Genomic DNA, 57,671 nt, shown 5'->3' on the forward strand with positions numbered 1-57,671 from the left:
AAGGCACCAACGGCAGCGCCAACAAAGGCACCAACGGCAGCGCCAACAAAGCACCAAACGGTAGCACCAACAAAGGCACCAACGGTAGCACCGACGAAGGCTCCGACAGTAGCACCAACCACAGCTCCGACACAGTCACCGGTTATTTCAGATACGACGGAGATTGTATCTAACTTAGAGTCTACGTATGCAACGAACGATCCACAGTGGTTGTTAAATGCATCTGACGATGATATTGTTACCGTAGTTTATACTTGTACAGATCCTTCCCATGGTAACTGGGGCATTTTAGGATGGGGTGCATCTGTAGACAATGTATGGCAGAGTGGTGATAATTATTCTGCGGCAAGTAATGCAACGGATAAAGTAACGAAGACATATACAGTCAAAGAATTAAAGGCAACCATGAACATTAAGAGCACATCAAAGGTTACCTATTTGTGCTTGTCTGCTTGGAACGGTGGCAAGATCGTAAGTCTTACACTTTCTAAAGTAGGTGGGGAGACTCCACAGCCAACCGTAACGCCAACAGTAGCACCGACAGCTACACCGACAGTAGCACCAACAGTGGCACCGACAGCTACACCGACAGTAGCACCAACAGTGGCACCGACAGCAGCACCAACCACAGAGCCTTCCGGCGACAGCAAAGTAACAGGCTCGGTAAAACTTACCAGTAATTGGGGCAGTGGCGGAATTGCAGAGATCACTCTTACCAACAATACAGGTGTCAGCTATACCGATGGATGGACGGTAGAGTTTACCTTAGACCGCGAGATTACTTCTATGTGGAGCGGTACTTGTGAGAGCCTTGGCAATAATCGTTACCGCGTAAGCAATCCTGGATGGGATGGCAATTGGGCAAATGGTAAAACAATCACATTAAATTGTGGTGTTGGTGGAGGTAGCAACGTACCAGCGATCACAGATATCGTGATAAAATAATGAGCACTGTGTGCAATTATTAAGATATAATTGTTACAGATAAAGGAAGCCCTTACATTAGAGGCTCCGAGAACTCTTGCAACTGTTTTCAATATTAAGGAAAGCAGAAAAAGATGTATCGGAGCCTCTTTTTAATTGATAGGAAAATGCTCGTAACGTATGGGGAAGCCAAAGCAAAGCGCTGGCTTTGCTTTTTTGGTTGATAGGAAATTGCTGTTATGTAGCGTGACATCGCCAAGAATTGCTTTAGCAATTCTTGCAAAGCAAAGCGCTGGCTTTGCTTTTTTATTGAAGATTATTTAGGTTGGCTTGATATTCGCGTGGTGATATACCCTCGTTTTTCTTGAAAACTTTACTAAAATAAAAACCATTACAAAAACCCAATTGATCAGCAATCTGCGTTACAGTAAACTGTTTGCTGGATAGTAAGATTTTGGCCTGCTCAATGCGGTATTTTTCAAGAAAAGCAAAAATAGTCTCACCAGTTACTTCCTTAAATTTACGGTTCATGTAATCAAAATTATGATGAAATTGTTTTTCTAAAAGGACACTTGTGATTTTTGTTTGTAATTACTTTTCAGATAAGAAAGTAATGGGAGCGCGGAAAATGTGCCGATGTTATTTGGTGGAAATAACGCATTAATATGTGCACGACATATTTTTAACAGCAGCATTGCAAAATTGCAATTTATCATGCTTTGATGATAAGGGCTACCCGGTACTGCATTGTTTGTGGCAGATATAATTTCATTAAGGACTTCATAATAAGAAGCTCCTGAAAGTGTTGCATTCTTTGGAATAAGTATTTGTTCGCATGGTTTGTACTGTAATGGGGAAGCATTAAGTTCACTATGCATTGAAAGAAATTGGTGATAAACTTCTTCTTCGGACAGCAACAGTTCTTTTTGTGGGTTCCATTGAAAATGAATATAGTAATAACTTACCGGAGAATTACTTTGGACACCAAAGTGGCATTTATCAGGACATAATAGCAGGGTCTGTCCGGCACTTAAGTGGTAAATAGTATCTTCTTCCTGCAAAAGCATACTGCCATTTGTGATGAAATATAGAATCCAGTCAGAGGGGGTGCGGCGAAAATGCTTGTTAGGAGCAGGAACAGAAACTGATCCGGACAATGTGACGTGTGGAAGAGATTGTAAATTGGTTATAAAATATGTTTGTTTCATAAACTACTCCTTAAAAGTCGCTATTATATATGCTTGCGTCGCTATAAATCATGGAATACCAGTTGCGAAAATGGTAACATAGGAAGAGCAATAAGTCAATTACGATTGAAGGAGGGAATGAAAATGCTGAAAAATAATAAAAGAAGTTTACAAGTGACAGCAATTGCTATAACCGTCACATTATTGCTTGTCGGAGCCTCTGGGCACGTGGCTGCAAAAGCGAAAAAAATAACGATCAATCATAAAAAAATGACACTTGCGATTGGTCAAAAACGAGCACTAAAAGTAAAAAACACAAAAAAGAAAGTGAAATGGATCAGTAAAAATAAAAAAGTTGCTATTGTTAATAAAAAAGGGATTGTTACAGCGAAGAAAAAGGGATCAGCAAAGATTATTGCACGTATCGGAAAGAAAAAATATACTTGCAGAGTAACGGTTAAGCCTAACAAAAAGAGAGCAAAAATAAAGAGTACTAAGAAACCGACTTATACAATGCGTCCAATTGCATCAAAAGTACCGGTAGTGTCTCAAAAGCCGACGATTGTACCAACAGCAACGGTTAATCCAACGCCAACACCGATACCATTACCGACAGTGAAGCCGACACCTGTTCCGGATGAGGGGTGGCAGACCGGGAAGGTCAGCGGATCAGAAGAAGATTATAATAAATATTTTGCATTAAATATGAAACACTATACAAAGAAACAGGAAGGAACGGTGTTTGGAACGATTGAAAGCATTACGTATCCATCCAAAGTTGTTGGAGCAGAACGCGAAGCATATGTGTATTTGCCACCACAGTATGATAGCAGCAAAAAATATCCGGTATTATACATGATTCACGGAATTGGCTGTGAGAGAGGACAGTGGGTTGGCATGTCCTTAAAAAATATATTAAGCAATATGATTTGCAGAGGTGAGGTTGCACCATTTGTAGCTGTTATACCAAGTGTTGTTCCAAAAGATGGAGTGTCGTCAAATACGCTGGGACCAGAGAATATTGGCGCATTCACCATGTTTGAACAGGAATTTTTACAGGATCTAGAGCCATATATTCTTGAAAATTTTGCCGTGTCATCCGACAGAAAAGATACCGGAGTATGTGGTCTGTCTATGGGAGGCATGGAGGCATTACATTTAGGATTTGCCATTAAAGATCATTTTAATTATATTGGATCTTTTTCAGCGGCACCGACATTGGATCAAAGTTTATTAAATACGAATGGCTGGAAAAATGTACCGGAAACCGTACTCCTTTGTAGCGGGACAGCAGACACAACAATAGGAGATAATCCTTATAACTATCATAAAACATTGGAAGAGAACAAGGTGGATCATATTTGGTATATGTATCCGAACGGTACACATGAAGAAAAAGTATGGCAAAACGGATTGGTAAACTTTTTGCTTAGAAGTTATCGGTAACAAGAGAAAGTTTTCGTATGTAATTGCGGAGACTTCGTAGATTATGCTTTCAAAATAACCTTTTAGATTAAGAAACCGACATATGTAGTAGGATAATGAAAATGTATAATGCATTTCTGAATAATTCCTACATATATGTCGGTTCTTGCATGTTATGGGGAAAGGGAGTGCTTGTAGAAAACAACATTCATTGAAACAAAATAGGACAATATGTTATGATATGTTTTAGCAATGATTGAGAGATCAATGCGGATGGCGGTCTGGCATCAAGATCCGGTGGTGTACTTTATGTATGGCCAATTGGTAAGATCGTGCTGATAGCGGTTGTGATCTATGTATTTTGTATGCTTGCAGGACATGTCAAAAAGAAAATGATAAAAAATTAGCACTCACTCTTGACGAGTGCTAATAAGTGATATAACAATCATCAGAGGGACCAAAATAGTCAGATAGTGTACTACATAGTTCAGCATTAGCATGCTATGTAGGCATATGGATTTGTTTGAGACAGAAAGGATTGGTGATTGTATGAATATCAGTAAATTTACACAAAAATCACAGGAAGTAGTACAAGGCTGTGAGAAAATCGCCATGGATCATGGTCACCAGGAAATCGGTCAGGAGCATATGCTATCCGCTATGATGACAGTAGATGATAGCTTGATCCGCAAACTGATCGAGAAAATGGGAATTGCACCGGAAGCATTTCAGGCGCAGATAGAAGGACTTTTACAAAAACGTCCAAAGGTTGTCGGCGGCGATCTTCGGATTGACAAATATTTAAATGAAGCATTGATTTATGCGGAAGATGAAGCAAAACGGATGGGAGATGAATATGTTTCCGTAGAGCATCTGTTTTTGAGTGTGTTAGCGCATCCGAGCAAAGAGATCAAGCAGTTGTTTAAGCAGTGTCAGATCGATCGAGAGCGATTTTTGCAGGTGCTTTCTGAGGTGCGTGGTAATCAGAGGGTTACCAGTGACAATCCGGAAGCAACATATGATACGTTGGAAAAATATGGTACAGATCTGGTAGAACGTGCTAAAGATGGCAAGCTGGACCCGGTGATCGGACGAGATGCGGAAATTCGTAATGTTGTGCGTATTCTTTCACGTAAGACGAAAAATAATCCGGTCTTGATCGGTGAACCCGGTGTTGGTAAGACTGCCGCTGTTGAGGGCTTGGCACAGCGTATTGTTCGCGGAGATGTGCCGGAAGGACTCAAAGACAAGAAGATCTTTGCGTTGGATATGGGTGCCTTGGTAGCGGGTGCGAAATACCGTGGCGAATTTGAGGAGCGTTTGAAAGCGGTTCTTGAAGAAGTGAAGAAGAGTGAAGGACAGATCATTCTGTTTATTGATGAGCTGCATACGATTGTCGGTGCCGGCAAGACCGATGGCGCTATGGACGCCGGCAATATGCTCAAACCAATGCTTGCCAGAGGTGAATTACATTGTATTGGTGCTACGACATTGGATGAGTATCGTATGTATATTGAAAAGGATCCGGCATTGGAACGTCGTTTCCAGCCGGTTATGGTCAATGAACCAACAGTGGAAGATACTATTTCAATACTGCGTGGCCTGAAAGAACGCTATGAAGTATTCCATGGTGTCAAGATTACGGATTCTTCGCTGGTGGCAGCCGCAACGTTGTCCAACCGATATATTTCGGATCGTTTCCTGCCAGATAAGGCGATCGACTTGATCGATGAGGCCTGTGCCATGATCAAGACAGAGTTAAATAGTATGCCGGCAGAACTCGATGAAGAGCGCAGACGTATTATGCAGATGGAAATTGAGGAGGCAGCACTTAAGAAAGAGACAGATCATTTGTCCGTGGAACGTTTGGAAGAACTGCAAAAAGAAATGGCAGAACTTCGTGATGATTTCAATGCCAAGAAAGCAAAGTGGGATAGCGAAAAGGCATCTGTCGATACGGTAAATAAGTTGAAAGAGCAGAGAGATGCGCTTCGTACAGAGATTGAAACGGCAAAGCGCAACTATGATCTGAACCGTGCTGCAGAGATCCAGTATGGACAATTGCCGGAGTTAGAGCGACAGCTTGAGGCAGCAGAAGAAAAGGCAAAAGCAGAAGATCGTACTTTGGTGCAGGAATGTGTTACCGAGGAAGAGATTGCCAAAATTATTTCTCGCTGGACAGGAATTCCGATCGCCAAACTTACGGAAGGCGAACGTGAAAAAACACTGCATTTGGAGGATGAATTGCATAAACGTGTCATTGGACAGGAAGAGGGCGTCCGTTTGGTCGCAGAAGCGATCTTACGTTCTAAGGCAGGCATCAAAGATCCTACGAAACCAATTGGTTCTTTCTTGTTCTTAGGACCGACAGGTGTTGGTAAAACGGAACTTGCTAAGAGCTTGGCGGCATATTTGTTTGACGACGAGACGAATATGGTTCGTATCGACATGAGTGAATATATGGAGAAACATTCCGTGGCTCGTCTGATCGGAGCGCCTCCGGGATATGTTGGATATGAAGAAGGTGGACAGCTCACCGAAGCAGTACGCCGTAAACCGTATTCTGTTGTACTGTTTGATGAGATTGAAAAAGCACATCCGGATGTGTTTAATGTATTATTGCAAGTGTTGGACGATGGCCGAATTACCGATTCACAGGGTCGTACCGTTGATTTCAAAAATACAATATTAATATTAACTTCTAACATTGGTTCCTCATATTTGTTGGAAGGCATTGATGAAAATGGAGAGATCAGCGAAGAAGCACGTAAAGCGGTACTGGATCAACTGCACGCTTCTTCCGTCCGGAATTTTTGAATCGTTTGGATGAAACGATCCTCTTTAAGCCGCTTCGTCCGCAGGATATTACCGGTATTATTGATATCTTGCTTGCAGAGCTGAATGAACGTTTAGCAGAAAAAGAATTGCATGTATCTTTGACAGATGCTGCCAAAGCGTTTGTTACAGAGCAGGCATATGATCCATCCTTTGGTGCACGTCCGTTGAAACGGTACTTGCAGAAGAATGTAGAGACACTGTTAGCCAAAAAGATTCTTCGTGGCGATGTGCATATGGGCGAGGAGATCGTGCTGGATGTTAAAGATGACGCATTGTATATACAGTAACTAAAACTTCCCATACCGGAAGTTATTGCCCGAACCACATATTGCTTATTATGTTGATGGCCTAATTATATTTTGCAGTCACTATGTAGTGAGTCCTGCCATCAAGAAACTATAGCAATTGCCTTGCCGCAATTAGTTTTCACGGTGATTTCTATATTTTGTTGTCTCTGATGTATGATTTACATGCCTTTCGGAAACTCGAAGTCCCGGAAGCAAGGTAATCATCATTTTTGAAAGGGACTTTGCGCTCGTCGTTACTTATGTCTCGTATTTCAGAGACATTAAGTAACGTGACGTAGCGCATCGTAGCGAAAGCGTCCCGTCCAAAAAATTGATGATACCTTGCTAAACCGGGACATCTCAGACATTCCTCTAGGCATGTATTCATCAGAGACTTAACAAAATAAGAAATCACGTAAAAACTCTGCGTTCTGCTGCAATTGTCTTAGTTTGTTGATGGCAGGATTATTTACTTTACCGGCTGCAAAATAGACATTATTTTACTGACATAATAAGCAATATGTGGTTGTGTGAGATAATGAGGTATGGGAAGTTTGAAACAGTAAATAGTATGTATGATCTGTGCTCACGATGAAGCACGAAAGTACGCATAAATATGTGGCTTTTGAAAGAAGCATAAGGTATAAAAGGACTGTTCTATTCGCAATGTTATTTCGTGGATAGACAGTCCTTTTTTCTTATAGGAAATCGCAGTTGTGCAGCGTGATTTTTTGTGGCTTTTATTGATAAAATTCTGTGTATATGGTATATTGATTTCAAGTAATTTAAGGGACGGATTTATACAGTTAAGAACAAGGTTGTTTTTACGGATAAGAGTAAAAATAACAGCGTAAGATATTTATACGAAGGAGGGGGTTAGTATGAAAAAAGCAGGGGCAAAATTAACGAGGAAGGCAGCAGTATGTTTGTTAGCCGTACCAATGATCGTAGGACTTTCCGGCTGCTCACAAAAATCTACTGACACGACATCAACGAAACAGGCAAAGGAAGCACAGGCAACGCCGACCAGTACACCGTTCCAGTATTATGCTTCCGTCGATGACGAGCCACGGACGATTTCGGGCAAATGTGGGGACAATGCAGAATGGTCGTACAATACAGGTACGAAAGTATTGACAATTAGTGGTTCCGGTGCTGTGGATCGCGCTGTGGATTCAGATACTACCAAGCAAAAGATTGAGGGACTTGCAGAGCCATATGAAGTCAAGGAAAGAATAACCTGTTCGGTAAAAGAGATTAAGATTGAAGAAGGAATTACTGCATTAGCGGTGAGCAATTTATTTGGAAATGTTTCCAAGGACGAAGATGCTGAGGAAATTAAGCTTTCTTTACCGGATTCTCTAGAAAGAATTAATGCAAATACATTTGCGCCAACGAAAGATGCAGCTTATATCCGCACGATTCATCTGCCACGCAATGTACGATATATTGAAGGTGGTGCATTTTGGGGACTTGGTGCCACGGATACGTCAGATACGTTCAAAGAAAATTTAACGATAACGGTAGACAGTAAGAATCCATATTATATGACAGAAAATAATGTACTTTTTACCAAGGATAAAAAAACACTTGTCTATTATCCGGTTGAAAAGACAGAACAGTCATATCGTATACCGAAGTCTGTAACCAAAGTGGAAGCACTCGCATTTTCGCGCAATCCATCCTTAAAGAAAGTTGTATTGCCAACAGGAATTACAGATATCGGTGCCGGGGCGTTTTACGGTGACAGTAAGCTTAGCGATATTAATTTAGCGCAGGCTGTGAACGTGAAAAAATTAAGTGACTTTGACGGAGTCAAAGCAAAGCTATCTTATTATGATGTTGGTGCGCCGGCTGATGCAGGAGAAGTCTCTGATGAAGGGGACGAAGATGTCATAAATGATGAAAAAGATCTCGTGAGCGAGCCGGATGGATCCGCAAAGTATTTGAAAGAAATTGCTATGTTAGGTACGTTTGCCGGTACGAATCTAAAAGAGATTCAATTGCCGGATTCCTTAAAATATGCCGGTTACAGCACTTTTTATAAATGTCTATGCTTAAAAAAGATTACGCTTGGAACCGGATTTGCGGGACAGATCAATCCTGTCAACTACTGTGATGAAAATGGATTTTTGCTGCCGGATAACAAGTCAACGGATTGCTTTGATATTCGAATTCCTGCGGGAAATAAAAATTATAAAGTCCGTGACAATGTGATTTACAGCGGAGATGGCAAGACGGTGTATGGTGTGAGCAAAGATTATAAAAAATCTACACTGACATTGGATAAAAATGTGAAAGTCATTACACGCAATGCTTTTAGAAATACCAAATTAAAGAAAGTAACGGCACTTGGTAATCTTACAACCATTGGAAACGGCGTGTTTATGAATAACTGGCATTGTAAGAACTTTGAAGTCAAAGGAAACATTGACACGATCGATGCACAAGCTTTCTATAAGTGTCATAAATTAGAAAAATTTGTTTGTGGTGGAACCATCAAAAAGATTGGCACACAGGCATTTCGTGGTGCGATCAAAAAGGATGGCATTGTCTTAGACGGTTCGTTCGATGACGTTGAAGTTGGCAAGGAGGCATTCTAGTCATAAATCCATCGAAGGCCCATTGCCAGATCATAAACAGTGCGCCGGTCATCAATAGAGAGAGATCCATAGGGGCAGCTATCAAAACTTGGATAGCTGCCCACTTTTGGTATCAGAGATCTTTTGCCAGAGCCAACATCTAATGCAATGCCGATGTTGCTCATGCCCCGAGAATCTGCTATAATAGGAAAGTTGCATTGATACAGAGAAAGATTTTGCAGGGGAACTGTGCTGCAAAATAAAGCAGATTAGAAATGGAGATATAAATGACGTTTGAAGAAATGTGTTTGGATACAAGAATAATGCGTGCAATTGCGGAAATGGGTTTTGAGCAGCCCAGTCCGATTCAGGCGCAGTCGATACCGATTGCGGTAGAGGGAAAGGATATGATCGGACAAGCGCGTACCGGAACGGGTAAGACAGCATCGTTTGGAATACCGATGTTGCAGCGGATCAATCCGAAAGACAAAAGTCTGCAGGCAATCGTCTTGTGCCCAACGCGAGAACTTGCAATTCAGTCCGCCAATGAAATTCGCAAATTAGCAAAGTTTTTGCATGGGATCAAAGTGCTTCCGATATACGGAGGACAGGAGATCAGCAAACAGATCCGTTCCTTAAAAGGTGGTGTACAGATCGTGATTGGTACACCGGGACGAGTGATGGATCATTTGCGCCGTCATACGCTAAAACCACAAACGGTAGATATTGTGGTTTTGGATGAAGCGGATGAAATGTTAAATATGGGATTTCGAGAGGATATAGAAACTATTTTGGGACAACTGCCAGAGGAGCGTCAAACAATGCTTTTTTCGGCAACAATGCCAAAGCCAATCTTGGAAATTGCGAAGCGTTACCTGCATGAGCCGGAGATTGTGAAAGTGATTCAGAAAGAGCTTACTGTCCCAAAAATCGAACAGTATTATTATGAAGTTAATCCGCGTAAAAAGAATGAGGTGCTGTCCCGATTGTTGGATATGTATGATCCGAGTTTGTCGTTGGTATTTTGCAATACGAAGCGAAAAGTGGATGAGTTAGTTGCAGACTTAAAGGGTAGAGGATATTTTGCAGAGGGACTGCATGGTGATATGAAACAGAGCCAGAGAGACCGCGTGATGAATGGCTTTCGCAATGGACGTACCGATATTTTGGTTGCCACAGACGTGGCGGCGCGTGGTATTGACGTTGATGATGTGGAAGCGGTTTTTAATTATGATGTTCCACAGGACGATGAGTACTATGTGCATCGTATCGGAAGAACGGGACGTGCCGGACGTGAAGGAAGAGCATTTACGCTGGTCGTTGGCAAGGAAATATACAAGCTAAAAGATATTCAGAGATATTGCAAGACAAAGATCCGCAGACAGCCGATCCCTTCGGTGAATGATGTGGCTGCCATTAAGTGGAGAAACTATTGGAGCAGGCAGGAGAGTTGATCGCTACAGATGGTTTAGGCAGAATGATGGATCTGTTAGAGGAATATTTGGATGGCAGTGATTATTCGGCAACGGAAATGGCAGCAGCTTTGCTGGCAATGCAGTTAGGAGAGACAAGCACACAGACGCTTCCAAAAGAAGAGTTTGGAGATACCGGTGCAGAGCCGGGTATGGTGCGTATGTTTATGAATATCGGCAAAAAAGATCGTGTACGCATTGGTGATATTTTGGGTGCGGTTGCCGGGGAGAGCGGAATGGAAGGTGCTCTCGTAGGAACAATCGATATGTACGATAATTTTTCGTTTGTAGAGGTTCCGCAGGAATATGCGGCGGCTGTATTAGAAGCAATGAATCACAGTAAGATCAAGGGACGCAGGGTGAATATGGAGCCGGCTAAAAATGTGAGGAACTGATCGAATCACCAATGGAATTGTGAGAAATCTGTGTCATTGCCTATCTCTTCTTACAGCATTATTGGATGAAGCGGGAAAGTATTGATTTAAACCGGACAAGTTGTTAAAATAAAAAGCAAAATGAGGCGATGGCGAGGGGGTGCATTCGATGAACGTGATACAGGGGAAAACGATAGCCGTTCGTGAGGTTGAAACCTATGGAGCGAATGCGAAACCATTGTCCCCGAGAGAGATTGAGACTTGTGGAGTGAATGCGAAGCCACTGTCACCGAGAGAGATTGAGACTTGTGGAGCAAATGCGAAGCCACTGTCACCGAGAGAGATTGAGACTTGTGGAGCGAATGCGAAGCCGCTGTCGCCAAAGAAGATAGACTTTTGCGAGATGAATGTGAAGTCGCCTGCTAATGTGAGGGCGGTGGTATCGAATGCCAGAGAGCCGAGATTACAGCAGATTGTGCCAATAGAGCCTGAGGAAAAAGCTGTAAATCAAGCTGCAGCAGAGATGGCTGTCACGCTTTCGGAAGTGTCTGTGGCGAATCCGAGACAGGGGAAGTTGGATATGACATTGCAGGAGATGTTTGCAGAAAGGAGAGGTATATGACGGCGAATAATATTACGGATGGGAAAGTGCAGGCTTTGCCGATCAAACCGCTGAAGACGCATGCGGGTGAAGCTGGCCGCAGGAGTTCTATTACCAGTTTTGACGATATGCTGAAAGCACAGGGACGCACGAAGTCTACGAAGACGAGTGCGGTGAAACATCTGGACTATTCTGCGGACACGTCAAAGTTAGACCGCACGGGAAGTTCCAGAACAACCTCATCTGCGTCTGGGACATCGACTGGTCAGAGTCAGAAAACGAATCGTACGGTGTCAACCGGAAGTACAAGCACTAAGAAAACGACATCAGCATCGTCTATGAAGACAACGCCTTATGACAGCTATTTTAAGAAAGCAGCCAAAAAATACAGAGTATCCGAAAGTTTGCTTAAGGCAATTGCCAAAGCAGAATCTAATTTCAACGAGAGGGATGTGTCTAGTTCGGGGGCAATGGGCGTTATGCAGTTGATGCCGGATACGGCGCGTGGACTTGGCGTAGAGGATCCCTTTGATCCGGAGCAAAATATTATGGGTGGAGCGAAGTGCATCGCCAGCAAGTTAAAGGAATATAACGGAGATGTAAAGTTAGCGCTGGCGGCGTATAATGCCGGAAGTGGAACGGTACGGCGTGTGGGTGGTATACCATCACAGTGTCGTTCTTACATAAAGAAAGTATTGAGTTATCAGAAAGCTTTTGAAACGGCGAAGAAGGTCTGAGCGAGCTGCTTAAGCAAGGGGGAGCTCATAGAGGGCATGACGTTAAACGGACTGAATTTATAGGGTAAAGAAATTAGCCCTTTTGGTCGAATATATTTATAGGATGTGAGTGTCAAAGTTCATGTTTGGCACTCTTTTTTTACTTTATAGGATTCAGGTGCCAAAAAGGTTTGAATTTCTTTAATAAGGATTTCATGATCTTTCGGCACTGATAAAGAGAGGTAGCTAATGAATATAAATGATATCATGTTACAGGGAGATGCGGGATCCGGAACGACGGAAGCATCCTCTAAGTACTATAACGTCGGGAAAAATAATGCGGCAATTGCTGATGCGGGTTATTTGGGGATTCGTGGTAAAGCCGTTCAGACTGATTTTATGATGCCACAGCTACAGGGACTTCGTGAGTCCGGTTCGGAGAATTATACGGGTAGACAGGCAACGGAGATCGCAGCGGATCGTGTGCAAAATGATAATGCTGCCAGTCGCAATCTTAAGGTTGTGACCGGAGAGGATTGTGCCGCACTTGAGGATGAGGATAGTGCTTTGGAAGAATACCAAAAATCCAGTTTGGAGCGCGCCGTTAAGCGTATCCGTGAGGAGCGTGAGTGGAAAGCAGACCGGATGGAAGAAAATAAAGAACTTCGCGAGCAGTTGGCGAACGATTTGGAAAAAATGCAGCAGCAGGGATTTTTGGCGCAAAAGAGCGAGGCACAGATCCGTGACGCACTGCAGGAAGCAAATCTGCCTGCAACCAAAGAATTTGTGGATAAGGTAGCGGGAACGCTGCAGATGAGTATGTCGATCAATGAAATGACAGATGAGGCGAAAGTTTACGTCATACAAAATGGAACCCAGCCGACGATAGAAGCGGTATATCAAGAATGCATTCCGGTAGTACGGCAGTTGACAACGCATCGATCACTGAGAAAGATATGGCGGCGTATGCACCACAGATCGAACATATCTTGCAGCAGATCGGACGAGTGGGAGCTTCGGATCAAGCGATGGCAAAGTGGCTGTTTGCGAATGAACTGCCGATCACGGCTGAGAATATGCAGACATTAGAGATGTTAGATCAGATGCAGCAGAGTACTTGTTTGGAGATAACGCTGCAGCAGATCGTTCAGACGATGGCAATGGGATTGCCGGCAGAGCAGACAGTTCCGGGGGACAAAGGAATTTGGCTTGCCGGGGATTTGATACAGCAGGTAAAAGAGATCACGGCGCAGGATGTGGAACGGGTAACAACAGAAAAGGCAGATCCGGTGCTGCAGGATTATCTTGACGCACATCAGACAGAGCAAGGTGCTTTTGACCATGAAGTGGGACAGACCGCAGGAACATCATCTAGCCGTGAAGTAGGACGGAGCGCAGGAGTGCTATCTGACCGCAAAATGGGACAGGGAGCGATGAATGTATCTGACCGAAAAGTTGGACAAGAAGCAGCGAACACATCTGACCGAAAAGTTGGACAGGAAACAACCGTAATGGCTGGCGAACTGTCGGGACAGGAGACGGCAGAAGTCATGCCTTTGCCGCAGGTTACAGCTTGGCGACAACTTGAGGAAATACGATTAAAAATGACAATCCCGGCAGTGATGTCTATGCGTGCGCAGGGGATATCTGTGGAGACAGAGAGCTTGGCTGAACTTGTGGATCGTTTGCGGGAAATAGAGATGAGTTATTATCGGACGGATCAGACGGGCGAGGCGGCAGTTACAGAAGACGCACAGATTCATGCGATGCAGGATGCCGTAACGGCAGTGCGTGAGATTGCCGAAGCCCGGCAGAACTTTTGGGCAGTAGTCTGCGCCAGCATGAATTAATGACGGTGCGTGAACTGCATGGAGCTGCGATCAGTGCGACCAAGAGCGCATGGCAGTATCAACAGGATTATGAGGCGGTTGGTACACAGGTGCGCACGGATCTGGGAGATAGTATTAAGAAAGCGTTTGCGGGTATTCCGACTATGCTGCAGGAGATGGGGCTGGAGAGCACACCGGAGAATGAAAGAGCAGTACGCATTCTTGGTTATAACCGCATGGAAATCACAGAGGAGAGTATTGCGCAGATCAAAGATTGGGATGCAGAAGTGAATACTTTGATCGACCGGATGAAACCTGCCACGGTACTTGGAATGATTCGAGATGGTATTAATCCATTAGAACATACCGTAACGGAATTGAATGAAATGCTTGCCAATCGTGGAATGACTGCGGCGCAGGAAGAGGAAAGTTACAGTAAGTTTTTGTGGCGATTAGATAAGACGAACGGCATTACTGCGGAAGAAAGACAAAGTTATATTGGAATTTATCGTCTGTTGCATCAAGTGCAGAAAGAAGATCATGCGGCGGTTGGTGCGGTGGTTCAATCCGGTCAGCAGATGGATCTGTCTAATTTGCTGACGGCGGTTCGTTCCAGAAATGCACAGGGGATGGATCATACTGTGGATGACACTGAAAATATTATTCAGGCGGCAGCCGGTAATCAGACGATCACGGATCAGATCATGACAGCTTATTATGAGGAGCGTGCCGGGGAACTCAGGGATATGGCGAAACGGTCACAGAAAGCAGATGGATTTTTGGAGGAGGCAGGGCTGCCGGACACAGTTGGCAATATGCAGGCGGCGTTGAGATTACTGGATGGAGAGACCGCTTTAGATACAGTACTGGAACTTGCTAGAGAATCGCAGTCGGAGCAGGATGCGGTTGGACAGTTGGCATCGGAGACAGCCGATGCAGCGGTTTTGGAGACTGCCATGGATCATGTAGTTCCGCAGGGAGTGGCTGCAAGTGAGGCGTCATCCGAGAAAGAGACGTTTGCAGAGCGTAGACGTGATTTGACGGAACTAACGGATGGATTAAAGGATGTTATGGAAGCCATTGCAGATGGTGAGGAAGATGAGGCAGCACTTGCAGAATATTGTGCCGGAATAGATCATTTTTTGGAAAATATTCTTGAGAAAACAAAGCAGCGTGCCGATATTACATATAGTGAATTTCAAGAGATCAGAGCAACGCGTGGTTTGATGCGGTTACAGCAGGGACTTAGAAATAATCGCAGTTATGCAGTACCGATTCAAACGGCAGACGGCGTTACGCAGATGAATCTTACATTCCGTGAGGATGAAGAACAGGCGGGCAAGGTACAGGTAACCATTTGGCAGCCGTATCGCATTTCTATGGAGATGCAGATTTCCGGGGGCAGTCTTAAGGGACTGGTACTCTGTGATGACAGAGCCGGATACGAGAAATTGAAGCAGCAGGCAGGAGCCTTGCAGGAAACTTTGGAGCAGAATGTGTGTCCGGTGAAAACGATCTCTTATGGAATGGATTTTCGTGCGCAGAATGATTATTCTGCTGCATCGGAGAACGATAATGCAGTTGATACAAAAGCTCTGTATCAGACAGCAAAAGTGCTGGTACAGTATATTTCAGAGGTAGTAGCAACAGAGAATGGAGGATTACAATGAGAATTAACCACAATATTTCAGCGCAGCTTACAAATGTCAGTTTGAAAAAGGTTGACAATAAAGTTTCGGCCAGTTTGGAAAGATTAAGTACAGGCTATAAGATTAACAAAGCAGCAGATGATTCTGCAGGTATGGCGATTTCGAATAAGATGCGAACCCAGATCCGTGCGTTGGATCAGGCGTCCCGCAATTCTGCTGATGGAGATTCGATCATTCAGACGGCAGAGGGTGCGATGTCAGAGATTGAGAATATTTTGCAGAGAATCCGTGAATTGGGTGTACAGGCAGCCAATGGTACGCTTGCTTTGGAAGACCGTAAGGCCGTGCAGGATGAGGTTGATGAGCTGATGGACGAGGTTGATCGTATTGCAGACACAACCCAGTTTAATGGTAAGGGACTGCTTGATGGTTCCGCATCACGTACCGTAATGACGAATACGTTATCCATTCATGCAATTTCGGCGTCTATGGATGTACCAAGAAATGATTATGAGATTACGATCGATGCTATGCCGGAAGCTGCAAAAGCACAGCTTGACTATACGATCCCATCTACGATCAGTATTAATGGGTATAGTTTAGAGATTACGGATGAGTACGATGATACCAGTGTTAGAAAGAAGATTATAGATATGTGTGACGCCATGAATATTGATGTTTCCGGTCCGGATGGATCACTGACACTGACGACACGTGCAACCGGTGCAAACCAGAAGATCTCAGTACGCTCTGCCGGTGCCAATGATGAGACGGTTATTTACGGCAAAGATGCAAAGATCACCTTGGGAACACAGTTTACCCCGGCCGATGGTTTTAGCTATAAAGCAAATGGTGCCGGTATTGTGATCATTGGAAATGATGGATTTGAAATGCAGATCGATGTTACGGATGCCAAAGCGGGTGATAGTGGTATTGTTCGCGTAGAAGATGCCGGCTATATGGTGCTTCAGATTGGTGCCAACGAGCATCAGACGTTGGAGATGGACTTTAAGGAAGTATCTTGCCAAAGCCTGTTCTTACGCAATAAAGAAGGTGTTAATCAGATTAACGCATGTACACAGGAAGGTGCTACGGAGCTTCTCAAAGTGTTGGATGATGCTATTGATAAGATTTCTGCAGCAAGATCCACGCTTGGCGCATATCAGAACCGTTTGGATGCAACAAGAGAGAGTTTGGATGTAAGTGAAGAGAATCTTACGGATGCAATGTCCAGAATTATGGACACAGATATGGCTTCTGAAATGACAGAATATACATCCAACAATGTATTATCACAGGCAGCAACATCAATGCTGTCACAAGCCAATAACCGTCCACAGCAGATTATGAGTTTGCTGCAGAGCTAATTATAGGTATCGCAGAATTGCTAAAGCTGATTGGAGTGTGACGATCAAGTATGGGCATGGAGGTTAAGCATGACGAAGGAACAGATTAAGGAGTATACCGCACGGGTTGCACAGGCAAACCGGACAGAATTAGTCGTTATTATATATGAACTTTTGCTGGATGAAATACAAGAGGGTAACAAACAATATCAGGCGGGAAATACGGATGCGGGGGAAAAACAGATCCGCAAAGCGCAGGGATATTTACAAGAACTTCTCGGAAGTCTGGACTTTCGCTATGAAATTGCGTTGCAATTACGACAGTTGTATCGTTATGTCAACGAACAGTTGATTGCAACTTTGGTTCAACGCAGACCGATTCATTTAGATGCGGCGTGTGAAGTGATCCGTGGATTGATGGAGAGCTTTGAACAAGTGGCCAAAGAGGATCATTCAGGACCGGTTATGGAGCATTCACAGCAGCTTTATGCCGGATTAACCTATGGAAAAGGTACACTTAATGAAGTATCCCTCGGAGAGGGCAGTACCTATGGAGGAAAAATATGAAAAAGAAACGTGGAGCAGGGATTTTACTGCCAATCAGCAGCCTGCCGTCACCATATGGAATTGGAACATTGGGAGCAGAGGCGTATGCCTTCGTTGATCAGTTGGCAGAGGCAAAGCAGAGCTATTGGCAAGTGCTTCCGGTAGGACCGACAAGCTTTGGTGATAGTCCCTACCAGTCATTTTCAGCATTTGCGGGAAACCCTTATTTTATTGATCTTGACACGTTGAAAGAGGATGGGCTTCTTCTTTCGGAAGAGATTGAGGAGCAGTATTGGGGAGACGATGTGTCAGAGGTAGATTATGCAGCGTTATACGAGGCTCGTTTTGAGGTATTACATAAGGCATATGCGCGAAGTGATCATAAAATGCAGGAAGATTATCAGGCATTTTTGGCGAAGAGCAGCTATTGGCTGGAAGACTATAGTTTTTATATGGCACTTAAATTTCACTTTCATGGACAAGAGTGGTCGTTGTGGGAGGATGGTCTGAAATTCCGTCACAAAGAAACCCTCCGCAAATTTGAAGATCTGCTGGCAGAAGAAATTGATTTTTGGAAGTTTTGTCAGTATCAGTTTTTCATGCAATGGAGTCAGTTGAAGCGGTATGCTAACAGCAAAGGCATCCGTATTATTGGAGATATTCCGTTATACGTTGCCATGGACAGTGCAGATGTATGGACACATTCAGATCTGTTTGAGCTGGATGAGCGTAAGAAACCGATTCACGTTGCAGGGGTACCGCCGGATTGTTTTTCGGAGGATGGACAGCGCTGGGGTAACCCATTATATCGTTGGAAACGAATGAAAAGAGATCATTATGCATGGTGGTATCAGCGAATGAAAGCCAATGCAGCCTTGTATGATGTGATTCGTATTGATCATTTTATTGGTATTGTTAATTACTGGTCAATACCTGCTTCTTGTCCTACTGCTGTAGAAGGTGAGTGGCGCAAGGGACCGGGCAGACATTTGACGAAAGTGATTCGTAAGGCAACGAAAGGTTCGGATATTATTGCAGAAGATCTTGGAATTGTCAGTGATAAGGTGCGTGCTTTGATCAATGAAACCGGTTGGCCGGGAATGAAGATTTTAGAGTTTGCGTTTGATGGAGATGCTTCTAATGAGTATCTGCCACATCAATATAAGAACACGAATTGTCTCGTATATGGTGGTACGCATGATAATCAGACATTGCTTGGTTATTATGGAAACAAATCGGACAAAGAATTAAAATTTATGATGAATTATCTGCATATTAAGCGGGTTTCACAGATTCCAAAGGCGATGTTGCGTGCAGCGTACGCAAGCATTGCGGATACTGTTATATTCCAGATGCAGGATATTTTGGAATTGGACGATACGGCAAGAATGAATGAACCGTCCACAGTAGGAACCAATTGGCGCTGGCGTATGCAGCCGGGAGCCTTTGATGGAAAAAAGATCAAGATGCTTCGCAAAATGTGCAAATTGTATGCTCGATAACCGACATTTATTGCATTGTAAACAGGGGTCAAGCTGCGTCTGGGGACTTTGATTATAATGGTGGAACAGTAGCAAACACATTATACTTTAGCAATTCTTGCAAAGCAAAGCGCTGGCGTTGCTTTTTTGTAGGGAGTACTCCATGAAATATATTTGGTGCAACATAAAGAACTGTTTTAAACATAAAAAACTCATATTTATTTTGACGGTTTTTTCTGTCATTTGTTCTTGTATTATGATCCATTTTTCGTATGGATTATATCAGAACTATCAGTTAAAGAAAGAATATGATCTGTCAGATGAGAGAGAAATTGCATTGAGTTTGCAAGGGGATTTTGATGAAGAATCCGATAAGGAATTAAATGATGATGAAAGTTATTTCAAACCGGTTGATTCTGTAGACAATTATATAACAATGAATTTGTTAAAGAAATATGTGGCTGAATTTAATAATTCTTTTACAGATAAATTGAAATATATTGAAGCAACAGCGATCGTAGATCAATTACCGTTTCGTATGAACTTTTCGGTGAAGGATGGGACGATCATTAATAGTGATGAATATGAAAAAGAAATAGAGAATAACGCCAAGCTGGAAAGTGGGAGGTATTTTACAGACAAAGAATATCGGAACGGGGAGAAAGTTGCTATTTGTTGGGATTATCTTCATTGGAATACGATGTCATCTCCTGTCAGTAGTCGGATGGCAGTCGATAAAAATACGCTGCATATTCAGGGGAAGGATTATAAAATTATTGCCTATGGCATTATTGATGTTGATAGACCTACTATACCGGTCACCTCTTTAGAGGATACAACCCTTTTTCACCAGAGATTAGTATTCCATTTTAAGAAACCAATTCGACAGGAACAGTACAATCTTGTAGTAGAAAAAACAAATAAAATTTTGGGAGACAGGGCAGTAGTTGAGCCGGCAAATCTTCCGGATGATGATGCAGTGTATCTTTATAATACGATTATTATGGTGACGATTTTTATTACCATTGTCTCGGCAATAAATTTTGCGATTTTGTATCGTTATATTCTTTCCAGCAGAAAACAGTCACTTATGGTTTACCGGATTTGCGGAATGAGTTTTGCGAGAGTAGTATTATTGTATTTGGGAGAATGTGTGGTTTTGACGGTACCAGCTTATGTTATCGGTGCTTTGTTGTTTGAGCATGTAATTTTGAAAAAAGTATCAAAATATTATGACTATATGAGTAATAGCTATAGCAGTTATGTTTATATGGTTTTATTTGCTATTTATTTTATACTGTCTTTGTTAATATTACTTTTTATGATCATATATGCATTAAAAACAGACAAAGAGTTAGATGTGAAAGGAGGGACCCGATGAAATTGAAATATGCAATGTTTGAACAGAAAAAAAATAAACTTATGACGGTGCTGATTTTTTTCCAAATAGTAATTGTGTTCATCATGCTCGTCAGCATTATCTCTGCAATTACTTCGAGGTATGAAAAATATAAGCCGTTGGAATGCTTCTTTCAGGGCGATGGTTTGAATATGCATATAAATGATCTGCTAGGCAGAAACGGGCAGCGGTATCTTCCGTTTACAGAATCTTCTGATGTAGAAAAAAGCTTAAAAAAAGCACATATGGTAAGCTCCTATGATGTACAGATGACATTTGACATTGACAATAAAAAGGAAGAATTGGGAACATGGTCTCCGGTTATTGGTTATGATGATGAGTTGATCGCAGCATATACTCCTGAGATAGAATCAGGACGCTGGCTTAGAACAGAGGATGCAGATACGGATATGATCGAGATTGTGTTGGTGCAAAAGGATGACACTCATAAAGTGGGAGAGGTCATAACTTTGACAACTTCTGATGTGGTAAAAGATTCGAGAGAATACAAGTTATCACAACCGGTTCAGGCTAAGATAGTGGGGATTCTTGCAGATGGAGCCAGTCCGATCATGCGTACGATGCATTATGGAGAATATTCTGATTTCAGAGATTATTATTATCCGTTTAACAGGGATGAAGAGGAAAGGGCAATTGTCTTTGTATCCAAGAGAGACATTGAACATAATAATAAGATCCATGCGAAAACGGAACAAGAAAATTTAATAGAGGGTGAAACCTGTATATGGCCATATATCATTTCAGGCCCATGTTTTATACAATATGAGAAAGGAATTACACAGAAGGAAAAAGATTATAATTCAAAATATCTTGCAGTGAATGGAAGATATGAATTTCGTCATACATCCGCAGAAATGCGGGAAAACAGTATGGAATATATTATGAATCAGATGAATATGTTAATTCCTATTTTGATTGCGATGATCATTCTTACATTGATGTCTATCATTAGCAGTACCGTTATTATGATACGACAAAACATGCACAATTATTCCATTTATTATATGATGGGTTTCACTTGGAAAAGATGCGTGTTGATTCATGTGGAAAGCGTGATTATGATGCAAATGGGGATATTTTTATTTACCATGTTATGTATTGCTATTTGCGAGAAAATTGGTGCGTTAGATCGAATGGTCTTTTCTTTAGGAAAATGGCAGTTGTTGGGTTGTTTCGCTATGATGGTGCTTTTTATTGTATTTAGTATTTTGCTGTCTTTTCTGTTAATTGGGAAGAAATCGGCAAAGGACATTTTAAGGGAGGTAGAATAAAATGGTTCAACTTGATAATATTGTAAAGACCTATAACAAAGGAAAGAGTAACGCTTTTGAGGCACTCCACGGAATATCGCTGACGATAGAGGATGGAGAAATGGTTGCCATTATTGGAACCTCAGGAGCTGGAAAATCCACCTTATTACATATACTTGCTTGTATTGATGGATATGATTCGGGAGAGTATCGTATTGATGACATGACAATTGGCAAAATTTCTGAAAGAAAGATGGCGGCAATTCGTAATGAGAAGATTGGCATGGTAATGCAGGACTTTGCGTTAATAGAAGAATTTACGGCATTGGATAATGTCATGATTCCGTTGGATTTTGCAGCAAGAGGTAAGAAAAAACGGAAAAAAGACAGGAAAGAAATCGCGCGCAAAATGCTTGAAATGGTGCAGATGCAAGATTTTGTCGATAAGCCTGTGAGTAATCTTTCCGGGGGTCAGAAGCAGCGCGTTGCAATTGCTAGAGCGATTGCAAATGAACCTGCGTTGATCTTGGCAGATGAGCCAACAGGAGCGCTGGATACGGAGACAACAAAAGAAATTATGAAAGTATTTATTGATCTGAACAAACAGGGAAAAACAATTGTTATTGTTACCCATGATTTGGCTGTAGCGGAGCAATGCGGCAGAGTGATAAAGATCGAAGATGGGAAGATGATAGAGTGAGAGCTGCTTTGCATCATGCCTCCGTCATGGTTGTTAATGGTGTGAGATGTCGTTATACAAGGAATAGTGAAAATATACAATACCGTGCTGATTCAGTTGTGTAAATTATACAAAAAATGGTTAATCTTTTTTATGTTATTGCGAGTAAAACAGGGAAATGATAAAATAAATTAATTCAGAAAAATTATGTTGTTGCTATTGTTGTATTGATTGTAAATTTTATAAGTAACTTTAAGAGAGGGAGAAGATACGTTATGAAAAAATATGTAAATCCAATTGTTATGGTATTGATCGGTGTTCTTATTTGCGTGTTGGCAGAGGGAGTGGATCAGCGGACGGTTGTCAAAAAGAAGAATGTAAAGATTGATCAATCGAAGCTTACTTATGATGAAGCGGAACAGTACAGAAGGAGTTTGCCTGATCGTGAACCGGATAACAATAATCTTGTTGCATTAAAGACAAACTTGTTGCCATACGGATTACCGGGAAGACAAAAAGGATGGTATGGAGACTTGCTGGCAGAAAAACTGGGGGTTGAAGTGCATTATGTTCAGCCATCATATTTTGAGGAGCGAGATAGCGATATGGATATATATTTATTTTTTATGGGAGATGTGACTTATTATGATGCGGTTAAGGCGGGAGAATTGTTGGATCTGGAACCGACCTTAAAGAAAAATCCTAAGATATATAAGCGCTACAAAAATGCTTTTCAATATATCAAGAAATATACTTATAAAAAAACAGGGAAAAAAGGAATTTACGGTTTCCCGGTCAACCTAAAATCATTTGATGATAAAGGAAGAAAACTTGATTGCGTATCCGTTTTGTCGGAATCCAACAACAAGAACAAGGCGATGGATCTTTTGCTGTATTCTGCCTCAGATGAAGGGATTATGAATTGGACGTATGGACCGGAAGGAGAAATGTGGGAACGCAAAAACGGCAAGTATGTCGTATTAAAAGATTGGTCAGCAGAGGAGGGGACTGACGAAGATGAGGAATATGTGGAATATTCTGATTATTCTTCAGATTATATCTGCCCGAGGACGTTGATATATTTAATCCCCAATACTTCTCTGGGAGCAGAATTAACCGGAGTGAAGATTTCTAGGATGTGAGAATGTTTTATGCAACATAAGATTTATCGATTCGATATGGAAATTAATATGTCTTAGACTGAACAGACTATAATGTAACACCCCCGCAGACGTTTTGTTCTGCCGGGGGTGTTTGTTGTTATCCTTAAATACGGTTATGCAATATGATGCTATCGTAAGGCATTGGATTACCTCATGTTTTGTCGGATTATTCGAATCCTTTTTTGATCTGTTCTGCGATCGCACCCATATCTTCTTCCGGTTCACCGGGTTTCCAAGTAATATTTACCTGATCATCTTTATAACGAGGAATCAAATGTACATGCAGATGAAATACTGTTTGACCAGCGGCCTCACCATTATTCTGCAAAACATTTAGGCCATCGCAGTTTAAGCTTTTCTTCATGGCAGCAGCACATTTCTTGGCAACTCCCATAATCTTGCTGCAATAATCATCTGGCAGTTCATAGAGATTTGCAGCGTGCGTTTTAGGAAGGATGATGGAATGACCGCGGGAAGCAGGCCCAAGATCCATGATTACATTGAAATCCTCATCTTCGTAAATCGATGTTGTCGGAATCTCTCCATTTGCCAATTTGCAAAAAATACAATCCTTGTCAATATGTTTCTCCATAATATTCCTCCATTCTGCCGCCCTTACAGCGGCACTAATACTATTTGAATTTCAAACTTTGCACGGAGTGGCTACTTGACCACATATTGCTCATTATGTCAGCAATAAATAAAATATTTTGCAGCCGATAAACTAAATTGTTCTGTCATCCGAGAACTAAGATAATTGCCGTAGAACGCAACGTTTTTACGTGATTTCTTATTTTGTTAAGTCTCTGATGAATACATGCCTAAAGGAGTGTCTGAGATGTCCCGGTTTAGCAAGGTATCATCAATTTTTGGACGGGACGCTTTCGCTACGATGCGCTACGTCACGTTACTTAATGTCTCTGAAATACGAGACATAAGTAACGACGAGCGCAAAGTCCCTTTCAAAAATGATGATTACCTTGCTTCCGGGACTTCGAGTTTCCGAAAGGCATGTAAATCATACATCAGAGACAACAAAATTTAGAAATCACTGTAAAAACAAAATGCGGAAAGGCAATTACTATAGTTCTCGGATGGCAGAAACCACTCTTTGGTGGCTGCAAAATGCTATATAGTCATTGACATAATGAGCAATATGTGTTTTCGAGTTGGTTGATCCGTGCAAAGTTTGTGTTTGTCTATTCGAAGCGGAAAAGTTCATCGAAGCTGCGCAGGATCTTGAAATCACCTTTGGCAATCACATTGCCGGTACGAAAAGCACTTTGTAATGTGGTTTCGCTGTGTATGATCTGTGTCAGCAACTCCGCTTTGAGCTTCATAGTCACGTGTGGTTCGAAATTTTTCGGCTGCTTGTAGGTACAATGCAAAATATCACCGTCAGCCGTGATATAAAGACAGCGGTCTTCATCTGTGATCTCAAGGGTAAACCGTACGGAAATGTCCGGAATACCGTGGAAATGTGATGAAAGCGCACGGATATAGGGGTCGGAGCTTGACATAGGATCTTCATCATCCCCTAGTAATGTGCGGAAAATTTCAGACAATTCCTGAATGTCTTCTTTTTGCTTCTGCACGTATTGGTCATTAGAAACATATTCCGACAACTGTTCACTTTCCTGTGGTGTCAAATCAATGCTTAACGGACGCGATAATGTGTCCGGTGACAGGGAATTACTGGAAGGCAATGTCTCCAGCTTGCCGGTAAAGGTGCGGTAAAATAGCTCTACTCTTTTCTCTACAAATGTAGTATACCCATCATTAGCTTTGAAATCTTCCGGATCTGTTATATATGCCTCAATGCCATCGCAAGGTTTGCCACCAAGCAGTTCCCAAGCTTTTGTAAGCTGTAGGGAGGCCTCTTTCTCCCCATAGGTGTCGATAGAACGACGGGCATCATGCATAGGGATTGAATGGTTTCTTTGTCACCGTACAACCAGCAGGCATCCAAAAACTGCTGTAACAACCCTCCATAGCTAAACCATTCTACAGAGGCAGCTAGAATAACGGCATCCGCTTCTTTGAGCGTTTTCGGTAAAACGGAGATGCCTTTTTTATCTTCGTATAGATTGTAGCGTCGAACGACAACGTTGAGCTCGTTCAATACTTCTGTTATTTTGTCCATAACATAGATGGTAGGATCTTCGATCAATCCTCTGCCACCATAATAAATATTAACTTTCGTCATGAGTCTATATTCCTTTCTCTTTGGACAGAGTCAATAAAGTGTACATAGCAAATCCGCTGATCAAACCACCGATATGTGCTGCGAAATCGACATTTGGTATTGCAAAACTTCCATAAACAATCCAAAAGATCATAAAAATGATCTGACGCAGATCCGGGGATTCTTGACGGTCATGATGAAAAATCAATGCAAGGATTAAAGCACCCATAAGACCGTAGATCGCACCGGAAGCACCCACCGAGGTACTTGCGGAATGTATAACAACATTATAAACGATTGAGGTGCAGCCTGCAAGAAGACCGCTGACCAGATAAAGGATCAGATAACGGATATGACCCAAACGTCGTTCCAAGTAAGCGCCGATAAAGATCAAAGTGATCATATTGTTAAAAATATGTTCTCCGGATATATGTAGGAACATCGAAGTAAATAATCGATACCATTCCTGCTTGTCAAAGACGAGTTCTGCGCTTAGTGCTCCCATAGAAAACAGAGCGTCTCTTTTGCCTGGGATCAGATCTCCATATACAAAAAGCAGGATGTTGACAGCAACCAGTAAGAGTGTCACAAAAACGCTGCGCATGGCAGGCAGAACGGATCGAAGGTCAGAAGTTCGTTCCGGTCCCTCCTGCAGGAATTGCTCTAAGTCTTTCTGCAAAGGGGAAAATAAAGTATCTACGTCTTCATAGGCCTGTAATATGCCCTGCGATGGAATGATCTGCCAATAGTTCTTGCGATCCGGAAATAATTTTCTGCCGAGAGAATCATCTTCCGTCATCAAAATATAGAGATATTCACAGTTGTCAAAATTGTTATCTATTAGCATTTGCTGAAGTTGGTCAGAGATCATCGCTATATTTTCGGCGTTCAGTGTGTATGGTTCTCCGGCCCGGATACGGTCTTTTTCTTCGTATCGTGTATCTGCAGCTTTGACAGCGGCGGCAGCCTCTGCGTCGATGATCACGACTACAGGGGTGCAGACAGGATCCTTTGTATGGAGATAGATGTCGAGAAATGGGCAATCCGTTTCGACAACACCGTAATTATATTTTGCAAAAGGTGATCCAAAGTTGTATCGTGCATAGTAATCTTACATTCCTTTCCAAACTTGCTAAGTTACCGTGTGTTCGCACTTTGCCAAACGCACAAAAGGTGGTCTGTCAATACCTTTGTGCATATGAAGTATGAGTTACAGATGTATATTGTAACAAAAAAGAAAACGTCGAACAAGGGCGTAAAATGATATTCGATGGGCACTGTTTTCACAGGATAGGACATAGTATGATGAAACTGCAGGAAACAAAAGCCATGAAATTAACGGAAGGTGGAGAGGCAGATGCAGCAATTATATGCAAATTACAGCTTACTAATGATAATGCTCGGTGCAGGGATTATCACACTGCTCCTGCAAAGTATAGCGGGTCATGTTATGAACAATCTGTTAGAGGAGTGTTCTAAAATTGCCGGGACGAAAAATCCGTGGATCCGCAATTTGATCAAAAAATTTCAAGTGTGTTACGAACTACATATTCCGGCAAAAGATGTGGGCGGTTTTGTGGACAGGTACCTGTTGGAATACCGGGCATATCAAATACGATTATCTACTTGGGAAAATGTTGGACTGTATGGGGCATGGTTTGTGGGAATGTATTTTGGGGTGTGTACGATTTATGGGATATATATTCAGACATCACTTCAAGTTTATGGTATGTATTGTATCTACACCGTTATCATATTAGCACTTATTTTTGGAGGCGAATTATTGATGCAGGTGCATGCACATAAAAAAATGATCCGTATTTATTTGTTGGATTATTTGGAAAACAGTTTGCAGCCACGATTGGAAAATCAATATTTGTATCCGGAAGAGCAGGCAAAATATCAACAAGCTTATTTCGAGGAGCCGGAGCAGCAAACGCTTGCATTAGCTGCCGGTAATGAGGAAACAGAACAGGAAAAGGAAGCTGTCTGGTCGATTGCCGGGAGATGGCAGGACGGTATGGAATATGCGGTTCATGAGGAATGGCAGAATGAACATGGACATGCATGCAAGCAGACTTTGGCACCGGCTTGGCCAGAGGGGGATATGTGCAGGCAGACTTCAGCACCGGCTTGGCCGGAGGGGGATATGTGCAAGCAGACTTCGGCACCGGCTTGGCTGGAGAAAGGCATACGTGAGCAGAAAGAGCAAAGAGCAGAAGAAAAACTAACGCTGCTCGGAGAAATTATGGAAGAGTATTTCTAGAAATGGAGGATGACACAATGGAAAAGAGATTTGGCATTTCAGATGCGGCGAGACAGGTTGGTGTGGAGGCACATGTACTGCGTTATTGGGAGGATGAACTTGGGTTAGCGATTCCACGTAATGGGCAGGGACATCGATACTATAGAGAGCAGGACATTCATATTTTGCATAAGATCAGAGATTGGAAAGAGCAGGGCTTTCAACTTCGTGCTATTAAGCTGCTTTTGCCGGATCGAAGACGAGTCGAGGCGATGACGCCGCAGGAATTGTATCATCTGCGTGAAGAGTTAAATCAAAAGGTGCAGATGGAAGAAGATCGATCGCCAAAGCATGCAAGAATGGGGCAGGTGACTCCGTTGCCGTCAGCAATGGAAGTGGCGGAGCCGGTGAGCAGCATCAGCAAAGAACAAAAATTGCAGCAGTTTGAGCAGATGATGCGTGATATGATCACAAGTGTTGTGGAACAGCAGACGCAACAATCTGAAGAGCGGATCGCAGAGGCTGTAACAGAAAAGGTGAGTAAGCAAATGGATTATTTGATGCGGGAAAAGGAAGAGTTACAACAAAAGCAAATAGAAATATTAGAAAAAATATTAATCGAAATGCGTCCGGCGGCAAAAGAAGCGGCAGCCACCGAAGAGCTGCCGCAGGTTACAACGATCAGATCCCGCAAGAAAGAGCGGGAGGCAAAACGCAGTGTAGGATGGCTGCATCTGCCATTCTGATCCATGAATTATTTTTGACGGGTTATTTGTCTGCACTTTTGACAACGATTTTGCATTTAGCGCGAACCCCATTCGCAAGTGTTGCGGTTACGTAAGTCGTTCCTGGTCTTTTGCCTCGAAGGACACCCTTTTTATTAATAGTAGCGATACGTGTATTGAGTATGGTATATACCGGTTTTTCCTTCGTAATGCTTGGACGAAGCGTAATCCGCACTTTCCTCGTCTTGGATTTTGTTATCTTATATTTGGAATGCTTAAATTTGATGCTGACAGCATGTGGTGATACAGATACCTTGGCTTTCAGTGTGGTTGGACGATTCATAAAGAAAAGTCCTGACGTTGATCGGATGCGGATCTGAATGGTTGCCGTACCGGCCGACATACCATAGTAATCGCAAGTATTTTCGGATACTTTTGATACCTTGAGAATGGAAGGATTGGAACTTTTAAATGTCGTTTCATATCCATCCAGATCGTCTAGTAACGTGAGACTGGAGGAGTCGCCGATAAATATTTTTTTTTGAAAATTTTTCTTTGTTCCCGGTTTTTTGGAACGCTGTAAAGAGCCGGAGGCATCTAAAGCCTGTTTGCCGTTGATCTCGGTTGCAACGACGGGGATCTTCGGTGCCTTAGCGGCGGCCGGTTTACCTTGTGTGCACAAGATCATGACCAGTGCGATCAGCGCCAGTTTTATTTGTTTTCTATAGTTCATAATTATCCTCATTTCTACACACGTGTTCCATGCATAAGACAATTCGTGTCCGGTGCGTATCAACACAAATAGCATGTATTATCATTTCCCACCTATATCAGGTTCGCATTTATCATAGAATAAGATAATGGCAGAAAGGTGTCAAATATTTGCCATCTTTTTCAAATACTATTATACTTATTACAGGAAGTGGTCAGATTCGACGAAGGAGGAACTCATGGAATACATATTGATTGCAGATGATAATAAAGATATTACGGATATTTTAGAAAAATATGTCAAAAAAGAAGGTTATGGAGCGTTGATCGCCACAGATGGCATTCAGACGGAAGAGCTGTTTCACACATATCATCCGGCGGCCATACTGCTGGATGTGATGATGCCGGGGAAGGATGGCTATGAGGTGTGCCGCACGATCCGACAGGAATCCGCCGTACCGATCATTTTAATTACGGCACGAGGCGAAGACTATGATAAGATCATGGGATTAGACATTGGTGCAGATGATTATATCGTGAAACCGTTTAGCCCGAGTGAGGTTATGGCGAGACTGCGCGCGGTGCTTCGTCGGATAAGCCGTCAGAGTGTGGAGACGCAGTCCGGACAGATCTTACGTGTCAGCAATATGGAAGTGAATTTAGATGAATATACATTTTGCATTGATGGCAAAAAGATTCCAATGACGAAAAAAGAAATTGAAACCATGTGGACGTTAGCAAGTACACCGGGCAAAGTATTTACCAGAGATAATCTGCTTGACAGTTTATGGGGCTACGATTACTACGGAGACAGCCGCACGGTAGATTCGCATATCAAAAGACTGCGTGCGAAACTTGATTCTGTGCCGCATCCGGATTGGACGATCAAGACGATCTGGGGTGTCGGCTACAAGCTAGAGATTGCCGGAGGACAGTAAGACATGAAAGGGCTGCATAAGATCAGACAAAAATGGAATGATTCCAAGCTTGGCAGAAATGATATATCTGTACGCATTTATCTGTCTTTTGTTGTGGTGCTTGCTGTTTCGCTGTTGTTGACCGGGGCAATCTTTAATTATTTATATCAGCGCAATTACACGCGCTCCTACACGGAACTTTTGACCAAACAGGGCAAAAAGATAGCACGCCGGGTGTCCAAGTTTCAGTACAAGAAGAATATCGGACAGTATGAAAAATATTCCGTTTATATTGATGAGATTGAGAGCGCAGAGAACACAGATGTATGGATCCTCAGCAATCATAAGGCGAAAAATGCCTTGAAAGAAGATTTTACGAATGCAGAAATGAACGATGACAATCTGACCGATGAAATGTATGCGGTACTTCGCCAGGCGTTTGGCGGACAGACAGGAGCGTCATCAAGCTATGATAAAGCATATGGTATGATGATCCTTCGTGTGGCGATCCCGGTGCACGATTACAAAACCGATCAGGTGATCGGAGCGGTTATGATGGTTTCTATGATCGACCGCCAGACGATGGGACTACGAGAGGGAAAATATCTGATTTCTCTCAGTGCAGTGGTAGCGGTAGTTATTTCGTATTTGATCGCTTTGATCTTTACAAAATATCTGTCTCTGCCGATCAACAAGATCGGTAAGACGATCCGAAGAATTGCGGGAGGCGATTATTCTCCGGTTGAGAAGTACAGTCACAGCAGGCAGTTATCACAGTTGGAGGAGCAATTAGATGTTCTTGCAGAGCGCTTGACAAAAGCGGAGCAGGAACGTGCGAATTTAGAGCAGGTAAGAAGAGACTTTTTTGCAAATGTTTCTCATGAATTGCGGACACCGATCACAGTAGTGCGCGGATATGCGGAAATGCTTCACGATGATGTGCTTTCGGAGGAGGAAGATGTCCGCGGCGTATATGACCGGATCTTATTAGAGTGTCAGGGGATGGAACGCCTGGTGCAGGATCTGTTTTTACTCTCTAAAATGCAGAATCCGGATTTTCAGATGGACAAAGAACCTGTCAGCTTGGCACAGATCTTTGCGGACGTAATGCGCAGTGCACGCGTGATCGGCGAGGAAAAAGAGATTCATTTTGTGGTTGATATACCGGAAGAGCAGCCGTTTATGATCGAGGGCGATTATGGAAGATTACGGCAAATGTTTTTGATCGTGTTAGATAATGCCGTAAAGTTTTCTGAACGAGGGGGCAAGGTGCACTTGACTCTTGTCAGCCGGGACGGTCTGATCAAGGCACAGATCGCTGATCAGGGCATTGGGATCGCACCGGAAGAGCTGCCATATATTTTTGAAAAGTTTTATAAATCAAAGCTGACACAAAATGAAAAAGGAACCGGGCTTGGACTAATGATCGCTAAGCAGATCATATTACGCCATGGAGGTGACGTTGAGGTGCAGAGTGTGCCGGGAGAAGGTACGACCTTTACCTTTACGTTTATGGAGCTGACTTCGCTGGAAGAATATGAGTAAATTCATTTGACAGTTGTATTTTTCAAGAAAATTGTATATACTTATAGTACCTGGAATGTACGACAACTTCTGATATTTTGAACCTACACTTTTTGAATGGGATTCCTATATATATGAAAGAATGTCATGCCTTCATTGCAGAGGAAGATTGCATTTCATATGCGGTTGCCCACCTAGCTGATCGCTAGGACTCAAAATTCAGGAACCGGCATTTTGGGTATATTTTTTTGTCCAATCTTAAGAACCGTTCGGATCGAATACACATGGAAGATCGCGCGGCAGAAGGTGTGGACAAGTGGAACCGGAAGAAATATACGAAATATTTGGAGGAAGAAAAAGTGGCACAGAAGGGTGATTTATTATCTTTTCGTCCGGACATTAAAGTGTTGGACGCAACAATTCGTGATGGTGGTTTGGTAAATGATTTTTATTTTACAGATGAATTTATCCATAATCTGTACAAAGCAAATGTAAAAGCAGGCGTAGACTATATGGAGTTTGGTTATCGCGCTGATAAAGAGATGTTTGACGTGGATGCTTATGGCCCATGGAAGTTTGCTGAGGATGACAAGATTCGCGAAGTCGTTGGTGATAATGACACCGATCTGAAGATTTCCATTATGGCAGATGTAGGACGCTGCAATTATAAAGAAGATATTCATGACCGCAGCGACAGTCCGGTAGATCTTATCCGTGTGGCAACTTATGTGAATACAATGCCGGCGGCGATCGATATGATCGAAGATGCACACCGCAAAGGGTACGAAACGACTTGTAATATCATGGCGATTTCCAATGCGAAAGAGTCCGACATTAATAAAGCGTTAGAAATGCTTGGTAAATCTTGTGTTGATGGCATTTACATCGTGGACAGTTTTGGTTCACTGTTCCCGGAGCAGATCCGCACTATTTCAGATCAGTATATGGAAGTGGGCGAGAAGTACGGCAAATACATAGGAATGCACGCACATAACAATCAGCAGCTTGCTTTTGCAAATACGATCGAGTCCTGTGCAAGAGGTGTGTCTTATTTGGATGCAACGATGAGCGGAATGGGACGTGGAGCAGGAAACTGCTGCATGGAATTATTGCTTGGATTTTTGAAGAATCCAAAGTACAAGCTTTTCCCGATCATTAAATTCATCGAGCAGAATATTGTGCCATTAAAAGAGCAGGGAGTTGAATGGGGATTTGATATTCCATATCTGTTGACAGGTCATTTGAATCAGCATCCACGTGCAGCAATTGCCGCAATGAAAGAGGGACGCAAGGATTACTCCGGATTTTACAAAGAAATTATTGATAAAGATTGATCCGATTCAAAATAAACGGGTGATCAGGAGTATGTAGGAAAGGAATGTAGGGAAAGTATGGTCGAAGCAATATTTAACACGCCGATCGGAGTGTTTGATTCCGGTTTGGGCGGTGTCAGTGTTTTGCGACAGATGCGTTATTTGATGCCTGCAGAGCAATTCTTATATTATGGGGATTGTGCAAATGCACCATATGGTACAAGGACTGTCGAAGAGGTAAGAGATCTGACGATCAAGCATGTTAGCCGGCTGCTCGATCAGGGCTGCAAGGCGATTGTTGTTGCCTGCAATACGGCGACCAGCTGTGCGATCAAAGAGCTTCGGGAAATGTATTCAGATATTCCGATTGTTGGCATAGAACCTGCGATCAAGCCGGCAGTAACAGAACACCCGGGCGGCAATATACTTGTGATGGCAACACCGATGACGTTGAAGCAGCAAAAATTCAATAAACTGATGCATAAATATGAAGATCAGGCAAATATCATCCCGGTGCCATGTCCCGGCTTGATGGAATTCATCGAGAGCGGAGATTTTGACGGCGAAGAAGTTTATATATACTTGCATGAACTTTTTGAGGGAATCAAAGAAAGACCGTTGGATGGAATTGTTCTCGGATGCACTCACTATCCATTCGTACAGGATACGATCTTGGAGATGGTTGGAGAACATGTGGATCTGTATGATGGCGCAATTGGCACGGCAAAGGAAATGCAGCGGCGGTTACGCGAGATCAAGTTACTGGCAACGAAAGAAGAGCTTGGACATGTTCATTTTGAATGCAGTGGTAACCGTGGGGAGAAAACAAAGTTGTTTCAGCGATTGATGGCACTTCCGGTTGTGTCAGCAAAACCGATGACGCAAGATCAGTTTAAGGATTATTTTACAATTGATTAATTAAGGAGAGATATGATGAACGAATATACAATGGGAACAAAGTGTGTACAGGCAGGATATACTCCGGGTAATGGCGAACCGCGTCAGATCCCGATCGTGCAGTCTACTACATTTAAGTATGACACCAGTGAGGATATGGGAAAATTATTTGATCTGGAAGCAAGCGGATATTTTTACACACGCTTGCAGAATCCAACCAACGATCATGTAGCAGCTAAGATTGCAGCAATGGAGGGTGGTACGGCAGCAATGCTGACTTCTTCCGGTCAGGCCGCCAATTTTTTTGCTTTGTTTAATATTTGTGAGTGCGGCAGTCATATTGTGGCATCTTCATCAATCTATGGTGGTACATTTAATTTGATACAGGTCACCATGGCAAAGATGGGTATTACTGTTACATTTGTATCCCCGGATTGTACAGAAGAAGAGTTAAATGCAGCATTTCAGGATAATACGCGTGCGGTTTTTGGTGAGACGATTGCTAATCCTGCATTGACGGTATTGGATATTGAAAAGTTTGCGAAGGCTGCGCACGCGCATGGTGTGCCGTTGATCGTGGATAATACATTCCCAACGCCGGTGAATTGCCGGCCGATCGAGTGGGGGGCAGATATTGTGACGCACTCTACGACAAAATATATGGATGGACACGGAGCAGCAGTCGGTGGTGCAATCGTTGATTCCGGTAAGTTTGACTGGATGGCACATGCGGATAAGTTCCCGGGACTTTGCACACCGGATGAATCTTATCATGGTATTACTTATGCTGAAAAGTTTGGCAAAGAGGGGGCATTTATTACAAAATGTACAGCACAGTTGATGCGTGATTTTGGATGCATTCAGTCTCCACAGCATGCATTCCTCTTGAATTTAGGATTAGAATCTCTTCATGTTCGTATGCCTCGACACGTTGAGAATGGACAGGCTGTAGCAGAATTTTTACAGGAACAGCCACAGGTATCTTATGTTAATTATTCCGGTCTGCCAACAGATCGTTACTATACATTAGCACAGAAATATCTGCCGAATGGCGGATGTGGTGTCGTTTCATTCGAATTAAAGGGTGGACGTGCTGCGGCTGAGAAGTTTATGAAGAATCTGAAGTTGGCGGCGATCGAGACACATGTAGCAGATGCAAGAACCTGCTGCTTGAACCCGGCTACTTCGACACATCGTCAGATGACAGATGAACAATTAGAGGCAGCAGGTGTACCTGCCGGCTTGGTTCGTATTTCATGTGGTTTGGAAGATAAAGCAGATCTGATCGCAGATCTGAAACAGGCATTAGAAGCGATTGACTGATTGCCACTGTATGCAGGATACAATAAAAGCAAAGCCAGCGCTTTGCCTTTGTCTCGCTATACAACAGCAATTTCCGATTAATCAAGAAAAACCTCTCTGTATAGATCTCGTTTGGGAAATATGCAGGGGGGTTTTGACGTAATAGAGGAGGATGACAGAGCGATGATTCGACTATTGTGGAAAAAGACCTCTGATGGGGCAAAGATATACCGGGTTTATGGCACCAATGGCTGTCTGACTGTGCCACAGAAAATAGAGGGCATGCCTGTATATGCGATTGGAGCATACTGTTTCTCGGCATCCAATAAACTAGACGGCTTGGAGGGGATTCGCGAAACGAAATGGCAGGAGTCATTAGAGCTCTATTGCGAGAAAACGTATGACGGTATGGTCGAAGCACAGCCTGGTACTAGAGATGGAGTGCAGCCCAATACAAGGGAAGTGGCACAGCCTGCCGCTGCTTATTTGGGGGAGATAGCGGGTAATGAAGTCCTACAGGTTGTCTTGCCGGACACAGTTGTAGAAATAGAAGAACTTGCATTCTACAACTGTAGAAAATTATCTGTGATAGAATTTGGCAGTGCACTGGAAACTATTGGCAGTGATGTATTTATGAATTGTCGCAGCCTGAAGCAGCTTAGGGTTCGGGCAGATATACGTGGCAAAACCGGTGTGAAAGCAGTTTTATCACGCATTCCATGGGAGATACAGGTTGATTTTGCGGGGGAGGAGACAGCGTCGTTATTGTATCCGGAATATACGGAGAGTTATGATGAAATTGCGCCGGCGCATATTTTTGGGCGTAATATTACCGGAGAAGGATTTCGGGCAAGACAGCAATTTCAAGATGGTATTGTACAGTTTGCCGGATATGATGCGATCTATCCGAAGGTGATCGCAGAAGAATCGCCGCTTACGATCGCGAAGATGGCATATTTACGGTTACAGACGCCGATCGGTGTACAGGAAGATGCGAGGAAACGTTATGAGGAGCAGCTTCATCAAGAGGCAGAGGTGCTGGCGCTGCATTACATTGATCGGAAACAATTGGAACCATTGCATTATTTGTGCGAGCATCGTTATCTGACGGGAAACGCCTTGGAACATGCCACACAGAAAGCGTTAGAAGATCAGTGGTCAGAGGGAGCTTCCCGGCTTATGGAATGGAATTATCAGTACGGGCGTAACAGGCGTAGGGAACGCTACGCATTTTGAAAGGAATTAGGAAGTTATGACCAATATAGAACAGTCGAATGAGAAAAGGCAGCGTTCGCAGGCGATAACGCAGACAGAGTGGGAGCAGTATATGGCAGAAAAGATATTACGTCTGATCCGTCACGAATTGTATATGGACTTCCGCTATATGGATGTTGCATTGTCGGCATTGAGCTATCAGCCCAAAGAGGGCATTGATACGTTGGGAACGGAAGGCGATCATCTGTTTTATTCTGCGGATCATTTGCTGCGCGTGTATCCTAAAAATCCGGTGTATTTAAACCGCTGTTATCTTCACATGATCCTGCATTTGATCTTTTGTCATCCGTGGCTGCAGGGCAGCAGAAATGCAGCAGATTGGGATCTGGCGTGTGATATTATGATCGAGTATTTGATCGATCATATGGAGCAGACGAGTGTACAGCGCATTACCGGTCTGCTCCGCAGAAAGTATATAAACGGCTGGAGTCCGTAGGACAGGCATTATCAGCGGCAATTATTTATGAACAGATCCGTTTGTGGTATGAATTCGATCTGGCGGAACTTAGTAAAGAATTTTATACGGATACGCATGCGTTTTGGCCACGACCACAGCCGGAGCAGGCCATTCCTGTGCAGATTCCGCCGAAATGGGACAAATTGGCACGACAGACACAGATGCAGATGGAACGGCAGGGCAGAAACGATGGCGATGAAGAAAGATTGATGCTGAAACAGATCCGAGTGTTGCAGCAACGGCGCAGTTATCGGGATTTTTTGCGTAAATTTGCATCGCTTCGGGAGACGCTGCAGATAGACCCCGAAGAATTTGCTCTTAGTTATTATACCTATGGGTTACGCATATATGGCAATCTGCCGTTGATCGAGCCGATGGAAACTAAGGAGACATTGCAGGTAGAGACGTTTGTCGTTGTTATTGATACCAGTTATTCTACAAATGGCGAATTGGTAAAAAAGTTTTTACAGCTTACCGCAGATCTGCTGCTGGAAAGTGTTGAGCTTTCCGGCAAATGCAAGATTCATATTTTGCAATGTGATGATAAGGTTAGGCAGGATGATGTCGTTACCAGTAAAGAGGAGCTGGCACAGACGCTGCAGCGGTTTACCTTGACAGAAGGTGGGAGTACGGATTTTCGGCCTGCTTTTCGCTACGTGGATCAGTTGATGCAATCCGGGCAGATCCGCCATTTGCAAGGGCTTTTGTACTTTACGGACGGCAAGGGAATATATCCGGCAAAACGACCGGAATATAAGACGGCGTTTATCTTTGCGCAGGATTATGAGGAAGAGGCAGTGCCACCGTGGGCGATGCGGATCCGCATTGATCACGAAGAAATCATGGAAGGAAAGTAATTTATTATGAATATTAAACAGGCAAAAAACGAAGTGATCCGCACAGTTCGTGCGTATTTAGAGAAAAGGGACAACGGTGAGTATATGATCCCGGTGATCCGACAGCGTCCGCTATTGCTTCTGGGAGCACCGGGTATCGGCAAGACGCAGATCATGGAACAGGTGGCAAGTGAGTGTGGAATTGGGCTGGTATCGTACACGATCACTCATCACACCAGACAAAGTGCAGTCGGACTCCCATTTATTCGTGAGAAGACTTACGGAGAGCAGACATATTCTGTGACAGAATATACGATGAGTGAGATCATTGCCAGTGTATATGAGAAGATAGAAAAGGGAAAGAAGGAGGGCATACTTTTTATCGATGAGATCAATTGCGTGTCCGAAACGCTTGCACCGACGATGCTGCAATTTTTGCAGTGTAAGACGTTCGGTAATCAGGCGATCCCGGAGCTGGATCATTGTGGCAGCCGGAAATCCGCCGGAGTACAATAAATCCGTCCGGGATTTTGATATGGTGACACTTGATCGTGTACGACGCATCATGGTCGAGCCGGATTATCCGGCGTGGAAAGAATATGCCCGCAGGCAAAGGATTCACAGCGGAATCCTAAGTTATTTGGAACTGCGCCCACAGAATTTTTATCGTGTACAAACGGATGTGGATGGAATGCTTTTTGTGACAGCGCGTGGCTGGGAGGATCTGAGCACGCTGATCCAAGTGTACGAAACGCTGGGACAGCCGGTGGATGAAGATTTGATCAGCGAATTTATACAACATCCGGAAGTGGCAAAAGATGTGGCGGTCTACTTGGATCTGTACCGCAAGTATGAAGATGATTATGGCATTGAAGATATTTTACAGGGAAAAGAAGATGTTGCAGTATATCAACGGCTGCAAAATGCATCGTTTGACGAGCGGTTGAGCGTTGTCAATCTGTTGCTGTCGGGGCTTAACAGGCATTTTGCGAAGGTGGCAGATTACAAAAAGACAATGGATGCGTGGTATGCATCACTGAAGCAAATGCAGCAGGAGGCAGAGGCTGGCAGTGAGGAAGCAGCAAAAACGTTTGCCGCGCAAAAACCGGAGTTTGAACAAAAGCAGGAACAACTGATCCGAGAGGAAGATGCAGCATTAGAGGAATTGGAGAATGCCTTTTCTTTTATGGAAAATGCATTTCCGGAAGGGCAGGAAATGGTTGTTTTCGTCACAGAATTAACGATGGGTGGCGATTCAATGGCATTTTTGCAGGACAATCCTTGCGAGATCTATCAAAAATACAACCAGCAGTTTATGGTAGGGAGCAAACGTGTCGAGCTTTTGGCCGAGCTTGAGGAAGGTAAAATACGCAGCGAAGAGCATATCAGAGATTTTTAGGGTATAAGATGCCGAAATTGCCGGTAGATTTTTGAGGGGGATTTCTGTTATACTATCTTAAGCTGAGCATTTTGTGCTCCTAAATATGTAAAACATAGCAGAGGATATTTCTGCGGAACGGAGGAATATAATGAGCGAAGAGTTGAAAGTTAAGGCATTGCATATGGGACCGGCAGAGTGTGCCGTTGATCTGGGCGATGGCAGTGAGCGTGGAGAATATGTGGATCAGGATTACATCCTGCAGAAACTGGGACGTCCACATAGAGCTGTCAATCTGATGTACTGCTATTATCCAAATGACGATAAGTGGCCGGGACGTGCCAGTGTTGTGCATGCAGATCCGTCTGTACAGTTCGCATGGGATTTTCCATACGATGATTATTTCACCTATAAGGGTGGTTTGAACGGAACATTAGATGATGAACCGTTTACTTACATGAGAGATGTCCGTAAACATGGACAGGATGTACTGCTTACGATGACGATCGATCCGAAGCTTACCGATGATCATATTATTGCGATCGCAAAGGATCTTCGCACGTTTGGACGTGTGTTGCTTCGTATCAACCATGAGGCAACCGGTAATTGGTTCTCCTTTAATAAACGTGCTTCTTATGAGGAAGTTGCAGCATTCTTTACACATTGCTGTGAGATCATTCATCGTGAAGCTCCAAACGTTAAGACGATCATTTGTCTGGATGGCTGTAAGGAGTTAGAGGATGAGAAGATGGAAATGGAAGACATCTTCGCAGAGGCTTCCCGTGCAGCAGATATTGTGTCCGTTGACCGTTATATGGCACTTCATTGGGGATGGCCATATGATGTTGCAGAAGAGGGAGGAGATTCGTTTGCGCGTTATGCGGTAGACAAGATCTACAACCTGGCAAAGAAGAGCTATGAGCGTTACACATATGTAAATAATGGTGTTAAGAAGCCGATGGTATTGTCTGAGTTTAACGCCGATGGAGACGTAACCGGTGCCTATGATCAGGCAGACATGCTGAAAGAGTTTTGTGAGATGCTGAAAGCGGACAAGGAGAAATGGCTGTCAGGATTCACGTTATATCAGATGCGCGATAGAGGACGTCTGGGCTTGGAAATTGAGGATCCTAACAATGCGAATGTTGGTATCGAACAGCCAATTTTGAATACGTATCGTGAGATCATTCATGAGGATTTCTTTAGTCCGTCCATGGACGAAGGAAGTGAGATCACACTTCCGGCTACACTTCGCTGGGGCGGTTCTGAGGATGCAGAGGGTGTTGCAGTTCCTTTGCACTTCGAGAAAAATCCGGTATTCTGTGAAGTATATTTTGATGAACAGACAATTGACATGAACTTGATGATGGAATTGAATGGACACTGGTTCTACAAGGCTCCGGGTGTGAAGTGCATCGATATGATGAGTGCATTCTTTAAGAAGCCTTTGGAGAGTGAAGCAGATATGAGCCTGAAAATATTTGCGCCACCGGCATCCGGTGAGAATGATCCATCACAGGGCGAGGATTGGATGACAAATTATTATGCGGAATTAAAGGCATTGCCGGAGGTTCGCATTCGTTTTGCTCCGATCGTAAAATAATACAGGAGTCGTGTTAAGCTATTTGCACAGCAGATGAGGGGCTGCCACAAGCGATAAGATACTTGTGGCAGCCCTATGTTACTTTATAGGATTAGGGTGTCAAAAGGTCTGAATTTCCCTGACGGGCTATTTTCTCGAATCTTTGACCACAATATCTATCAACGATGCGCCGCATCGCCTCAAGATATTGTAGCGCAAATCTTCAAAAAAATATCTCCGTCATGAAAATGGACTTTTGACACCCTAATCCTTATAGGAAACTGCTCATAGTGTGGTGTTATGCCACCAAGAATTGCTTTAGCAATTCTTGCAAAGCAAAGCGCTGGCTTAGCTTTTTTATATCTGACAGGTGAAACGGGTAATAATTACAGAGGGAAGCCAAACTCATCTGCATAGTAGCTATGAGGATCTTGCATGTGAAATGCGAAAAAAGATCACAGTTGCCAAATGTGTAAAAGACAAGGTATAATAGAAATAATTGAGAACGAAATGATTCACAGCATGAGAGATGGAGGAGCGTCATGGGTGGAATGAAATTATGGAAACGTATTATGTTTTCCGTGGTGAGTATAATATGGGGATTTGCGTCATTAGATTATCTGTATTATGCCTTTCGTTTGATGACAGGAAAGACACGAAGCGACGGATCATATGATCTGCCCAGAGACGGCGCGGCTCAGCTTGCCGGGGTGGCGTTGTTTTTATTATGGTTTTTGGTTGTTTGGATGTATTTCCGGCTGATCCGGCGCAATACAGTGCAGATCAGCATGATAGAAGAAAATCCAACAACAGGCAGGCAGCGTGTTCGACATAAATGGTTTGATACCCTGCTGCAGATCGTAATGATCGTGACAGGGACGCTATTGCGCTGGAGCTATGTTGTGGTGTTTGTTTTTAACAGATAAGAGGGTATGTAGATGAAGATCAAAAAAGTATTAACGGCTAATTTGAAGCCGGGCATGGTTTCTTCGGAGGCAGCGTATACATATACCAATCATTTGGTTATCCAAAGTAATACGGTTTTGACGGAAGAGATCATCGAAAAATTAAAATACTATGCTGTAAAAGCGGTAAAAGTATATGTTCAGGAGGAGTCCGAGAATACGTCAGGGACGGTCAATTCGAAACAGTCAAATGTTTTAGAGACAGTGGAAGGCGTGTCTGCGCAGGTGCTGCCGGAAGGAGAGACGGACACGGTATCTGCTGCTGTAGAGCAATTAGCAGGTCCGACCTATTTTGAACGAGTTCAGCAATCAGAGGAATTTCGCGTATTTGAGTCAGAGTTTACTGATTGTGTAGGTGGTTTTAGGCAGTCCTTAAATGATATTGTGACCAAGAGTACAGATGGTCTGGTAGACAGTATGTTGGGTGATGTGGATGCACTGCTCAAAAAGACACGTAATCCACTGCATCTGTTGGACATGCTGCAGTGTATGCGTGGCTATGATGACATGACGTATACGCATTCAATGAATGTGGCACTGATCTGTAACGTGATCGGCAATTGGCTTCGCATGAATGAGAAAGACTTAAAGGTATTGGTGACCTGTGGACTGCTTCATGATATTGGTAAGCTGCGTGTGCCAAATGATATCATAACCAAACCGGGAAAGTTGACTGTGCAGGAATATGAGATTGTCAAGAAACATCCGCAATACGGATATGAAATGTTAAAAGATAAAAAATTGGATCGTCGTGTCAAATTGGCGGCATTGCAGCATCATGAGCGTTTTGGAGGGACCGGCTATCCATATGGATTGATGGGATCGGATATAGAATATTTTTCATCAATTGTTGCTGTTGCAGATGTATATGATGCAATGACGTCAAATCGTTGTTATCGCAAAGGAATCTGTCCTTTTAAGGTTATTGGAATCTTGGAACGGGATAAAGATGCATATGAACCGGGAGTATTGTATTTGTTTATGGAAAGAACGATAGAAGCTTATGTTAACACAGAAGTATTACTATCAAACGGGGAGCAGGGAAAGGTTGTCTTATTAAACAAATCCCTGCTCTCCAGACCAGTCGTTATGACAGATAAAGGAACTATTTATGATCTTTCGAAAGATTTTCGAATGGGTATTGAGGCACTGATCTGATCCTAAGTTTTAGTTACTCCGTGTAAGGTTTCACAGATTCACCTTTTTCTAAACAGGAGTCAACGATGACCGGTTTATAGGAACAGCCGCGTTTGTGCTCGATCAGAGAGATCAATTTTTCAGCTGCGATCCGTCCGATAACTTCGGTATCCTGATGTACCGTTGTAAGTCTTGGGCGCAGCTGGCTTGCAATGAAAATATCATCATAACCGGCAACGGAAACATCTTCCGGAATGGATAATCCCATATCGCGGATCGTTTCCATGCCACCGACAGCTGAATAGTCATCCTGATAAATAATACAGGATGGCGGAGTCGGTAGAGAAAGAAGCTGACGTGTATATTGGCGCGCAGCAGTCAGGTTGCGGTATTCTGTGCTAATGTGGTATTCTGGCGGAATATCCAGACCGTGTTCCAGCATGACATTCTGATAACTGGTTACACGTTCACTGGTCACGGCAGAAGTTTCACCGGAAAGATAAGCGATTCGCTTGTGTCCCTGCGAAATGATATATTCAACGAGTTCTTTCATGCCACTGGCATTATCAGACAACACCGACATCGTGTTAGTATCCGGATACGTACGGTCAACGGTAACGACCGGGATATCGCTGTTGATCAGGGCTTCAACGTCCTGATTATCAAAGTCAATACAAGCAATCATGACGCCGTCCAAACCACGGTAACGGCAGTGCTCTAAATAGGTTTTGTGCTTATCGTGAGGCTGGTTGCTGTTGATGAAGGTAATATCATAGCCCTTCGCCTCGGCAGTCACCTTGAAACTGTTCAATATTGAAGAAAAATAATCGTGCGTCAATCCACAATTTGCATCGTCCATAAAAAGGACACCGATGTTGTAACTTTTGTTGGTTCGGATCGCGCGGGCGTAATACTGTGGTACGTAGCCCATCTGTTTTGCGACTTGTTTTATGTGTTGTTTTGTGTCCTCGCTGATATCAGCCTTGTCATTGAGTGCTTTGCTCACAGTGGCAACGGATACACCACACAATTTTGCAATATCTTTGATGGATGCCATAGCATTGCAACCTCCTTACTTAAACATTTTCGATATCAGTATAACATAGTATGTCAAGTGGGGCAATGATAAAATTTTTGATGTTTGTTCATTTTTTACGAATTTGACAAAATCCAAGGAAACACACTATGTTGTGTATTGTGCGGAAGATCCCCACAAATAGGGGGCGTTTACTGTTTGTTCATAAATTGTTTACATATTAATTCCAAAAAACAGGTGACAGAATATAAAAAGAAAAGTATAATAGAAAAGGTAACCTGTCGGCAATATACCATTCGTTCAGAGCTCATTTTTTGTGCCGGATGGACGATATGTTATTAGAGATAGATTAGTAAAGATAGAGAAGATGAAGAAAAAAGATTAGGCAGTAAGGGAGGCGCGTTGTATGGATCTTATAGGTAAAAACGGAAAGATTGACGGCATTTTAGCAGCACAAGTACTGTTAGATGGCGGTGTCTTTTTCTTTAAGCCGGGAGAACTGTATTACGATGGTACGTATCACCAAGTGAAAGGAATGCAGGCTAATACGACTGCAATGAGGGACTTTCCGGGAATCTTTGATAAAATGGATACGCTTGCGCCGGAATTAGTCAATTTGATGGTATATATAGAGAAGAACACGATGTTCCGTGTCAAGCTGGAAGATTTAGGAGAAGAGATCCGCGAGTTTTTACAGAATGAAGATATGACAGGAATGACATTTCTCTATTTGTTTAAATGGCATTTGTTGGCGCTGAATCGTAATGTAGATGGTATCACGGTTTCGATGGAAACACGTGTATATACGGGGATTCCGGATGCGAAGAAGAAAGTCCGTGAGCTGGTAGAGATGCTTGTTGGATACAATGGAACAGATCCGAAGTCTGTTGCGATCAAGGTGGTTGAGGTGGATGAGCATGGTAATGAGGTGAAGAGAGCAGAGGAAGAGGAAACTCCTGTGCCTGCAGAAGCACCGGCACCGATGGAGGCTCCATCTACAGCACAGCATGAGGAGATCGAATCTTCAGATACAACACAGGTTGCATCTATTGTGGAGACGGCAGTATCTGACAGTGGTGCGATGGATCCTGTTGCAGAACCGATGCAGACAACGGCGGCAAGCCCTGTGGCAGTAGCAGCGGCAACTCCTGCAGCAGCATTGCCTGCAGAGTTTAGTTCCTATGCAGATGATGTTAAGCCGAAGTTACAGAAAGTAGCGGACGGTTGGACGCAGTATTTGGAGGAGTTTAAGAAGGAGCTGTCAACCATACGTTTTACAGGATTTTCGGATCCTAAGATCAAGGAGATGCGCGATAAGATTGCCGACAAACAGGAAGATTTTGGTGGCGATCTGGAAGAGATCTTGGAAGATCTATATGATCATATTGATGAATTGGATGATAAGGGTGTTCCTGAGGATGTCATGAAGTCTGTTCTTGATCTGGAGAGAGACTGTTACGCGGAACTTACGAATCTGCGTGTTGAGTTTGATAATATCGGAGCAGTCGAATATCGTATCTCACGTCGTTGCTCCAGAAAGCACGAACAGTGGGAAGATGTTTACCGGAAGCTGCCATCCGTACTTAAAGCGGCTGAGGAAGAGCGCAAGAATCAGGCGCGCAAGGAGGTTGAAGATGAGATCAACGAGATTCGTGCACAGATCAATTTAATGGTTAAGAATTATAATGATGCGAAAGCTGTTGTTGAATATGCGCAGAAACAGTTAGAGTCCAGTAAGGGCAATTTCGAAGAGGATCGTAAGAAACTCGTTGCACGCGGAGAGGCGGCAGTTGGTGCTGTAGATCAGCGCATTCGTGAGAATAATATGCGTATTGAAGAAATGGAAGTTGAGAATAAGAAGCTGGAAGATGAGTTGAAGGATGCTTCCGGATTTGCACTTGGTCGTAAGAAGACGATTCGAGACACCATTGAATATAATATGTCGTTTATCAATAAATACCGTGATGTCGGACAGAACTTAGAGGCTGAAAGACAGCAGGTTGCGGATGAATGGAATCGAAAGCTGCATGACCTCGTTGGTGATACCGATAAGTTAAAGCATGAGATCACTGAGAATATGGGGAAGATGAAGCAGTTAGAGCAGAGTGTTGCTGCAGAGAAGCAAAGCTTGCTGCAGAAAGAAGCAGAACTTTCCAAGATGTAGAGGATCTACGATCGTCACTGGTAAGTCTTGATCTGACAAATGGGAAGGTGACTGTTTGGAGACTGTGGTGCTGTTACAGTGCAAATGATCAGTACAAAAATCAAAAGACGTCATGTTTAGACATGGCGTCTTTTCTAAATTAACAACAGGATAACTCATTTCGTACTATCAAAAAAGAAAATGCGGCAAGGCAATTGCTATAGTTTCTTGATGGCAGCTTTGAATGTGCGAAGTTTGAGTAAAAAAAAGAAGGAGGAAGGCAGGAGTTCTATGAGGATTGGAGTAGATTATTATCCGGAGCACTGGCCGGAAGAAGTGTGGGAACAGGATGCAGATCGTATGCAGGATGCAGGGGTGTCGGTGGTGCGAATGGCAGAGTTTGCCTGGAGTCGTCTGGAGCCGGAGGAAGGTGTGTATGAATTTGGCTGGTTAGATAGAGCAGTGCAGGTGTTTACAGAGCGTGGCATGGATATTGTGCTCTGCACGCCGACATGCACACCGCCACAGTGGATGTTTCATCGTTATCCGGAAGTGATACAGGTGGGGCGTGACGGCAATAAAATACCGATCGGGGTGCGCGGACACCGTTGCATGAGTATCTTCGTTATCGCGATTTTTGTGATAAGATCATCAGCAGAATGGTAGGACGTTATTGTGATAATCCGAATGTCATTGGATATCAGATCGATAATGAGTTAGAGGCCAATCATTGCCGATGTCCGGAATGTGTCAGCCGTTTTCGGAAATATATTCAGGGAAAATACCATACGATCGATGCCGTAAACCGTGCTTATGGAAATGCGGTGTGGAGTGGGGAATACAGCTGCTTTGAGGAGATAGAACCTCCGACAGCTGCCGTGCTGCAATGGCAGAACCCCTCGCTGACACTGGACTATAACCGTTATGCATCGGAAAGCACGGTGGATTATGTGCGATTTCAGGAGCAGATCATTCGTGAGCTTGCACCAGATGCGCTGATCACGACCAATAACTGGCTTTGTGAAAATATGCCTGACTTTTATGATATGTTTGAGACGTTGGACGTTGTGTCTTACGATAATTATCCGGCGCTTACATTACCAAAAGACCGACAGACATTATATTCGCATGCGTTTCATTTGGATCTGATGCGTGGCATCAAACGCCAAAACTTCTGGATCATGGAACAGCTTAGTGGTGCTATGGGAAGCTGGATGTCGATGACACCGACATTATATCCGGGTATGTTAGAGGGATATTCCCTGCAGGCATTTGCTCATGGCGCAGATACGGTGATACAGTTTCGCTTTCGGACTGCATGCTCCGGTGCAGAGATGTATTGGCATGGTCTGTTGGATCACAGTAACATGCCGGGAAGACGGTATAAAGAGTTTGAACATTTATGCCGCAGGGCAGGGCAGTTAGAAGAAGTTAGAGAGTCTGAGATCATCAGCAGTGTAGCGATTTTATATGGTTTCGATCAGGAATATGCGTTCAAATTGCAGCATCAGGCAGAGGGGATGTATTATTTGGAACAGCTCAAAAGCCTGCATGATGCCTTTGCTGCGATCGGAATGAATGTGGATATCATTGATGAGAAAGCGGATTTATCAGGCTATGATATTGTGTTGGCACCTACGCTGCAGATCACCAATGAAATAGTGGTACAGCAGTTATATCAGTTTGTGGCAGAAGGTGGCACTGTTGTGTTGACCAACCGTTGTGGTGTGAAAGATATGTACAACAAATGTCAGATGGATTTATTGCCGACCGTGTACCGAGAGCTGGTAGGAGTGCATGTGGAAGAATATGATGTCATTGGAACGGTGATACAGGATGTTTGCATACAGGATGACGAGTTACGGCAAAGCTTTGAGCAGACACGGAAGGTGCAGTGGCAAGGGGAGCCGGTGAAGCCTTGTGCAACGCAGTGGTGTGATCTGTTGAAAGCAGATACGGCAGAGGTGTTAGCTGTGTATCAGGCGCAGGAGGGCAGCAGAGAAGCTTTTTACCGGGGAACGCCTGTGGTGACCAGGAATGAATATGGAACCGGTGAAGCATACTATCTGGGGACAGTATTAGACCGTGCATCTTACATTTCTTTGGCGAAGACGCTTGCAAAGCGGCGTCAATTGGAATATGATGAAAATCTGCCATTAGGTATGGAAGTGACAACCAGAGTTGGCACCAAGCAGGAATGGCGTTTTTGGTTTAATAACACAATGCAGACTGTCTGTCTGCAGGATGGAAAGACATTTGCACCTTTTGAAATGAAGGTGGCACATAGGAAGAGAGGAGAGACAACATGGGAATTTTATCCAAACTAGAGCCCAACAGAGTGTTTTATTATTTTGAGGAGATCTGTCAGATCCCACACGGTTCGACCAATACGAAAGAAATCAGTGATTATTGTGTGAATTTGCAAAAGAGCATGGACTGCGCGTGCAGCAGGACGATGCTAATAATGTCATTATCTGGAAAAATGGTTCGCAGGGGTATGAAGATCATGCACCGGTTATGCTGCAGGGACATATGGACATGGTGTGTGAAAAGGAAGCTGACTGCGATATTGACATGCAGACACAGGGATTGGATCTGCAATTGGAAGACAATGTGATCAGTGCCCGTGGTACGACTTTGGGTGGGGATGACGGTATTGCGGTAGCATATGCTTTAGCAATACTGGAATCGACAGACATTCCACATCCGCCGTTGGAAGTAGTGTTTACCGTAGACGAAGAGATCGGTATGCTTGGTGCAGCAGCATTGGATATGTCACCGCTGAAAGCGCGTACGATGTTAAATATGGATTCGGAGGATGAGGGATATTTGTTAGTAAGCTGTGCAGGAGGATTGACGGCAAAGGCACATTTGCCGGTGAAGCGTGACAGCGTAACAGATGTTTCTTATATGCAGCTTACAGTTAACGGATTATTGGGCGGACATTCCGGCGTAGAGATCGATAAAGGAAGGGCAAATGCAAATATTATGCTGGGAAGAGCATTGTATGAGCTTGCACAGGATTGTGAATATAAGATCGTGTCGATAGAGGGCGGTAAGAAAGATAATGCGATCCCACGTGAGGCGCATGCTGTTCTGGCAGTGAAAAATGGAGATGTCGCTGCGGCGTCGGCAAAGGTGAAAGCACTTCAGGAGATCTACCGCAAAGAATATTGTCATACAGATGCAGAGATTACAGTGACGATCGATCGGGCATCACAGGACATAACATGTGATCCGATGGACAGAGAGACAACAGAGCGAATTGTGACAGCGTTAATGAATCTGCCGAACGGTATTCAAAATATGAGCTTTGCAGTGGAAGGATTAGTGCAGACTTCGCTGAATCTCGGCATTATGATGACGGATGCGCAAGAAGTGTGTCTTTCCTATTCCGTGCGCAGCAGTGTGGAAACACAGAAAGAATATTTAGTGGAACAGATTTCTTGCCTGGTAAAACGTCTTGGTGGAACGGTCACCTGTATAGGAGAATATCCTGCTTGGGAATACAGAGAACAGTCGCCGTTACGAGACAAGATGATTGAAATCTTTGAAAAGCAGTATGGCAGAAAACCGATCGTGCAGGCATTGCACGCAGGGGTGGAATGCGGACTGTTCGCCGGACAGCTTCCGGGGCTGGATTGCGTTTCGTTTGGTCCTGATATGAAAGATATTCACACGCCGAAAGAAACGATGGATGTCGGCAGTGTAGAGAGAACTTGGAACTATGTCCTTGAAATATTAAGAAATTTGTAATAATTTACGCACAAGTTTCATGGTAAAATGTTACAACAATGAAAAATGTGAGTTCTCAGAGTACTTTCGTGCACATATTTTCGGTTAGAGGGACCGGATACCATAGATGTTGAGAGAACAGCAGGGACAAATGGAGGGATTGAGAGGGTATGCACAAGATAACGCAGTTTTTTTATCGATTCAGTCTGTATTTTACTGCGGTGATCACCGGAATATTATTGGTGATGTCGATGGTATGTATGTACGGATATAAGGAGTATCTTTCCGGTGGCAACTATGCGTTAGGTAACGTGGCAGTGATACTGTTAGCAATCGCGTTGGGGGTACTTTTGGTGACGCTGTACCGCAAAATGCAGGGCACCGGCCAGAAAGCAACGGTGGTTCTGTTTCTTGCGATCATACTGCTGCAGATTGGATTTTTGGTATTTGTATCGCATCCGATGTCGATCAGCGACCCGGCACGCGTTCAGAATGAAGCATTGCAGATGGTAAAAACGCAGCATGGACAGATGAATACGAAGGATGAATATTTTCAGCGGTATTCTAACAATCATTTCATGCTGGTATTTTTCTATTACTATTATAAATTATTATTTCGGATCGGCATCACACATGTTGTCATTCCGAATATTGTGCTGAATATCTTCTGTGTGGATATAGGTATTTATATTACGTATCGAACCGCAAAGAGATTGCGGGGTATAGGATTTGCAAACTGGGTGTTATTACTCTTTTTGCTTTGCCCGACGATTTATGTATGGCTGACAACAGTATATACCAATACAATCTCGTTTCCGTTTGTTATGGCGGTGCTGTATCTGGCGTTATGGCTGCGCCATGAGAATCTGACGGTGAAAAATATTATCAAATGTATATTACTCGGTGTGATGATGGCGGTCGGTTACTGGATCCGGCCTACGACGATCTTGCCGATCCTGGCGATGATCTTATTTGCGGCAGTTCAATTTTTTAAGGATCCGATCCTTGTAAAAAGTGGGGAGAGAAGATGTGTGAACCCCAAGTGGAATCTGCGCCATAAAGCTTCCGGCAGGAGAAATACGATCGTTAAGGCTGTTCTTGTAGTGGCGGTTTTTGCCGTTACATTTACAGCGTGCGGCAAGCTGGTTGATCGTCATGTGAATTCTGATCAGGTGACAGGCAGTTTCCCGGTGACGCACTGGCTGATGATGGGGCTGAACCAGAAAAGCTATGGCGGATTTGCCAGAGAAGATGAGGCATATACGGAGAGTTTTCCAACAAAAGATATGAAAACACGTGCGGACATTACGCGTGCGAAGGGACGATTGCATCAGCTGGGCGTGATCGGTGTAGCCCGTCAGATGGGAACGAAGATGCTTCGTGTTTGGGCGATGGGTGATGATGATTCATTGCCAAAAGCTTCGTATGCAAGTGATTTTCCGGTACTGTATGAGTATGTGATGGGAAATGATTGTGGCGCTGCAGTGATATATACACAGGCGTTTCGTGTTTGTATTTTCGCATTTTTATTATTCTGTGTGATACGACAGATCAGGCGGCGGGACTGCGAAGAAATGTTTTTGTTTACGCTGACGTTCCTGGGGGCTGTGATGTTCTTTATTTTGTGGGAGGCAAACCGCAAATATAATATATGTTTTATGGGCGTTTATCTTATGTTGATGGCAGAGGGAGGCCGTTACGCCTCAGCAAAAGCAGAAGAGAGCGGAGATCGTATTGTTTTTGCTAAGTTGACCAGACAGAAGGCTGCAGTCAGTGTTGGCATACTGTGCCTGGGAGCAGCGATACTGATCCAAATTCCGCTGCTTCGCTCTCATCAGCGAATATTGGATAAACGCTATTATCAAAGTCGTAATTTTCCGGATGCCGTACCGGTAAGTTATGTTACGAATAAAACGCCGAAACTTGTGGAGCAGACCTTACAGAAGGGGCAGTATGCAACCAAGGATCAATGGAATATATTGGTGATCTCTTTTGGGCTGGATGGGGTAGACCTTAGTTCTACGAAAGAAGAGTATGAAGTTTCCCTTATTTCCAGGGAGGATGGTAAGTACCTGTATCGGGGGAAAATTGCACCATGCAATCTGACAGAAAAACGACAGCTTCGAATTTATGTAACGGGCAAAAAGAAGGTTACGGAAGAGGGATATCTGCTTCGAATGAAACATATCGGCTCAGAATATCATATGCTGCCAACAGTCAACAAATTCCCGGATCTTGATCCGTATCCGTATGGCGAGTTGTCGATCGATGGAAAGCAGACGAAATTTGATCTGAATATGAGACTTCTTTATAGCGGAGGCAAACAATGATCACACCATTGGCATTATAGGCAATGTGTGATTCGGTCGGTAACTTCCGGCATGGAAAGTTTGAGTAAGTAATTCAGTATTTGCAGATAGAAGTATATTTGGTTTGTGACACTGTAATCATAAATTATAAGAAACCACTTGACAGTGGTTTCTTTTTTGTTATAATAAAGAAAACATATGAATGATTATTCATATGTTAATATAAACAATCAAACAAACAAGTAGAGGAATACTTGGAAAGGAAATGCCTGCACGTCAAGAGATGCAGGTAGAGAAAGAAAGGAGTTTTTATTATGAAAAAGACGTATAAGATTGATGTGGATTGCGCAAACTGTGCAGCAAAGATGGAGGAAGCTGCTAAGAACACAGCAGGAGTAAAGGATGCGACTGTGAACTTTATGACCTTAAAGATGATCGTAGAATTTGAAGATGGCTGTGATCCTAAGAGTGTTATGCCGGATGTGCTTAAGAATTGCAAAAAGGTAGAGGATGACTGCGAGATCTTTCTGTAGAGTGAGGAGAGATTGCAATGAATAAAAAACAAAAAAAAGTATTGATCCGAATTATCGTGGCAGCAGTATTGATGATCGCGTTATCTGTAATACCGGTTGTCCCGTCAAAAGGTGTGATACGGTTTGTACTATTTATGATCCCGTATCTGGTGATCGGCTATGATATATTAAGAAAAGCGTTTAAGGGCATCTTAAATCGTCAGGTCTTTGATGAAAATTTTTTAATGGCAGTGGCTACGGTCGGAGCAATTTTGCTTGGAGACTATGTTGAGGGAACCGCTGTTATGCTGTTTTACCAGATCGGTGAACTTTTTCAGAGTTATGCAGTTGGCAAAAGCCGCCGCAATATCAGTGAATTGATGGATATTCGTCCGGATTATGCGAATATTGAGGTGGATGGAGAGATCACACAGGTAGATCCGGACGAAGTTGAGATCGGCACGGTGATCGTAGTCCAGCCGGGAGAAAAAGTACCGATCGATGGTGTTGTAGAACAGGGAAAGGCATCCTTAAATACGAGTGCATTGACCGGAGAGAGTAAGCCAAGAGAGGTGCAAGAAGGCGATGAAGTCATCAGCGGCTGCATTAATATGACCGGACTGCTTCATATCCGCACTACGAAAGAATTTGGTGAGTCAACCGTATCTAAGATTTTGGATCTGGTGGAAAATTCCAGTTCCAAGAAATCGAGATCTGAGAATTTTATTACAAAATTTGCGAAATATTATACACCGGCGGTATGCTATGGTGCGTTGGCGCTTGCTGTTTTGCCGCCACTTGTGAGAATGTTTGCGATGGGGTTGGATCCGAGCTTTGGAGATTGGATCTACCGCGCGTTGACATTCTTGGTTATCAGTTGTCCGTGTGCATTGGTTATCAGTATCCCGTTAAGTTTCTTCGCGGGACTGGGTGGAGCAAGCCACGAAGGTGTACTTGTAAAGGGATCTAATTATTTAGAGACGTTAGCCGGTGTGAAGTGTGTGGTGTTTGATAAGACCGGTACAATGACACAGGGCGTCTTTGAAGTGATCGGCGTACACCACAGTAAGCTGGAAGAACAGAAATTGTTGGAATATGCTGCACACGCAGAGTGCCATTCAACGCATCCGATCAGTAAGAGTTTGTGTAAGGCATATCAGGGCAAGATCGATCAGAGCAGAGTGACAGACGTAGAAGAAATTGGCGGCAATGGCATTATTGCTGTTGTTGACGGCAAAAAGATCGCAGTTGGCAATAGCAAATTGATGAGGAAGATCGGTGTGGCGTGTCAGGAATGCCATAAAGTAGGGACGGTCGTTCATGTTGCTATTGATGGGGAGTATAGCGGACATATACTGATCGCAGATGTGCTCAAGCCAAATGCAAAAAAGGCAATTGAGGCGCTTCATCGTGCCGGTATCGCCCATACAGTTATGCTGACAGGGGATGACAGCCGCGTAGCAGCACAGATAGCAGAGGAACTTCGCATTTCTGAGGTTCACAGTGAATTGCTGCCGGGAGACAAAGTGACACAGGTTGAGGCACTGTTAGCCAAACAGCCTGCTAAATCAAAACTTGCTTTTGTCGGTGATGGTATTAATGACGCACCGGTGCTGTCGAGGGCGGATATTGGTATTGCTATGGGAGCACTCGGCTCCGATGCAGCGATTGAAGCGGCAGATGTGGTTTTGATGGATGATGATCCCTTAAAGATTTCCAAGGCGATCCGCATTGCACGTAAATGTATCCGCATTGTTTATGAGAATATTTACTTTGCAATCGGCATTAAGCTGCTGTGTCTGCTTTTGGGAGCGATTGGAATTGCTAACATGTGGTTTGCAATCTTTGCGGATGTCGGGGTTATGGTATTAGCCGTATTGAATGCGATCCGTGCTCTGTTTGTGAAGAAGTTATAACTCAAACTTCGTGCATCCAAAGTTGCCGTTATAATTTGTTTGGGTCAGATATGGTAAAGTGGTGTCAATAGGAGGGAATATTGACACCGCTTTTTTGAAACTATAAAATAAACATGGATATTGACAGAAAGAATAGGTGAGACTATGCAGAAAGATTTAGATAAAGAACCGGTATGCTGCGAGACAGTGGAAGTGCATGAGGACTTGTTGCGGATCGTGGAACAGACAATGCCGGAGGAGACAGAATTGTATGATCTGGCAGAGTTGTTCAAGGTGTTTGGGGATTCCACCCGCATACGGATACTGTTTGTGCTTTCTTCGGCGGAAGTATGTGTGTGTGATCTGGCGAGAGTGCTTAATATGACGCAGTCGGCGATCTCTCATCAATTGCGCATTCTCAAGCAAAATAAATTGGTCAAAAGCCGCAGAGAAGGCAAATCCATTTTTTATTCTCTGGCAGATGGACATGTTAGTACGATCATTGCACAGGGACGCGATCATATTGAGGAGGATGCATAACATATTGTTATCACAAAAAGTTAGTTGTTTCTTACGATATGACTTGCATTTCCTAGTCAAGTAGTGTAAATTATCTAATGGAAACAGAAAAATTAAGAGACTGCTCTGTTATCATTTCATAGTATGCATAGGTGCATAGTGTGAAAAGTAGACCATTACGATATCATAGAAAGGAAGAGATAGACATGAGCAAATTGATTTATTTGGATAATGCGGCAACAACGAAGGTACATCCGCAGGTGTTGGAGGCAATGATGCCTTATTTTTCTGAGGAATATGGCAATCCATCCAGTATATATAGTTTCGCAGGTAAGAGTAAGAAGGCTGTAGAGGATGCCAGACAAACAGTGGCTGACTTTTTGGGTGCCAATGCTAATGAGATTTATTTTACAGGTGGTGGAAGTGAGTCTGATAACTGGGCGCTGAAAGCGACAGCTTTTGCGAAGAAAGAAAAAGGAAATCATATTATTACTTCTGCGATAGAGCATCATGCGATCCTGCATACATGTGAATATTTGGAAAAGAATGGTTTTGAGGTGACTTACGTTGGAGTAGATGAGGATGGAGTGATCAAGCTGGATGAGCTGAAAGCAGCTATTCGCCCGACAACGATCATGATCTCGGTTATGTTTGCAAACAATGAGATTGGTACCATTCAGCCGATCAAGGAGATCGGTGAGATTGCTAAAGAGCATGACATTATTTTCCATACCGATGCAGTACAGGCTTATGGACATGTTCCGATCAATGTGGACGAGTATCATATTGATATGTTGAGTGCCAGTGGACATAAGATTAACGGGCCAAAGGGAATCGGTATTATGTATTTGCGCAATTCTGTTAAGATTGGACCATTTATTCATGGTGGGGCACAGGAGAGAAATCGCCGTGCCGGCACACATAATGTTCCGGGAATTGTTGGCTTTGGTAAAGCAACGGAGATCGCTAAAGAGACAATGGCAGAACGAAGTGCCTATGAGACGAAGTTGAGAGATCGCCTGATTGAGGGTCTTACCACAATTCCGAATTCCAGACTGAATGGACATCGTACGAATCGTCTTCCTAACAATGTAAATGTTGGATTTGAATTTATTGAGGGTGAGTCTATGCTGATCCTGTTGGATCAGAAAGGAATCTGCGGCTCCAGCGGATCTGCATGTACTTCGGGTTCTTTGGATCCGTCTCATGTATTATTAGCGATAGGGCTGCCGCACGAGAAAGCACATGGTTCTCTGCGATTGACCTTATCCGAGGAGACAACCGAAGAAGATGTAGATTTTGTCATTGAGCAGGTGAAGGCAAATGTGGACAGACTTCGAAGCATGTCACCATTGTATACCGATTATTTGAAGAGTCAGCAATAAGAATAGAACAAGATGGAGGATAAACGATATGTATAGTGAAAAGGTAATGGATCATTTCAGTAATCCTAGAAATGTGGGTGAGATCGAAAATGCCAGCGGTGTAGGAACTGTTGGTAATGCCAAGTGTGGCGATATTATGCGTATGTATCTTGATATTGATGAAAACCAGGTGATTCGTGACTGTAAGTTTAAGACATTTGGCTGTGGTGCAGCAGTTGCAACAAGCAGTATGGCGACGGAGATGGTTATCGGCAAGACGGTACAGGAAGCTTTGGAAGTAACGAATGTGGCAGTTATGGAAGCATTAGATGGACTTCCACCGGTAAAGGTACACTGCTCCTTGTTGGCAGAAGAAGCAATTCATGCAGCGCTATGGGATTATGCTGAGAAGAATCATATTAAGATCGAAGGGTTAAAGAAACCAAAGAATGATATTAACGATGAAGAGCCGGCGGAGGACTAAGCGATTATGAAAATTTCAACGAAAGGAAGATACGCATTGCGGCTGATGCTTGATATTGCAATGCATGACGCAGCGGGTCCGGTGCGTATTAAGGATGTTGCTGCGCGACAGGAGATCTCAGATAAGTATTTGGAACAGATCGTATCGGTCCTGAATAAAGCAGGATACGTCCGCTCTATACGTGGACCGCAGGGCGGATATCAATTGATCCGCAAGCCGAAAGACTACACTGTAGGGATGATCTTGCGACTAACCGAGGGCAGTCTTGCACCGGTCGGTTGTCTCGAATATGGGGAAAATGATTGTCCGAGACAGGAGATGTGCGCCACCTTGAAGTTGTGGAAAATGTTGGATGAATCCATTAAATCGGTTGTAGACAAAGTGACTTTGGAAGATCTGTTAGAGTGGCAGGAAGAGGTCGGATCGGATTATGTGATCTAATGCTGTTTATTTATA

The 57,671-nt window shown here is 43.4% G+C and carries 45 protein-coding genes, 1 other RNA gene and 4 pseudogenes; 42 read left to right on the forward strand and 8 right to left on the reverse strand.

What is annotated here, in order from left to right:
• Positions 1 to 945: cellulose binding domain-containing protein (locus DW981_RS15340; RefSeq protein WP_243034669.1), on the forward strand; the 945-nt coding region annotated here is incomplete at its 5' end.
• 285 nt (positions 946 to 1,230) lie between these two features.
• Here the strand turns inward: DW981_RS15340 and DW981_RS06265 are convergent.
• Together DW981_RS06265 and DW981_RS06270 are read right to left on the reverse strand one after the other, a co-directional pair.
• Positions 1,231 to 1,455 carry an AraC family transcriptional regulator gene (locus DW981_RS06265; protein WP_118507137.1) on the reverse strand — a complete coding sequence of 75 codons (225 nt, stop codon included), beginning with the start codon at positions 1,453 to 1,455 and terminating at the stop codon, positions 1,231 to 1,233.
• 29 nt (positions 1,456 to 1,484) lie between these two features.
• A complete protein-coding gene (locus tag DW981_RS06270; protein ID WP_118507138.1) occupies positions 1,485 to 2,132 on the reverse strand; it encodes an AraC family ligand binding domain-containing protein in 648 nt (215 codons plus the stop codon).
• A 123-nt stretch (positions 2,133 to 2,255) separates the two neighbouring features.
• Here DW981_RS06270 and DW981_RS06275 point away from each other — a divergent pair, with 123 nt between their 5' ends.
• The 15 genes and pseudogenes from DW981_RS06275 to DW981_RS06350 all read left to right on the forward strand — a co-directional run bounded on the left by DW981_RS06275 (position 2,256) and on the right by DW981_RS06350 (position 23,748).
• A complete protein-coding gene (locus DW981_RS06275) occupies positions 2,256 to 3,557 on the forward strand; it encodes an alpha/beta hydrolase-fold protein (RefSeq protein WP_182434163.1) in 1,302 nt (433 codons plus the stop codon).
• A 528-nt stretch (positions 3,558 to 4,085) separates the two neighbouring features.
• A pseudogene (gene clpB, locus DW981_RS06280) lies at positions 4,086 to 6,661 on the forward strand (ATP-dependent chaperone ClpB).
• Between the two features lie 881 nt (positions 6,662 to 7,542).
• Positions 7,543 to 9,264, forward strand: coding sequence for a leucine-rich repeat domain-containing protein (locus tag DW981_RS06285; RefSeq protein ID WP_118507140.1), 1,722 nt, complete (start codon positions 7,543 to 7,545; stop codon positions 9,262 to 9,264).
• Between the two features lie 266 nt (positions 9,265 to 9,530).
• Positions 9,531 to 11,110 (forward strand): annotated as a pseudogene (locus tag DW981_RS06290) (DEAD/DEAH box helicase).
• A gap of 148 nt (positions 11,111 to 11,258) precedes the next feature.
• On the forward strand, positions 11,259 to 11,711 hold the full coding sequence (locus DW981_RS06295; RefSeq protein WP_118507141.1) for a hypothetical protein: 453 nt from the start codon (positions 11,259 to 11,261) through the stop codon (positions 11,709 to 11,711).
• Entirely contained in the window at positions 11,708 to 12,427 is a 720-nt protein-coding gene (locus tag DW981_RS15575; RefSeq protein WP_118507142.1) for a lytic transglycosylase domain-containing protein, read from the forward strand. Before DW981_RS06295 ends, DW981_RS15575 begins: the two co-directional genes overlap by 4 nt.
• Positions 12,428 to 12,655: 228 nt before the next feature.
• Positions 12,656 to 13,495 carry a hypothetical protein gene (locus DW981_RS15580; RefSeq protein WP_118507143.1) on the forward strand — a complete coding sequence of 280 codons (840 nt, stop codon included), beginning with the start codon at positions 12,656 to 12,658 and terminating at the stop codon, positions 13,493 to 13,495.
• Positions 13,396 to 15,905, forward strand: a pseudogene (locus tag DW981_RS06315) (DUF6240 domain-containing protein). The gene DW981_RS15580 and the pseudogene DW981_RS06315 overlap by 100 nt, the downstream one beginning before the upstream one ends.
• Entirely contained in the window at positions 15,902 to 17,251 is a 1,350-nt protein-coding gene (locus DW981_RS06320; protein WP_118507146.1) for a flagellin, read from the forward strand. The pseudogene DW981_RS06315 and the gene DW981_RS06320 overlap by 4 nt, the downstream one beginning before the upstream one ends.
• A gap of 69 nt (positions 17,252 to 17,320) precedes the next feature.
• Positions 17,321 to 17,797 carry a flagellar protein FliS gene (locus DW981_RS06325; protein ID WP_022025666.1) on the forward strand — a complete coding sequence of 159 codons (477 nt, stop codon included), beginning with the start codon at positions 17,321 to 17,323 and terminating at the stop codon, positions 17,795 to 17,797.
• The gene (gene malQ / locus DW981_RS06330; protein ID WP_118507147.1) at positions 17,794 to 19,278 is read left to right on the forward strand and encodes a 4-alpha-glucanotransferase; all 1,485 of its coding nucleotides are present in this window, start codon (positions 17,794 to 17,796) and stop codon (positions 19,276 to 19,278) included. The genes DW981_RS06325 and malQ overlap by 4 nt, the downstream gene beginning before the upstream one ends.
• Before the next feature lie 142 nt (positions 19,279 to 19,420).
• Positions 19,421 to 20,638, forward strand: a complete 1,218-nt coding sequence (locus DW981_RS06335) for an ABC transporter permease (RefSeq protein WP_118507148.1) — start codon at positions 19,421 to 19,423, stop codon at positions 20,636 to 20,638.
• Positions 20,635 to 21,948 carry a hypothetical protein gene (locus DW981_RS06340; RefSeq protein WP_118507149.1) on the forward strand — a complete coding sequence of 438 codons (1,314 nt, stop codon included), beginning with the start codon at positions 20,635 to 20,637 and terminating at the stop codon, positions 21,946 to 21,948. Before DW981_RS06335 ends, DW981_RS06340 begins: the two co-directional genes overlap by 4 nt.
• Before the next feature lies 1 nt (position 21,949).
• The gene (locus DW981_RS06345; RefSeq protein ID WP_022026156.1) at positions 21,950 to 22,627 is read left to right on the forward strand and encodes an ABC transporter ATP-binding protein; all 678 of its coding nucleotides are present in this window, start codon (positions 21,950 to 21,952) and stop codon (positions 22,625 to 22,627) included.
• Between the two features lie 254 nt (positions 22,628 to 22,881).
• Complete coding sequence (locus DW981_RS06350; RefSeq protein WP_118507150.1) at positions 22,882 to 23,748, forward strand: hypothetical protein; 867 nt, start codon at positions 22,882 to 22,884, stop codon at positions 23,746 to 23,748.
• 187 nt (positions 23,749 to 23,935) lie between these two features.
• Here DW981_RS06350 and DW981_RS06355 read toward each other — a convergent pair whose 3' ends face one another.
• From DW981_RS06355 to DW981_RS06365, 4 genes are all read right to left on the reverse strand, one after another.
• Positions 23,936 to 24,361, reverse strand: coding sequence for an HIT domain-containing protein (locus tag DW981_RS06355; protein ID WP_022025586.1), 426 nt, complete (start codon positions 24,359 to 24,361; stop codon positions 23,936 to 23,938).
• A 607-nt stretch (positions 24,362 to 24,968) separates the two neighbouring features.
• Positions 24,969 to 25,691: an SCP2 sterol-binding domain-containing protein gene (locus tag DW981_RS06360; protein WP_118507151.1), complete on the reverse strand. Its 723-nt coding sequence runs from the start codon at positions 25,689 to 25,691 to the stop codon at positions 24,969 to 24,971.
• A complete protein-coding gene (locus tag DW981_RS15055) occupies positions 25,574 to 25,975 on the reverse strand; it encodes a hypothetical protein (protein WP_182434164.1) in 402 nt (133 codons plus the stop codon). Before DW981_RS15055 ends, DW981_RS06360 begins: the two co-directional genes overlap by 118 nt.
• A gap of 4 nt (positions 25,976 to 25,979) precedes the next feature.
• Positions 25,980 to 26,939 (reverse strand): rhomboid family intramembrane serine protease, encoded by a 960-nt coding sequence (locus DW981_RS06365; RefSeq protein WP_118507152.1) that lies wholly within the window; start codon positions 26,937 to 26,939, stop codon positions 25,980 to 25,982.
• Between the two features lie 372 nt (positions 26,940 to 27,311).
• Between DW981_RS06365 and DW981_RS06370 the strand changes: the two genes are divergently transcribed.
• Both DW981_RS06370 and DW981_RS06375 read left to right on the forward strand, forming a co-directional pair.
• On the forward strand, positions 27,312 to 28,220 hold the full coding sequence (locus DW981_RS06370) for a hypothetical protein (RefSeq protein WP_118507153.1): 909 nt from the start codon (positions 27,312 to 27,314) through the stop codon (positions 28,218 to 28,220).
• Between the two features lie 17 nt (positions 28,221 to 28,237).
• Entirely contained in the window at positions 28,238 to 28,945 is a 708-nt protein-coding gene (locus DW981_RS06375) for a MerR family transcriptional regulator (RefSeq protein WP_182434166.1), read from the forward strand.
• A gap of 22 nt (positions 28,946 to 28,967) precedes the next feature.
• On the opposite strand, the gene DW981_RS06380 is transcribed toward DW981_RS06375, so the two are convergent.
• Positions 28,968 to 29,657, reverse strand: coding sequence for an Ig-like domain-containing protein (locus DW981_RS06380; RefSeq protein ID WP_182434168.1), 690 nt, complete (start codon positions 29,655 to 29,657; stop codon positions 28,968 to 28,970).
• A gap of 217 nt (positions 29,658 to 29,874) precedes the next feature.
• On the opposite strand from DW981_RS06380, the gene DW981_RS06385 reads away from it, so the two are divergent.
• From DW981_RS06385 to DW981_RS06440, 13 genes and pseudogenes are all read left to right on the forward strand, one after another.
• Positions 29,875 to 30,573 (forward strand): response regulator transcription factor, encoded by a 699-nt coding sequence (locus DW981_RS06385; protein WP_022025197.1) that lies wholly within the window; start codon positions 29,875 to 29,877, stop codon positions 30,571 to 30,573.
• A gap of 3 nt (positions 30,574 to 30,576) precedes the next feature.
• Positions 30,577 to 32,097 carry an ATP-binding protein gene (locus tag DW981_RS06390; RefSeq protein WP_118507156.1) on the forward strand — a complete coding sequence of 507 codons (1,521 nt, stop codon included), beginning with the start codon at positions 30,577 to 30,579 and terminating at the stop codon, positions 32,095 to 32,097.
• Between the two features lie 44 nt (positions 32,098 to 32,141).
• Positions 32,142 to 32,321, forward strand: a non-coding RNA gene (gene ssrS / locus DW981_RS06395) — 6S RNA.
• A gap of 39 nt (positions 32,322 to 32,360) precedes the next feature.
• Positions 32,361 to 33,410, forward strand: a complete 1,050-nt coding sequence (locus DW981_RS06400) for an aldolase catalytic domain-containing protein (RefSeq protein WP_022025194.1) — start codon at positions 32,361 to 32,363, stop codon at positions 33,408 to 33,410.
• Between the two features lie 57 nt (positions 33,411 to 33,467).
• Entirely contained in the window at positions 33,468 to 34,307 is an 840-nt protein-coding gene (murI, locus tag DW981_RS06405) for a glutamate racemase (RefSeq protein WP_118507157.1), read from the forward strand.
• A gap of 15 nt (positions 34,308 to 34,322) precedes the next feature.
• Positions 34,323 to 35,609, forward strand: coding sequence for an O-acetylhomoserine aminocarboxypropyltransferase/cysteine synthase family protein (locus DW981_RS06410; RefSeq protein WP_118507169.1), 1,287 nt, complete (start codon positions 34,323 to 34,325; stop codon positions 35,607 to 35,609).
• Between the two features lie 162 nt (positions 35,610 to 35,771).
• Positions 35,772 to 36,824, forward strand: coding sequence for a leucine-rich repeat protein (locus DW981_RS06415; RefSeq protein WP_022025304.1), 1,053 nt, complete (start codon positions 35,772 to 35,774; stop codon positions 36,822 to 36,824).
• Positions 36,825 to 36,840: 16 nt separating this feature from the next.
• Positions 36,841 to 37,299: a hypothetical protein gene (locus DW981_RS15585; protein ID WP_243034670.1), complete on the forward strand. Its 459-nt coding sequence runs from the start codon at positions 36,841 to 36,843 to the stop codon at positions 37,297 to 37,299.
• Positions 37,300 to 37,340: 41 nt separating this feature from the next.
• Positions 37,341 to 38,177 carry a vWA domain-containing protein gene (locus DW981_RS15590; protein ID WP_243034671.1) on the forward strand — a complete coding sequence of 279 codons (837 nt, stop codon included), beginning with the start codon at positions 37,341 to 37,343 and terminating at the stop codon, positions 38,175 to 38,177.
• Positions 38,178 to 38,183: 6 nt separating this feature from the next.
• Positions 38,184 to 39,555, forward strand: a pseudogene (locus tag DW981_RS06425) (AAA family ATPase).
• A 130-nt stretch (positions 39,556 to 39,685) separates the two neighbouring features.
• Positions 39,686 to 41,137, forward strand: a complete 1,452-nt coding sequence (locus tag DW981_RS06430) for a hypothetical protein (RefSeq protein ID WP_118507159.1) — start codon at positions 39,686 to 39,688, stop codon at positions 41,135 to 41,137.
• 521 nt (positions 41,138 to 41,658) lie between these two features.
• Positions 41,659 to 42,042, forward strand: coding sequence for a hypothetical protein (locus DW981_RS06435; protein ID WP_022026075.1), 384 nt, complete (start codon positions 41,659 to 41,661; stop codon positions 42,040 to 42,042).
• Between the two features lie 12 nt (positions 42,043 to 42,054).
• On the forward strand, positions 42,055 to 43,239 hold the full coding sequence (locus DW981_RS06440) for an HD-GYP domain-containing protein (RefSeq protein ID WP_118507160.1): 1,185 nt from the start codon (positions 42,055 to 42,057) through the stop codon (positions 43,237 to 43,239).
• A 13-nt stretch (positions 43,240 to 43,252) separates the two neighbouring features.
• On the opposite strand, the gene DW981_RS06445 is transcribed toward DW981_RS06440, so the two are convergent.
• The gene (locus DW981_RS06445) at positions 43,253 to 44,275 is read right to left on the reverse strand and encodes a LacI family DNA-binding transcriptional regulator (protein WP_118507161.1); all 1,023 of its coding nucleotides are present in this window, start codon (positions 44,273 to 44,275) and stop codon (positions 43,253 to 43,255) included.
• Between the two features lie 385 nt (positions 44,276 to 44,660).
• Here DW981_RS06445 and DW981_RS06450 point away from each other — a divergent pair, with 385 nt between their 5' ends.
• The 11 genes from DW981_RS06450 to DW981_RS06500 all read left to right on the forward strand — a co-directional run bounded on the left by DW981_RS06450 (position 44,661) and on the right by DW981_RS06500 (position 57,656).
• Positions 44,661 to 46,418: a hypothetical protein gene (locus tag DW981_RS06450; RefSeq protein ID WP_118507162.1), complete on the forward strand. Its 1,758-nt coding sequence runs from the start codon at positions 44,661 to 44,663 to the stop codon at positions 46,416 to 46,418.
• Between the two features lie 270 nt (positions 46,419 to 46,688).
• The gene (locus DW981_RS06455) at positions 46,689 to 47,063 is read left to right on the forward strand and encodes a beta-galactosidase (protein ID WP_182434169.1); all 375 of its coding nucleotides are present in this window, start codon (positions 46,689 to 46,691) and stop codon (positions 47,061 to 47,063) included.
• The gene (locus DW981_RS06460) at positions 47,006 to 48,724 is read left to right on the forward strand and encodes a beta-galactosidase (protein ID WP_147352617.1); all 1,719 of its coding nucleotides are present in this window, start codon (positions 47,006 to 47,008) and stop codon (positions 48,722 to 48,724) included. The genes DW981_RS06455 and DW981_RS06460 overlap by 58 nt, the downstream gene beginning before the upstream one ends.
• A gap of 82 nt (positions 48,725 to 48,806) precedes the next feature.
• Positions 48,807 to 50,153, forward strand: a complete 1,347-nt coding sequence (locus DW981_RS06465) for an aminoacyl-histidine dipeptidase (RefSeq protein ID WP_347474520.1) — start codon at positions 48,807 to 48,809, stop codon at positions 50,151 to 50,153.
• A gap of 149 nt (positions 50,154 to 50,302) precedes the next feature.
• Positions 50,303 to 52,462, forward strand: a complete 2,160-nt coding sequence (locus tag DW981_RS06470; RefSeq protein WP_118507165.1) for a hypothetical protein — start codon at positions 50,303 to 50,305, stop codon at positions 52,460 to 52,462.
• 293 nt (positions 52,463 to 52,755) lie between these two features.
• On the forward strand, positions 52,756 to 52,974 hold the full coding sequence (locus DW981_RS06475) for a cation transporter (RefSeq protein WP_022026067.1): 219 nt from the start codon (positions 52,756 to 52,758) through the stop codon (positions 52,972 to 52,974).
• 17 nt (positions 52,975 to 52,991) lie between these two features.
• Positions 52,992 to 54,869, forward strand: a complete 1,878-nt coding sequence (locus DW981_RS06480) for a heavy metal translocating P-type ATPase (RefSeq protein ID WP_118507166.1) — start codon at positions 52,992 to 52,994, stop codon at positions 54,867 to 54,869.
• Positions 54,870 to 55,013: 144 nt separating this feature from the next.
• The gene (locus tag DW981_RS06485; RefSeq protein ID WP_022026065.1) at positions 55,014 to 55,388 is read left to right on the forward strand and encodes a metalloregulator ArsR/SmtB family transcription factor; all 375 of its coding nucleotides are present in this window, start codon (positions 55,014 to 55,016) and stop codon (positions 55,386 to 55,388) included.
• A gap of 185 nt (positions 55,389 to 55,573) precedes the next feature.
• Positions 55,574 to 56,752, forward strand: coding sequence for a cysteine desulfurase NifS (nifS, locus tag DW981_RS06490; protein ID WP_118507167.1), 1,179 nt, complete (start codon positions 55,574 to 55,576; stop codon positions 56,750 to 56,752).
• A gap of 28 nt (positions 56,753 to 56,780) precedes the next feature.
• Positions 56,781 to 57,215, forward strand: coding sequence for a Fe-S cluster assembly scaffold protein NifU (gene nifU / locus DW981_RS06495; RefSeq protein WP_022026063.1), 435 nt, complete (start codon positions 56,781 to 56,783; stop codon positions 57,213 to 57,215).
• 6 nt (positions 57,216 to 57,221) lie between these two features.
• Positions 57,222 to 57,656, forward strand: coding sequence for an Rrf2 family transcriptional regulator (locus DW981_RS06500; RefSeq protein ID WP_022026062.1), 435 nt, complete (start codon positions 57,222 to 57,224; stop codon positions 57,654 to 57,656).
• The last annotated feature ends 15 nt before the right edge of the window (positions 57,657 to 57,671 follow it).

This window comes from Clostridium sp. AM49-4BH (assembly GCF_003478335.1).
Lineage (GTDB): Bacteria > Bacillota > Clostridia > Lachnospirales > Lachnospiraceae > Butyribacter.

Bases quoted from the DNA above. Each gene is read 5' to 3' on its own strand.
- DW981_RS06400 (WP_022025194.1), top strand. From the start codon at position 32,361: ATGGAAGATCGCGCGGCAGAAGGTGTGGACAAGTGGAACCGGAAGAAA.
- DW981_RS06340 (WP_118507149.1), top strand. From the start codon at position 20,635: ATGAAATTGAAATATGCAATGTTTGAACAGAAAAAAAATAAACTTATG.
- DW981_RS06275 (WP_182434163.1), top strand. From the start codon at position 2,256: ATGCTGAAAAATAATAAAAGAAGTTTACAAGTGACAGCAATTGCTATA.
- DW981_RS06455 (WP_182434169.1), top strand. From the start codon at position 46,689: ATGAGGATTGGAGTAGATTATTATCCGGAGCACTGGCCGGAAGAAGTG.
- DW981_RS06350 (WP_118507150.1), top strand. From the start codon at position 22,882: ATGAAAAAATATGTAAATCCAATTGTTATGGTATTGATCGGTGTTCTT.
- DW981_RS06470 (WP_118507165.1), top strand. From the start codon at position 50,303: ATGCACAAGATAACGCAGTTTTTTTATCGATTCAGTCTGTATTTTACT.
- DW981_RS06445 (WP_118507161.1), bottom strand. From the start codon at position 44,275: ATGGCATCCATCAAAGATATTGCAAAATTGTGTGGTGTATCCGTTGCC.
- murI (WP_118507157.1), top strand. From the start codon at position 33,468: ATGGTCGAAGCAATATTTAACACGCCGATCGGAGTGTTTGATTCCGGT.
- DW981_RS06410 (WP_118507169.1), top strand. From the start codon at position 34,323: ATGAACGAATATACAATGGGAACAAAGTGTGTACAGGCAGGATATACT.
- DW981_RS06325 (WP_022025666.1), top strand. From the start codon at position 17,321: ATGACGAAGGAACAGATTAAGGAGTATACCGCACGGGTTGCACAGGCA.
- DW981_RS06375 (WP_182434166.1), top strand. From the start codon at position 28,238: ATGGAAAAGAGATTTGGCATTTCAGATGCGGCGAGACAGGTTGGTGTG.
- malQ (WP_118507147.1), top strand. From the start codon at position 17,794: ATGAAAAAGAAACGTGGAGCAGGGATTTTACTGCCAATCAGCAGCCTG.
- DW981_RS15575 (WP_118507142.1), top strand. From the start codon at position 11,708: ATGACGGCGAATAATATTACGGATGGGAAAGTGCAGGCTTTGCCGATC.
- DW981_RS06360 (WP_118507151.1), bottom strand. From the start codon at position 25,691: ATGCATGATGCCCGTCGTTCTATCGACACCTATGGGGAGAAAGAGGCC.
- DW981_RS06285 (WP_118507140.1), top strand. From the start codon at position 7,543: ATGAAAAAAGCAGGGGCAAAATTAACGAGGAAGGCAGCAGTATGTTTG.
- DW981_RS06440 (WP_118507160.1), top strand. From the start codon at position 42,055: ATGAAGATCAAAAAAGTATTAACGGCTAATTTGAAGCCGGGCATGGTT.
- DW981_RS06335 (WP_118507148.1), top strand. From the start codon at position 19,421: ATGAAATATATTTGGTGCAACATAAAGAACTGTTTTAAACATAAAAAA.
- DW981_RS15585 (WP_243034670.1), top strand. From the start codon at position 36,841: ATGACCAATATAGAACAGTCGAATGAGAAAAGGCAGCGTTCGCAGGCG.
- DW981_RS06390 (WP_118507156.1), top strand. From the start codon at position 30,577: ATGAAAGGGCTGCATAAGATCAGACAAAAATGGAATGATTCCAAGCTT.
- nifS (WP_118507167.1), top strand. From the start codon at position 55,574: ATGAGCAAATTGATTTATTTGGATAATGCGGCAACAACGAAGGTACAT.
- DW981_RS06380 (WP_182434168.1), bottom strand. From the start codon at position 29,657: ATGAACTATAGAAAACAAATAAAACTGGCGCTGATCGCACTGGTCATG.
- DW981_RS06270 (WP_118507138.1), bottom strand. From the start codon at position 2,132: ATGAAACAAACATATTTTATAACCAATTTACAATCTCTTCCACACGTC.
- DW981_RS06295 (WP_118507141.1), top strand. From the start codon at position 11,259: ATGAACGTGATACAGGGGAAAACGATAGCCGTTCGTGAGGTTGAAACC.
- DW981_RS06320 (WP_118507146.1), top strand. From the start codon at position 15,902: ATGAGAATTAACCACAATATTTCAGCGCAGCTTACAAATGTCAGTTTG.
- DW981_RS15580 (WP_118507143.1), top strand. From the start codon at position 12,656: ATGAATATAAATGATATCATGTTACAGGGAGATGCGGGATCCGGAACG.
- DW981_RS06345 (WP_022026156.1), top strand. From the start codon at position 21,950: ATGGTTCAACTTGATAATATTGTAAAGACCTATAACAAAGGAAAGAGT.
- DW981_RS06480 (WP_118507166.1), top strand. From the start codon at position 52,992: ATGAATAAAAAACAAAAAAAAGTATTGATCCGAATTATCGTGGCAGCA.
- DW981_RS06415 (WP_022025304.1), top strand. From the start codon at position 35,772: ATGATTCGACTATTGTGGAAAAAGACCTCTGATGGGGCAAAGATATAC.
- nifU (WP_022026063.1), top strand. From the start codon at position 56,781: ATGTATAGTGAAAAGGTAATGGATCATTTCAGTAATCCTAGAAATGTG.
- DW981_RS06500 (WP_022026062.1), top strand. From the start codon at position 57,222: ATGAAAATTTCAACGAAAGGAAGATACGCATTGCGGCTGATGCTTGAT.
- DW981_RS06430 (WP_118507159.1), top strand. From the start codon at position 39,686: ATGAGCGAAGAGTTGAAAGTTAAGGCATTGCATATGGGACCGGCAGAG.
- DW981_RS06355 (WP_022025586.1), bottom strand. From the start codon at position 24,361: ATGGAGAAACATATTGACAAGGATTGTATTTTTTGCAAATTGGCAAAT.
- DW981_RS15055 (WP_182434164.1), bottom strand. From the start codon at position 25,975: ATGACGAAAGTTAATATTTATTATGGTGGCAGAGGATTGATCGAAGAT.
- DW981_RS06265 (WP_118507137.1), bottom strand. From the start codon at position 1,455: ATGAACCGTAAATTTAAGGAAGTAACTGGTGAGACTATTTTTGCTTTT.
- DW981_RS06370 (WP_118507153.1), top strand. From the start codon at position 27,312: ATGCAGCAATTATATGCAAATTACAGCTTACTAATGATAATGCTCGGT.
- DW981_RS06435 (WP_022026075.1), top strand. From the start codon at position 41,659: ATGGGTGGAATGAAATTATGGAAACGTATTATGTTTTCCGTGGTGAGT.
- DW981_RS06385 (WP_022025197.1), top strand. From the start codon at position 29,875: ATGGAATACATATTGATTGCAGATGATAATAAAGATATTACGGATATT.
- DW981_RS06475 (WP_022026067.1), top strand. From the start codon at position 52,756: ATGAAAAAGACGTATAAGATTGATGTGGATTGCGCAAACTGTGCAGCA.
- DW981_RS06450 (WP_118507162.1), top strand. From the start codon at position 44,661: ATGGATCTTATAGGTAAAAACGGAAAGATTGACGGCATTTTAGCAGCA.
- DW981_RS06485 (WP_022026065.1), top strand. From the start codon at position 55,014: ATGCAGAAAGATTTAGATAAAGAACCGGTATGCTGCGAGACAGTGGAA.